The 56,311-nt window shown below is 67.3% G+C and carries 50 protein-coding genes (1 of these 50 cut by a window edge); 25 read left to right on the top strand and 25 right to left on the bottom strand.

Annotated elements, in window-relative coordinates; translation table 11 throughout:
* The 4 genes in view from DKT77_RS07255 to glpD are tightly spaced (at most 30 nt apart) and all read right to left on the bottom strand, a layout consistent with a single transcriptional unit that may run on beyond the window.
* Nucleotides 1-823: the 5' portion of a carbohydrate ABC transporter permease gene (locus tag DKT77_RS07255; RefSeq protein WP_109811047.1), read on the bottom strand. 50 nt of this gene lie to the left of the window's left edge; only the first 823 of its 873 coding nucleotides appear in the window; its start codon is at nt 821-823; its stop codon lies off the left edge, out of view.
* Between the two features lies 1 nt (nt 824).
* On the bottom strand, nt 825-1,928 hold the full coding sequence (locus DKT77_RS07250) for an ABC transporter ATP-binding protein (protein WP_109811046.1): 1,104 nt from the start codon (nt 1,926-1,928) through the stop codon (nt 825-827).
* Nucleotides 1,929-1,942: 14 nt separating this feature from the next.
* Complete coding sequence (locus tag DKT77_RS07245; protein ID WP_109811045.1) at nt 1,943-3,031, bottom strand: ABC transporter ATP-binding protein; 1,089 nt, start codon at nt 3,029-3,031, stop codon at nt 1,943-1,945.
* A 30-nt stretch (nt 3,032-3,061) separates the two neighbouring features.
* Entirely contained in the window at nt 3,062-4,663 is a 1,602-nt protein-coding gene (gene glpD, locus DKT77_RS07240) for a glycerol-3-phosphate dehydrogenase (RefSeq protein WP_109811129.1), read from the bottom strand.
* 240 nt (nt 4,664-4,903) lie between these two features.
* On the opposite strand from glpD, the gene DKT77_RS07235 reads away from it, so the two are divergent.
* Nucleotides 4,904-5,665: a DeoR/GlpR family DNA-binding transcription regulator gene (locus DKT77_RS07235; RefSeq protein ID WP_109811044.1), complete on the top strand. Its 762-nt coding sequence runs from the start codon at nt 4,904-4,906 to the stop codon at nt 5,663-5,665.
* Between the two features lie 38 nt (nt 5,666-5,703).
* Here the strand turns inward: DKT77_RS07235 and aroA are convergent, their stop codons facing one another.
* From aroA to irrA, 8 genes are all read right to left on the bottom strand, one after another.
* The gene (gene aroA / locus DKT77_RS07230) at nt 5,704-7,050 is read right to left on the bottom strand and encodes a 3-phosphoshikimate 1-carboxyvinyltransferase (protein ID WP_109811043.1); all 1,347 of its coding nucleotides are present in this window, start codon (nt 7,048-7,050) and stop codon (nt 5,704-5,706) included.
* A gap of 10 nt (nt 7,051-7,060) precedes the next feature.
* Nucleotides 7,061-7,795, bottom strand: coding sequence for a tRNA (guanine(46)-N(7))-methyltransferase TrmB (trmB, locus tag DKT77_RS07225; RefSeq protein WP_109811128.1), 735 nt, complete (start codon nt 7,793-7,795; stop codon nt 7,061-7,063).
* A gap of 32 nt (nt 7,796-7,827) precedes the next feature.
* A complete protein-coding gene (lnt, locus tag DKT77_RS07220) occupies nt 7,828-9,420 on the bottom strand; it encodes an apolipoprotein N-acyltransferase (protein ID WP_238547736.1) in 1,593 nt (530 codons plus the stop codon).
* Between the two features lie 75 nt (nt 9,421-9,495).
* Entirely contained in the window at nt 9,496-10,407 is a 912-nt protein-coding gene (locus DKT77_RS07215) for a hemolysin family protein (protein ID WP_109811041.1), read from the bottom strand.
* 13 nt (nt 10,408-10,420) lie between these two features.
* Nucleotides 10,421-10,951: an rRNA maturation RNase YbeY gene (gene ybeY / locus DKT77_RS07210; protein ID WP_109811127.1), complete on the bottom strand. Its 531-nt coding sequence runs from the start codon at nt 10,949-10,951 to the stop codon at nt 10,421-10,423.
* Nucleotides 10,935-11,948, bottom strand: coding sequence for a PhoH family protein (locus DKT77_RS07205; RefSeq protein WP_109811040.1), 1,014 nt, complete (start codon nt 11,946-11,948; stop codon nt 10,935-10,937). Before DKT77_RS07205 ends, ybeY begins: the two co-directional genes overlap by 17 nt.
* 75 nt (nt 11,949-12,023) lie before the next feature.
* A complete protein-coding gene (miaB, locus tag DKT77_RS07200; RefSeq protein ID WP_109811039.1) occupies nt 12,024-13,385 on the bottom strand; it encodes a tRNA (N6-isopentenyl adenosine(37)-C2)-methylthiotransferase MiaB in 1,362 nt (453 codons plus the stop codon).
* 103 nt (nt 13,386-13,488) lie between these two features.
* On the bottom strand, nt 13,489-13,923 hold the full coding sequence (gene irrA, locus DKT77_RS07195) for an iron response transcriptional regulator IrrA (protein ID WP_109811038.1): 435 nt from the start codon (nt 13,921-13,923) through the stop codon (nt 13,489-13,491).
* Between the two features lie 226 nt (nt 13,924-14,149).
* Here irrA and fabA point away from each other — a divergent pair, with 226 nt between their 5' ends.
* From fabA to DKT77_RS21430, 8 genes are all read left to right on the top strand, one after another.
* Nucleotides 14,150-14,662, top strand: a complete 513-nt coding sequence (gene fabA, locus DKT77_RS07190; protein WP_109811037.1) for a bifunctional 3-hydroxydecanoyl-ACP dehydratase/trans-2-decenoyl-ACP isomerase — start codon at nt 14,150-14,152, stop codon at nt 14,660-14,662.
* Nucleotides 14,663-14,698: 36 nt separating this feature from the next.
* Nucleotides 14,699-15,925, top strand: coding sequence for a beta-ketoacyl-ACP synthase I (gene fabB / locus DKT77_RS07185; protein ID WP_109811036.1), 1,227 nt, complete (start codon nt 14,699-14,701; stop codon nt 15,923-15,925).
* A 6-nt stretch (nt 15,926-15,931) separates the two neighbouring features.
* Nucleotides 15,932-16,720: an enoyl-ACP reductase FabI gene (locus tag DKT77_RS07180; RefSeq protein WP_109811035.1), complete on the top strand. Its 789-nt coding sequence runs from the start codon at nt 15,932-15,934 to the stop codon at nt 16,718-16,720.
* Nucleotides 16,721-16,861: 141 nt separating this feature from the next.
* Nucleotides 16,862-20,215 carry a transglutaminase family protein gene (locus DKT77_RS07175; protein WP_109811034.1) on the top strand — a complete coding sequence of 1,118 codons (3,354 nt, stop codon included), beginning with the start codon at nt 16,862-16,864 and terminating at the stop codon, nt 20,213-20,215.
* A gap of 4 nt (nt 20,216-20,219) precedes the next feature.
* On the top strand, nt 20,220-22,637 hold the full coding sequence (locus DKT77_RS07170) for a circularly permuted type 2 ATP-grasp protein (RefSeq protein ID WP_238547735.1): 2,418 nt from the start codon (nt 20,220-20,222) through the stop codon (nt 22,635-22,637).
* A gap of 7 nt (nt 22,638-22,644) precedes the next feature.
* A complete protein-coding gene (locus DKT77_RS07165) occupies nt 22,645-23,538 on the top strand; it encodes a transglutaminase family protein (protein ID WP_109811033.1) in 894 nt (297 codons plus the stop codon).
* Nucleotides 23,539-23,841: 303 nt separating this feature from the next.
* Entirely contained in the window at nt 23,842-24,831 is a 990-nt protein-coding gene (locus tag DKT77_RS07160) for an isopenicillin N synthase family dioxygenase (protein ID WP_238547734.1), read from the top strand.
* A 310-nt stretch (nt 24,832-25,141) separates the two neighbouring features.
* Nucleotides 25,142-25,570 (top strand): TfoX/Sxy family DNA transformation protein, encoded by a 429-nt coding sequence (locus DKT77_RS21430; RefSeq protein WP_109811032.1) that lies wholly within the window; start codon nt 25,142-25,144, stop codon nt 25,568-25,570.
* On the opposite strand, the gene ndk is transcribed toward DKT77_RS21430, so the two are convergent.
* Complete coding sequence (ndk, locus tag DKT77_RS07150; RefSeq protein ID WP_109811031.1) at nt 25,537-25,959, bottom strand: nucleoside-diphosphate kinase; 423 nt, start codon at nt 25,957-25,959, stop codon at nt 25,537-25,539. The two genes, DKT77_RS21430 and ndk, sit on opposite strands and share 34 nt — an antisense overlap.
* 129 nt (nt 25,960-26,088) lie before the next feature.
* On the opposite strand from ndk, the gene DKT77_RS07145 reads away from it, so the two are divergent.
* The 3 genes from DKT77_RS07145 to DKT77_RS07135 all read left to right on the top strand — a co-directional run bounded on the left by DKT77_RS07145 (nt 26,089) and on the right by DKT77_RS07135 (nt 29,230).
* Entirely contained in the window at nt 26,089-27,945 is a 1,857-nt protein-coding gene (locus DKT77_RS07145) for an ABC-F family ATP-binding cassette domain-containing protein (protein WP_109811030.1), read from the top strand.
* Between the two features lie 4 nt (nt 27,946-27,949).
* On the top strand, nt 27,950-28,573 hold the full coding sequence (locus DKT77_RS07140) for a MarC family protein (RefSeq protein WP_109811029.1): 624 nt from the start codon (nt 27,950-27,952) through the stop codon (nt 28,571-28,573).
* Between the two features lie 75 nt (nt 28,574-28,648).
* Nucleotides 28,649-29,230, top strand: a complete 582-nt coding sequence (locus DKT77_RS07135) for a retropepsin-like aspartic protease family protein (protein ID WP_109811028.1) — start codon at nt 28,649-28,651, stop codon at nt 29,228-29,230.
* A gap of 288 nt (nt 29,231-29,518) precedes the next feature.
* Here DKT77_RS07135 and DKT77_RS07130 read toward each other — a convergent pair whose 3' ends face one another.
* Both DKT77_RS07130 and DKT77_RS07125 read right to left on the bottom strand, forming a co-directional pair.
* Nucleotides 29,519-29,989 (bottom strand): DNA polymerase III subunit chi, encoded by a 471-nt coding sequence (locus tag DKT77_RS07130; RefSeq protein ID WP_109811027.1) that lies wholly within the window; start codon nt 29,987-29,989, stop codon nt 29,519-29,521.
* A gap of 7 nt (nt 29,990-29,996) precedes the next feature.
* On the bottom strand, nt 29,997-31,478 hold the full coding sequence (locus tag DKT77_RS07125; RefSeq protein ID WP_109811026.1) for a leucyl aminopeptidase: 1,482 nt from the start codon (nt 31,476-31,478) through the stop codon (nt 29,997-29,999).
* A 130-nt stretch (nt 31,479-31,608) separates the two neighbouring features.
* Between DKT77_RS07125 and lptF the strand changes: the two genes are divergently transcribed.
* The 6 genes from lptF to rsmA all read left to right on the top strand — a co-directional run bounded on the left by lptF (nt 31,609) and on the right by rsmA (nt 39,136).
* Entirely contained in the window at nt 31,609-32,733 is a 1,125-nt protein-coding gene (lptF, locus tag DKT77_RS07120) for an LPS export ABC transporter permease LptF (protein ID WP_238547733.1), read from the top strand.
* Nucleotides 32,730-33,824: an LPS export ABC transporter permease LptG gene (lptG, locus tag DKT77_RS07115; protein WP_109811024.1), complete on the top strand. Its 1,095-nt coding sequence runs from the start codon at nt 32,730-32,732 to the stop codon at nt 33,822-33,824. The genes lptF and lptG overlap by 4 nt, the downstream gene beginning before the upstream one ends.
* Before the next feature lie 68 nt (nt 33,825-33,892).
* A complete protein-coding gene (locus DKT77_RS07110; RefSeq protein ID WP_238547732.1) occupies nt 33,893-36,028 on the top strand; it encodes an LPS-assembly protein LptD in 2,136 nt (711 codons plus the stop codon).
* 6 nt (nt 36,029-36,034) lie between these two features.
* The gene (locus tag DKT77_RS07105) at nt 36,035-37,267 is read left to right on the top strand and encodes a peptidylprolyl isomerase (RefSeq protein ID WP_109811022.1); all 1,233 of its coding nucleotides are present in this window, start codon (nt 36,035-36,037) and stop codon (nt 37,265-37,267) included.
* Nucleotides 37,264-38,253 (top strand): 4-hydroxythreonine-4-phosphate dehydrogenase PdxA, encoded by a 990-nt coding sequence (pdxA, locus tag DKT77_RS07100; RefSeq protein WP_109811021.1) that lies wholly within the window; start codon nt 37,264-37,266, stop codon nt 38,251-38,253. Before DKT77_RS07105 ends, pdxA begins: the two co-directional genes overlap by 4 nt.
* Nucleotides 38,254-38,293: 40 nt before the next feature.
* Nucleotides 38,294-39,136 (top strand): 16S rRNA (adenine(1518)-N(6)/adenine(1519)-N(6))-dimethyltransferase RsmA, encoded by an 843-nt coding sequence (rsmA, locus tag DKT77_RS07095; RefSeq protein ID WP_109811020.1) that lies wholly within the window; start codon nt 38,294-38,296, stop codon nt 39,134-39,136.
* A 144-nt stretch (nt 39,137-39,280) separates the two neighbouring features.
* Here rsmA and DKT77_RS07090 read toward each other — a convergent pair whose 3' ends face one another.
* From DKT77_RS07090 to DKT77_RS07075, 4 genes are all read right to left on the bottom strand, one after another.
* Entirely contained in the window at nt 39,281-40,195 is a 915-nt protein-coding gene (locus tag DKT77_RS07090; RefSeq protein ID WP_109811019.1) for a DUF4167 domain-containing protein, read from the bottom strand.
* 198 nt (nt 40,196-40,393) lie between these two features.
* Entirely contained in the window at nt 40,394-41,287 is an 894-nt protein-coding gene (gene prmC, locus DKT77_RS07085) for a peptide chain release factor N(5)-glutamine methyltransferase (RefSeq protein ID WP_109811018.1), read from the bottom strand.
* Entirely contained in the window at nt 41,284-42,339 is a 1,056-nt protein-coding gene (gene prfA / locus DKT77_RS07080; protein ID WP_109811017.1) for a peptide chain release factor 1, read from the bottom strand. The genes prmC and prfA overlap by 4 nt, the downstream gene beginning before the upstream one ends.
* 33 nt (nt 42,340-42,372) lie before the next feature.
* The gene (locus tag DKT77_RS07075) at nt 42,373-42,855 is read right to left on the bottom strand and encodes a DUF1499 domain-containing protein (protein ID WP_109811016.1); all 483 of its coding nucleotides are present in this window, start codon (nt 42,853-42,855) and stop codon (nt 42,373-42,375) included.
* A 126-nt stretch (nt 42,856-42,981) separates the two neighbouring features.
* On the opposite strand from DKT77_RS07075, the gene mazG reads away from it, so the two are divergent.
* The 3 genes from mazG to DKT77_RS07060 all read left to right on the top strand — a co-directional run bounded on the left by mazG (nt 42,982) and on the right by DKT77_RS07060 (nt 45,661).
* Entirely contained in the window at nt 42,982-43,839 is an 858-nt protein-coding gene (mazG, locus tag DKT77_RS07070; RefSeq protein WP_109811015.1) for a nucleoside triphosphate pyrophosphohydrolase, read from the top strand.
* Nucleotides 43,840-43,955: 116 nt separating this feature from the next.
* Nucleotides 43,956-44,972 (top strand): extracellular solute-binding protein, encoded by a 1,017-nt coding sequence (locus DKT77_RS07065; RefSeq protein ID WP_109811014.1) that lies wholly within the window; start codon nt 43,956-43,958, stop codon nt 44,970-44,972.
* Between the two features lie 161 nt (nt 44,973-45,133).
* A complete protein-coding gene (locus DKT77_RS07060; protein WP_238547731.1) occupies nt 45,134-45,661 on the top strand; it encodes a LysE family translocator in 528 nt (175 codons plus the stop codon).
* 217 nt (nt 45,662-45,878) lie between these two features.
* On the opposite strand, the gene DKT77_RS07055 is transcribed toward DKT77_RS07060, so the two are convergent.
* On the bottom strand, nt 45,879-47,555 hold the full coding sequence (locus DKT77_RS07055; protein ID WP_109811013.1) for an ABC transporter permease: 1,677 nt from the start codon (nt 47,553-47,555) through the stop codon (nt 45,879-45,881).
* A gap of 150 nt (nt 47,556-47,705) precedes the next feature.
* Between DKT77_RS07055 and DKT77_RS07050 the strand changes: the two genes are divergently transcribed.
* Nucleotides 47,706-48,653: a nucleoside hydrolase gene (locus DKT77_RS07050; protein ID WP_109811012.1), complete on the top strand. Its 948-nt coding sequence runs from the start codon at nt 47,706-47,708 to the stop codon at nt 48,651-48,653.
* On the opposite strand, the gene DKT77_RS07045 is transcribed toward DKT77_RS07050, so the two are convergent.
* Together DKT77_RS07045 and DKT77_RS07040 are read right to left on the bottom strand one after the other, a co-directional pair.
* The gene (locus tag DKT77_RS07045) at nt 48,650-49,498 is read right to left on the bottom strand and encodes a VPLPA-CTERM sorting domain-containing protein (RefSeq protein WP_109811011.1); all 849 of its coding nucleotides are present in this window, start codon (nt 49,496-49,498) and stop codon (nt 48,650-48,652) included. The genes DKT77_RS07050 and DKT77_RS07045 overlap by 4 nt on opposite strands.
* A gap of 103 nt (nt 49,499-49,601) precedes the next feature.
* Nucleotides 49,602-50,138 (bottom strand): CBS domain-containing protein, encoded by a 537-nt coding sequence (locus DKT77_RS07040; RefSeq protein ID WP_109811010.1) that lies wholly within the window; start codon nt 50,136-50,138, stop codon nt 49,602-49,604.
* Nucleotides 50,139-50,257: 119 nt separating this feature from the next.
* On the opposite strand from DKT77_RS07040, the gene DKT77_RS07035 reads away from it, so the two are divergent.
* Both DKT77_RS07035 and DKT77_RS07030 read left to right on the top strand, forming a co-directional pair.
* On the top strand, nt 50,258-51,691 hold the full coding sequence (locus tag DKT77_RS07035) for a protein adenylyltransferase SelO (RefSeq protein ID WP_109811009.1): 1,434 nt from the start codon (nt 50,258-50,260) through the stop codon (nt 51,689-51,691).
* A 69-nt stretch (nt 51,692-51,760) separates the two neighbouring features.
* The gene (locus DKT77_RS07030; RefSeq protein ID WP_109811008.1) at nt 51,761-52,171 is read left to right on the top strand and encodes a Fur family transcriptional regulator; all 411 of its coding nucleotides are present in this window, start codon (nt 51,761-51,763) and stop codon (nt 52,169-52,171) included.
* 4 nt (nt 52,172-52,175) lie between these two features.
* Here the strand turns inward: DKT77_RS07030 and DKT77_RS07025 are convergent, their stop codons facing one another.
* Both DKT77_RS07025 and DKT77_RS07020 read right to left on the bottom strand, forming a co-directional pair.
* Nucleotides 52,176-53,354, bottom strand: coding sequence for an alginate lyase family protein (locus DKT77_RS07025; RefSeq protein ID WP_109811007.1), 1,179 nt, complete (start codon nt 53,352-53,354; stop codon nt 52,176-52,178).
* A gap of 91 nt (nt 53,355-53,445) precedes the next feature.
* Nucleotides 53,446-53,703, bottom strand: coding sequence for a YjhX family toxin (locus DKT77_RS07020; RefSeq protein WP_109811006.1), 258 nt, complete (start codon nt 53,701-53,703; stop codon nt 53,446-53,448).
* 325 nt (nt 53,704-54,028) lie between these two features.
* Between DKT77_RS07020 and DKT77_RS07015 the strand changes: the two genes are divergently transcribed.
* Entirely contained in the window at nt 54,029-54,913 is an 885-nt protein-coding gene (locus DKT77_RS07015; RefSeq protein ID WP_109811005.1) for a DMT family transporter, read from the top strand.
* A gap of 218 nt (nt 54,914-55,131) precedes the next feature.
* Here the strand turns inward: DKT77_RS07015 and DKT77_RS07010 are convergent.
* Nucleotides 55,132-56,234, bottom strand: a protein-coding gene (locus tag DKT77_RS07010; protein ID WP_109810157.1) for an IS3 family transposase whose coding sequence is annotated in 2 segments (ribosomal slippage) — nt 55,132-55,973 and nt 55,973-56,234 — 1,104 coding nt in all. Because the reading frame shifts where the segments join, the coding sequence is not laid out codon by codon here.
* Between the last annotated feature and the right edge of the window lie 77 nt (nt 56,235-56,311).

The raw sequence follows: 56,311 nt of genomic DNA, 5'->3' as shown, positions 1-56,311 counted from the left end.
AGGAAATTGCCAGGATCACGAGGAAATACATGATCGAGAAGGCGGCGGCGTTGCCGAGATCGAACTGCCCCAGCGCCATCTTCACGAGGTCGATGGACAGCAGCGTCGTGGCGTTGCCGGGTCCGCCGCCGGTCACGACGAACGGTTCGGTGTAGATCATGAAGCTGTCCATGAAGCGCAGCAGGATCGCGATCATCAGCACGCCCAGCATCTTGGGAAACTCGATGTAGCGGAACACGGCCCAGCGGCTGGCCTGGTCGATCTTGGCGGCCTGGTAGTAGGCGTTGGGGATCGATTGCAGCCCGGCATAGGCCAGCAGTGCCACGAGCGAAGTCCAGTGCCACACGTCCATCACGATGATCGTGGCCCAGGCGGCGAAAAAGTCCTGGGTGTAGTTGTAGTCCACCCCGATCTTGTCCAGCGTGTAGCCCAGAAGCCCGATATCGACCCGCGCGAAGACCTGCCAGATCGTGCCCACCACGTTCCACGGGATCAGCAGCGGCAGCGACATCAGCACAAGGCACACCGAAGCCCAGAACCCCTTCTTCGGCATGTTCAGCGCCACGAAGATGCCCAGCGGCACCTCGATTGCGAGGATGATCGCGGAAAACGCAAGCTGGCGGCCCAGCGCGTCCCACATCCGTTCGGAGTTCAGCAGTTCCTCGAACCAGATCAGACCGGCCCAGAAGAAGTTGTTCTGCCCGAAGCTGTCCTGCACGGAGTAGTTGACCACGGTCATCAGCGGGATCACCGCCGAGAACGCGACCAGCACGAGCACCGGCAGCACGAGGAACCAGGCTTTCTGGTTTACTGTCTTTTCCATGTCAGGCGGCCTCCCCGACCTTGCTGGGCTGGGTCGATCCGGGCGCGACGCGCCAGTCATCGACATAGACGTTCACGCCGGCCGGATCGAAGGTCACGCGGGTCATGTCCGGCCCGATGCTGTCGCTTTCGGCGGCGATGATGTTGAGGTCGCGTTCGCCGAGGGTGGCGCGCACGATCTTGTGCCGGCCCACGTCCTCGACCCGGCGGATGGTGACGGGCAGCCCTTCGCCCGAGGTCAGGCGCGCGTATTCCGGGCGCACCCCGATCTCGACCTTGCCCGAAAGCGGCGCGAAGCCACCGGGCAGTGCGACGCTGCCACCTTCCACATGGGCGCGGTCGCCTTCGATGCGCGCGGGGATCACGTTCATGCCGGGCGAACCGATGAAATAGCCCACGAAGGTATGCGCCGGGCGCTCGAACAGCTCTTCCGGGGTGCCGATCTGGACCACGCGGCCATCGTACATCACCACGACCTTGTCGGCGAAGGTCAGCGCCTCGGTCTGGTCGTGGGTGACGTAGATCATCGTGTGGCCGAAATCGTGATGCAGGCGCTTGAGCTGGGTGCGCAGCTCCCACTTCATGTGGGGGTCGATCACCGTCAGCGGTTCGTCGAACAGCAGCGCGTTCACGTCCTCGCGGACCATGCCGCGGCCAAGGCTGATCTTCTGCTTGGCATCGGCCGTCAGCCCGCGCGCCTTGCGGTTCAGCGTGTCCTCCATCCCGATCATCGCCGCGATGGACTGCACGCGCTGTGCGATATAGGCCGGGTCCGCGCCGCGGTTGCGCAGCGGGAAGGCAAGGTTGTCGCGCACCGTCATCGTGTCGTAGACGACCGGGAACTGGAACACCTGCGCGATGTTGCGTTCCGCCGTGGGCGCGCCGGTCACGTCCTTGCCATCGAACAGGATGCGGCCCTGGCTGGGATGCAGCAGGCCCGAGATGATGTTCAGAAGCGTGGACTTGCCGCAGCCGGACGAGCCGAGCAGCGCGTAGGCCTCGCCGTCAGCCCAGTCGTGATTCAATTCCTTCAAGGCGAAATCGTCTTCGCTTGCCGGGTTGGGCATGTAGGAATGCGCGAGATTGTCGAGCGTGATCTTTGCCATGTGCGGTTCCCCCTTCAGGCGGCCAGCGCGTAGGACGCGGGCGCGAACAGGCGGCCATCCTCGCCGAAGATATAGACGTGGCTGGGATCAAGATGCACCTCGATCGGGCGGCCGAGATCCAGCGCGTGCACTCCGTGGATCAGCCCGACCCAGCGTTCGCCGTGGTGGTCGAGATGCACGAACGTTTCGGACCCGGTGATCTCGGTCACGCTGAGCGTGGCGGTGAAGGTCATCGCGTCGTCGCTGTGACGGGCGATTTCCAGGTGATTGGGCCGGAAACCGGCGGTGAAGCGCCCGTCGGGCAGGTCGGCCAGCCGCCCGGCCGCCGCCACCGACTGCCCGTCCCCGAAATTGAGCCGCCCGTCGGACTTGGTGATCGGCAGGAAGTTCATCGGCGGGTCCGAGAACACCCGCGCCGTGGTGGCATCGACCGGCTGGCGGTAGACCTCGGGTGTCGGGCCGAACTGGGTGATCCGCCCTTCCCACAGCGTGGCGACCTTGCCGCCCAGCAGAAGCGCCTCTTCGGGTTCGGTAGTGGCGTAGACGAAGATCGAACCGGCTTCCTCGAAGATCTTGGGGATCTCGATGCGCAGTTCCTCGCGCAGCTTGTAGTCGAGATTGGCGAGCGGTTCGTCCAGCAGCACCAGCCCCGCGTCCTTCACGAGCGCGCGGGCCAGTGCGCAGCGCTGTTGCTGCCCGCCGGACAGTTCCAGCGGCTTGCGGTCCAGCATCGCGCCAAGCTGCATCAGGTCGGCAGCCTTGCGCACCGCCGCATCGATTTCCGGCCCGGTCTTGCCCAGCAGGCGCATCGGGCTTGCGATGTTCTCGTAGACGGTCATCGACGGGTAGTTGATGAACTGCTGGTAGACCATCGCGACCCCCCGGTCCTGCACGCGCATCCCGGTCACGTCCTCGCCGTTCCACCAGATCTTTCCGGTGGCGGGCACGTCCAGCCCCGCCATCAGCCGCATGAGCGAGGTCTTGCCCGACAGCGTCGGCCCGAGAAGCACGTTCATCGTGCCCGGTTCGAGCGTGAGATCGGTCGGATGGATGTGCGTCTGCCCGCCCACGACTTTTGAAACGCCTTCAAGTCTCAGCGTCATTCGGTTCCTCCCTCTGGCCTGACCGGCCGTTTATTCGGCGGCGTCGCGGCGGGCTCGCCTGACCTGTGCCATCCAGTCGTCCAGTGTTTCGATCTGCTCCGCGCTCAGCCGCAGGCCAAGCTTGGAGCGGCGCCAGACCACATCTTCGGCGGTTCGGGCGTATTCCTTGTCCATCAGCCATTCGATCTCGCGGGCGGTCAGCGTCGCGCCGAAGCCCTGCCCGAGGTCCTTCTCGGCCTGCGCATCGCCCAACATCGTGGCCGCCTCGGTGCCGTAGGCGCGCACCAGACGCCGCGCCCAGAAATCCGTCAGGAACGGGTAGGCCGACTTCAGATCGCCGATCAGCCGGTCCACATCCGACACCGGGAAGTCCCCACCGGGCAGCGGCACGCCGGCTGTCCACGGACCCTTCAGGCCCGGAAAGAAGGTGCCGATCTTTTCCATCGCGGATTCGGCGAGACGGCGATAGGTGGTGATCTTGCCGCCGAACACGTTGAGCAGCGGCGCGCCCCCGGCCGTGTCCACCGACAGCACGTAGTCGCGCGTTGCCGCGGTGGCCGACTTGGCGCCGTCATCATAGAGCGGGCGCACGCCGGAATAGGTCCAGACGACATCGTCCTTGCCCAGCGGCGTCTTGAAGTAGTTCGAGGCGAAGTTCAGCAGGTAGTCGCGTTCGCCCTCGGTGATCTCGGGCTTGGTCGAGACGTCGGTATGTTCCTGGTCTGTGGTGCCGATCAGCGTGAAATCTGTCTCGTAGGGAATGGCGAAGATGATCCGGCCATCCTCACCCTGGAAGAAATAGCACTTGCCGTGGTCGAACAGCTTGCGCGTGACGATGTGGCTGCCACGCACCAGCCGGACGCCTTCGCTGGAATTGATCCGCACGGTGTTCTGGATCACGTCGCGCACCCATGGGCCGCCCGCGTTGACCAGCATCTTCGCCTGCACCGTGTGTTCGGCGCCGGTTTCGGTGTCCCGCAGGGCGACCCGCCACAGATCGTCCTCGCGGGTGGCCGACACGACGCGGGTGCGGGTCATCACCTCTGCCCCGCGCGCTTCGGCGTCGCGGGCATTCAGAACGACGAGGCGGCTGTCCTCGATCCAGCAGTCGGAATACTCGTAGGCGCGCTTGAACTTTTCCTTCAGCGGCGCACCCGCCGGGTCCTTGGACAGATCGACCGTTGTCGTGCCAGGCAGGATCTTCCGCCCACCCAGATTGTCGTAGAGAAACAGGCCCAGCCGGATCAGCCAGGCCGGACGTCGGCCCTTCATCCACGGCATCACCGTGTTCAGCAGTTTCGAAGTCGGCGTCGCGTTCTCGAACCGCATGTCCTTGTGATACGGCAGCACGAAGCGCATGGGCCAACTGATATGGGGCATCGCCCGCAGAAGGGTTTCGCGTTCGATAAGCGACTCGCGCACGAGCCGGAATTCGAAATACTCGAGATACCGAAGGCCGCCATGGAACAGCTTGGTCGAGGCGGACGAGGTCGCGGAGGCAAGGTCGTTCATCTCGGCCAGGCCGACCGTAAGCCCCCGACCGACCGCATCGCGCGCTATTCCGCACCCGTTGATCCCGCCGCCGATGACAAAGAGATCAACGACCCGGTGTGATTCCGGTGATGTCTGCAAGATGCCCTCCCCGGCATGTCTGCTTGGCAATACCACACCACAGCAGGCCGCGATATGTCAACGTCATTTTTCGTTTTTGTTCGCTTTGTGCATTTCGCACCCGTCGATAGGCCGCAAAATGCTGCATGTGCAAAGGAAAAGCGCCTCAACAACCCGCGTAACAGTTCGCTCCAAGAGCGAGAATGTCTTGCTCGCCCGCCCTCAAACGAACATATTCGAGCGAAGGGGAGGACAAATCGCATGGCGCACAGCTTTCGTCAGACCGATATCCTGGAAATCGCTCTGAGCGAGGGCAAGGTGACGGTCGAGGACCTGGCCGAACGCTTCGGCGTGACCGTCCAGACCATCCGGCGCGACCTTTGCGAACTGGCCGATACCGGCAAGCTGGAACGCGTTCATGGCGGTGCAGTGCTGCCGTCGGGCGTGTCGAACATCGGCTACGAGCATCGGCGCGACCTGCACCACGCCGAGAAGGCCGCGATCGCAAAGCGCTGTGCGACCGAGATCCCGGACAGCTGTTCGGTGTTTCTGAACATCGGCACCAGCACCGAACAGGTGGCGCGAGAGTTGCTGAACCGCACAGACCTGATGGTCGTGACCAACAACATCAACGTCGCCAACATTCTTGTCGCCAACGACAATTGCGACATCGTGGTGGCCGGCGGCCTGCTGCGCCGCGCCGATGGCGGGCTGGTGGGCGATCTGACCAGCCAGGTGATCGCGCAGTTCAAGTTCGATTATGCGGTGATCGGCTGTTCCGCGCTGGACGAAGACGGCGACCTGCTGGACTTCGATGTGCAGGAGGTCAGCGTGTCGAAAAGCATCATCCGGCAGGCGCGGCGCACCTTCCTTGTCGCCGACAATTCCAAGTTCTTCCGGTCCGCGCCGGCGCGCATCGCTTCGCTTCGGGACATCGACATGTTCTTCACCGACAGGCCGCCCCCGGCGCAGGTGCAGGCGCGATGCCGCGAATGGGACACCCAGATCGTCGTCGCGCCGTGACGGGCGCGCCCGGGGGCACTGCTTTTCTCGGGCCGCGATCAACCTTCGGCGAAGCGCGCGCCCAGTCCGCACATCAGCGTCTCGAAGATCGGGAAAGACGTGGCGATCGGGCCCGCATCATCCACCGTGACCGGCTTGCGCGTGGCCATCCCGAGACACAGGAACGACATGGCAATGCGGTGATCGAGCCGCGCCGCGCAGGTCGCGCCGCCCGGCACCTGTCCCGCGCCCAGCCCGTGAACGGTCATCGTGTCCTCGGTTTCCTCGACCCGGACGCCGCACGCTTCCAGACCACGCGCCATCGCGTCGATCCGGTCGCTTTCCTTCACGCGGAGTTCCTTCACGCCCAACATGCGGGTCGCGCCCGACGCGTTGGCGGCGACCACCGACAGGATCGGATATTCGTCGATCATCGACGGCGCGCGGTCCGGCGGGACCTCCACTCCGGCCATGTCGGGCGAAAAGCGCGCGCGCAGATCGGCCACCGGTTCGCCGCCCTCAAGCCGTTCGTTTTCATAGGTCAGGTCCGCGCCCATCTCGCGCAGCGTTTCGAACAGGCCCGCGCGGGTCGGGTTCAGGCCGATATTGGGCACCAGCACGTCCGAGCCGGGCACAATCAGCGCGGCGCAGACAGGGAACGCGGCAGAACTGGGATCGCGCGGCACGGCGATTGTCTGCGGGCGCAGCTCCGGCCGGCCGGTCAGCGTGATGACGCGGCCCTCGGTCGTGGTTTCGGTCACGATCTCGGCGCCGAACCCCGCCAGCATCCGTTCGGAATGATCGCGCGTCGCCTCGGCCTCGATCACGGTGGTCTGGCCCGGCGCGTTCAGCCCGGCCAGCAGCACGGCGGACTTGACCTGCGCCGACGGCATCGGAGTGACATAGCGCACAGGCACCGGCTGCGCCGCGCCCACGATGGTCATGGGCAGCCGCCCGCCCTTGCGCCCGTGGGCCGCAGCGCCGAACTGCGCGATCGGGTCGGTGATCCGGCCCATCGGCCGCCCGCGCAGGCTGGCATCGCCGGTGAAGGTCGCGGTGATCGGCGTCGTCGCCATCGCGCCCATCACCAGCCGCACGCCGGTGCCGGAATTGCCACAGTCGATCACCTGATCGGGTTCCGCGAAGCCACCGACGCCGACGCCGTGCACCGACCATGCGCCGGGACCATGGCGCGTGACTTCGGCCCCGAAGGCCCGCATCGCCGCGGCGGTATCGAGCACGTCCTGCCCTTCCAGCAGCCCTGTGACCCGTGTCTCGCCCACGGCGAGCGCGCCCAGGATCAGCGACCGGTGCGAGATCGACTTGTCGCCGGGCACATCCGCCTGCCCGGTCAGCGGACCGGCGGCATGGGCGGAAAGCGGGCGGGCGGGGCCGTGTGCAGACATGGGCGGTTCCTTATTGCGGCGCGGGCGCGTCGGTGCGCCGGAAGGTCAGGTAATGCGGGGTGCGGCCCTCGCGCAGGGCCTTTTGTTCATAGCGGGTGGACAGCCAGTCGTCCCAGGGCGCGCGCCAGTCGGCTGGCCCGGTTGCCAGCCAGTCGAAATCGGCGCGCGGCAGCATCTGTTCCAGCGTCTGGCGAACGTAGTCGGGTATGTCCGTCGCCACGCGGAAGATCGCGCCGGGGGCCAACACCCGCGACAGCGGATCGAGGTGTTCGGGCGTGACGAAGCGGCGGCGGTGGTGGCGCTTTTTCGGCCAGGGATCGGGGTAGAGCAGGAACGCCCGGTCGATGCTGGCGGGCGGCAGAACGTCGAACATGTCCCGCACATCGCCGGGATGGATGCGCAGGTTCTCCACCCCCGCCTTGCGGATCTTGCCCAGCAGCATTGCGACGCCGTTGATGTAGGGCTCGCAGCCGATGATGCCGACCTGCGGGTTGGCGGCGGCCTGATGGACCATGTGCTCGCCTCCGCCGAAGCCGATCTCCAGCCAGACGGGCCGCCCGTCGAACAGCGTGGTCAGGTCCAGCGGCGTGCGGTCGGGATTGGCCGTCCAGTCCACCGCGCCGGGCGACAGCGCGTCCAGATCGCTTTCAAGATAGTCGATCTGGCTATCGCGCAGGTGCTTGCCCTTGCGGCGGCCATAGAAATTGCGCCACGGCGCTTCGGGGGGCTTCGTCGGTCGGCTCATGGGCGGTGGGATGCGCAGCCCAAGCGGAAAGGTCAAGAGCCAAGCGCGCGGCGACGGGCCCGCAGCAGCCCGGCAAGGACCAGCGCCGCAGCGGCGAGAAGCGGCACGTTGCCAACCAGGGCGAACGGCGTCGGCGGCAGCGGCGCGGGCAGCGCACGATCCAGCGCGCCCGCCGTGCCCAGTGCCAGCGCGCCTGTCACCCGCCCCACCGGGTCGATCATCGCCGAGATGCCGGTATTGGCGGCGCGCACCAACGGCAGGCCCTGTTCGGTTGCGCGCATCCGGGCCTGCGCGAGGTGCTGCTGCGGGCCGGCGAAGCGGCCGAACCATGCGTCGTTGGTGATCTGCAAGATCCAGTCGGGGCGCGGTCCGCCGGGGGGCGCCGCGGCATGGCGCGGGAAGATCACTTCATAGCAGATCAGCGGCAGCGCGCGGCCCAGCCCTGCGGCCGTAAGGTCGATCAGCGTGGGACCGGGACCGGGCGTGAAGCCGCCAAGGTAATCGGTGGCCAGGCCTTCCAGCCCAAGCCACGCGGCCAGCGCCCCGCCGGGGAAGTACTCGCCGAACGGGACGAGGTGGAACTTGTCGTAGACTTGGCCGATCCGCCCGCCGGGGCCGATCACCGCCAGTGCGTTGCGCAGGTCCGGGCCATCGAAGCGCTGCGCCCCCACGATCACCGGCACCCCGCCCGCCGCTGCCGCGATCGCGGCGTCCTGCTCGGGCGCTGTGCCGAGAAGATAGTAAAGGCTCACCTCGGGCCAGACCACCAGCGCGGGCGTCTGAGCGCCCGGCGCGGCGGGGGCGCGGGTCAGATCCAGGGCGCGGTTCCAGAACACCGGGATCATGTCGCGCCGCCATTTCAGGTGCTGCGCAGCGTTGGGCTGCACCAGCCGGATCACCGGTCGCGCGGCGTCTTGCACGGTCGGCGCCGCGCGCTGCGCCACCGTTCCCGCCAGAAGCGCGGCAGCGAACGCAGCGCCGGTGCCCGCCGCCCAAACCCCGCGCCGGGGCGCGCCGGGGCGCAGGGCGGCGCCAAGCGAGGCCGCCAGCAGCACGGTCAGCGCACCAAGGCCGTGCGGGCCGATCCATGCCGTCCAGAGCCGCAACGGCGTGTCCACCCACACAGACCCGATCAGGCCCCACGGAAAGCCGGTGAAGAGAACCGCGCGCAGCATCTCGGCCAGCGTCAGCGTCACCGCCAGCGCGGCCCCGCGCCGCCAGCCACTGGCTGGCACCAGCCAGACCGCAGCCGCGAAGCCGGCCGCCCAGAACAGCGCCAACCCGCCCGCCATCAGCACCAGTGCGAAGGGCGCCATCCAGCCGTGGCGCGCGATATCCACCAGAAAAGGTTCCACAATCCAGTGCAGCGTGACCGCGAAATATCCCAACCCGCAGGCCCAGCCGGTGAAGGCCGCGCGGCGCAGCCCCGGGCAGGTTGTGTCGGCTCCTGCCCCCTCCGCCCCCGGAACGGCACGGTCAAGCAGCAGCAAAGCGGCGGCAAGCGCGGCAAGCGTCGCGGCCGGCAGGCCGAACGGGGCATGGCCAAGCGCCATAGCAGCCCCGGCCGCGACCGCCAAAAGACGCGGCGCAACGCGCATTCGGGCCGGGATCAAGCCGTCAGGCATCGCGAGGCGGGCGTGGCAGGACACATGCACACAGGCGGGCTTGTCGAACCGAGCATAGCGGGACCGGCACGCCGGTCAGTCGTCCGCATCACCGGCGCCCGGCGCGGCCGTCACAGTGGGCTTGGGAACCTGGATGCGCAGCCGCTTGATCCGGCGCGGGTCGGCATCCACGACCTCGATCTCGACCCCGGCGGGGTGCTTTACGATCTCGCCCCGCGCGGGCACGCGCCCGGTCAGCAGGAACACCACGCCGCCCAGCGTGTCGGCCAGGTCGTCGCTGTCCGGGATCGACAGGTCGATGCCGACCTCGTCCTCGAACTCATCGAGAGGCGCGCGCGCCAGCGCCACGTAGACGCCGGGGCTTTCCTCGGTCCAGGGCTGGTCCTCGTCGACGTCGTGTTCGTCCTCGATCTCGCCGATGACCTGTTCGATCAGATCCTCGATCGTCACGAGCCCGTCGGTGCCGCCATATTCGTCGATCACCAGCGCCATGTGGATCCGCTCGCTCTGCATCTTCTGAAGCAGGATGCCGATCGGCATGGAAGGCGGCGCGTAGATCAGCGGTCGGACGAGTTTGCGCAGGTCGAATGCCGTAGCCTCGCCGTCGAAGCCGTATTGCAACGCCACGTCCTTCAGATGGACCATTCCAAGAGGCATGTCGAGCGTGCCCTCGAACACCGGCAACCGCGTGAAGCCGCTTTCGCGGAACATGTCGACCAGATCGGCGAGGTCGGTATCGGCGGCCACGGCCTCGATCTCGCCCTTGGGAATGGCCACGTCGGCGATCTGCATGCGTCGGAGGTTGGACAGGCCGGGACGTGCCCCGCCATTGCCCGATCGTGCCACGGGCGCAGCCGTACCGTTCACCCGGTCCCCGCGTGGTTTCACTTTGCGGCCCGTCAGAAGGCCCCAGAACCCACCGGAGCCAGTCTCCGTCTCTTCCTGCGCGCTTGGCGCTGCGCTAGACGACCCGTCGGCGTCCGTCATCATCCTGTCCCAGTCAAACCAGGGTGTCCGCACCCGCCCCGGAATAGGGGTCGGGCAGGCCCATGCCCTTCAATATAGCGACCTCGGCCGCTTCCATAAGTTCCGCGTCCGCGTCGTCGATGTGGTCAAAGCCCAAAAGATGCAAGACGCCATGCACCATGAGGTGCGAAACATGCGCCGACAATGGCACGCCAGCCACATCCGCCTCGGCCCGGCAGGTGCCGATCGCGATGGCGATGTCGCCCAGTTCCAGCGGTGGGCCGGATGCGGCGACGCGCGGCAGAACCGGCTTCAGGCCGGGACTTTGCGGCGCGCGATCCTCGGACGGCCAGGACAGCACGTTGGTCGGTGCTGGCTTGCCGCGGAAATCCGCGTTCAGCGCGGCAATGCGCGCGTCGCTGCAGCCCAGCAGCGCGATCTCGAACCTGGTGGGGTCCAGCCCCAGATAGCTAAGGGCAGCCTGGGCAGCAGCCTCGGCCAAGGACTCCAGCCCGACCTCGGACCAGCCGGGATCCTCGATGAGCGTGTCAACCAGTGGCGGCATCGGCGGCGTCATAGGCTTCGATGATGCGCGCCACGAGCGGATGTCGCACAACGTCCTTGGCGGTGAAGTAGCTGAACGAGATACCCTTGACCCCGGCCAGCAGCGTTTCGGCCTCGCGCAGGCCCGACTGCACCCCGCGCGGCAAGTCCACCTGGCTGCGGTCGCCCGTGATGACCATGCGCGAGCCTTCGCCAAGACGGGTGAGGAACATCTTCATCTGCATCGTGGTGGCGTTCTGTGCCTCGTCCAGCACCACGAAGGCGTTGGACAGCGTCCGCCCGCGCATGAAGGCGAGCGGCGCGATCTCGATCTTCTTCTCCTCGATCAGCTTGGCGGTCTGCTTGCCGGGCAGAAAATCGTTCAGCGCATCATAAAGCGGCTGCATGTAGGGATCGACCTTGTCCTTCATGTCGCCCGGCAGGTAGCCGAGCTTCTCGCCAGCCTCCACGGCGGGACGGGACAGGATGATCCGGTCCACTTGCCCGTCTATGAACATCGACACCCCGACCGCGACGGCAAGATAGGTCTTGCCGGTCCCCGCAGGGCCGATGCCGAAGGCCAGTTCGTGATCGAACAGCGCCCGAACATAGGCCTTCTGCGCGTCGGTGCGCGGCTCCACCGTCTTGCGGCGGGTGCGGATTTCCACCTGCTCTCGCTTGAACATCTCCAGCTGGTCGCCTTCGACATCAAGCTCGCGCGCGCGGGACATCCGCAATTCGCCGTCGATATCGCCCGGCTCCACCGTCTTGCCGACCTCGAGACGGGCATAAAGCGCACTCAGCGCGTCGGCCGCCAGAGCCTGCGCCTCGGGATCGCCGAACAGCGCAAGCTGGTTCCCGCGCCGAAGGATCTGCACGCCGAGCGTGGATTCGATCTGGGCGAGGTTGCGGTCGAACTGGCCGCAGAGGTCGATCAGCAGACGATTGTCAGGGAATTCAAGCTTGACCTCGGGGGCCGCCGCGCCTGGCTGGGGCGGGATCAACGCGCTGGTGTGCAAACAGGTCTCCTGGGTGAGGGTGCACTCACAGCCTGCCAAGTCGGAACCCGCATGGCAAGCCGGGTCTGCGAAATGTCACGCAGGCGAAACAATCGGACGGGCGCCTGCCTCGTCGGGCAGCACCTGTCCGCGCAGCGAATTGGGCGCGCTTTCGACGATCCGCACCGGCACGACCTGCCCTATCAGCGACCCCGGAGCATCGGCATGGACCGCATGCAGATGCTCGGACTTGCCGACCAACTGGCCCGGCAACCGCCCCGCCTTTTCGAAAAGAACGGTCGTCTCGCGCCCGACCATCGCGTCCTGTGCGGCGCGCTGTTGTTCGGTCAGCAGCGCCTGCAGGCGCGCAAGCCGCTCGCTGGCGAGGTCGGGGTCGATCTGCGGCCGGTCGGCGGCCGGCGTTCCGGGCCGGGTGGAATACTTGAACGAATAGGCCTGCCCGTATCCGACCCGCCGCACCAGCGCCAGCGTGTCCGCGAAATCCGCCTCTGTCTCACCGGGAAAGCCCACGATGAAATCGCCCGACAGCAGCAGGTCGGGCCGCGCCGCGCGCAGCCGGTCCACCAGCGCGACATAGCTGTCGGCGGTGTGCCTGCGGTTCATCGCCTTCAGGATGCGATCCGAACCGGATTGGACCGGCAGGTGCAGGTAGGGCATCAGCTTGGGGCAATCGCCATGCGCGGCGATCAGGTCGTCATCCATGTCGTTCGGGTGCGAGGTGGTGAAGCGCAGGCGCGCCAGCCCGTCGATCCCGGCCAGTTCGCGGATCAACCGGGCGAGACCCCATTCGCGCCCGTCCGGGCCGACCCCGTGATAGGCGTTCACGTTCTGGCCAAGCAGCGTGATCTCGCGCACCCCGCGGTCCACAAGCTCGCGCGCCTCGTCCAGCACACGGTCGGCCGGGCGGCTGACCTCGGCCCCGCGTGTATAGGGCACGACACAAAAGGCGCAGAACTTGTCGCAACCCTCCTGCACGGTCAGGAAGGCGCTCGGCGCACGCCGCGCCTTGGGCCGGGCCGCGAGGTGCTCGAACTTGTCCTCTTCGGGAAACTCGGTGTCCAGCGCCTTGGCCCCTCCGCGCGCCCGTGCCTCGAGTTCGGGCAGACGGTGGTAGCTTTGCGGACCGACGACAAGATCCACCAGCGGCTGGCGGCGCATGATCTCGGCCCCTTCGGCCTGGGCGACACAGCCGGTCACGCCGATCTTCAGATCCGGGCGGGTCGCCTTCAGCCCCTTCATCCGGCCCAGTTCGGAATAGACCTTCTCTGCCGCCTTCTCGCGGATATGGCAGGTGTTGAGCAGGATCATGTCGGCATCGTCAGGCGTGTCGGTGGCGACATAGCCCGACGCGCCCAGCACCTCGGTCATCCGTTCGCTGTCATAGACGTTCATCTGACAGCCGTAGGTCTTGATGAAGAGCTTCTTCGTCTCCGGCATCGGGCGCACTTTCACGAAAACGCGGTTTGGGGCGCTTTACACAAAGCACCCGCGCGCTGCAATCACCCTGCCCGCACCTCCGGCGCAGGCGCCCGGAAACGGATCAGACGCGGCGCAGGCGGATGACGACGTCGACCTTTGCGATCTCTGCGCCCTCGGGCGGGGTCGGCAGGCTGTGGATCTCAAGTTCGCTCGCCGGAGCGTCGGTCAGTTCGGACGTGTCTTCCCAGTAGAAATGCGGATGATCGTCCGTGCGAGTATCGAAATAAGACTTCGTGCCGTCCACCGTCACTTCCTGCATCAGCCCCGCATCGCAGAAAGCGCGAAGCGTGTTGTAGACCGTGGCCAGTGCGACCTTCTCGCCGCTCTGGACGACTTCGGCGAACAGGCTTTCAGCGGTGACGTGACGGTTCTGCCCGTCTCCTACCAGAAGCTGCGCCAGCATCACGCGCTGCCGTGTCGGGCGCAGCCCGGCCCGGCCGAGCCAGTGGGCGGCATTGTCCGTTGCGATATCGGAAGGATGGGAATGAACTGCCATGGGGAGTATATAAGGTGCGCACACCCTCTTTTTCAAATGAAATCCGGTCACAGGGTAACCACGACCCGGCGCCGCGCCGGGTGATGGCACCGCAGCGCGGCACCCAAGACACCGGACCAGAGCGCGCCCGGGTGCGCCGGTGCGCCGTCCGGGTGCCCTTGCCAGTGGTCCGACGCCGGTGCTATTGGACACGCCAAACATGCAAGATCCGGGGGGACAACACCGTATGGGTGACTATCCGACGCATTTCGACAAGGACGGGCTGCTGGCCTGCGCACGCGGCGAGTTGTTCGGTCCGGGCAATGCGCAGCTTCCCGAACCGCCGATGCTGATGATGGACCGGATCACCGACGTGTCAGCCGACAGCGGCGCGCACGGCAAGGGGCATGTGCGGGCCGAACTCGATATCGTACCGGACCTGTGGTTCTTTCCCTGCCACTTCCCCGGCAATCCGGTCATGCCGGGCTGCCTGATGCTGGACGGCCTGTGGCAGTTGACCGGTTTCAACCTGGGCTGGCGCGGATGGCAGGGCCAGGGGTTCGCGCTTGGCGCGGGCGAGGTGAAGCTGTCCGGCATGATCCGCCCCGACCGCAAGCTTGTCAGCTACGAGGTGGATTTCACCCGCGTGATCGACCGCCGCCTCAAGATGGGCGTGGCCGATGGCCGAGTGCTTGCCGATGGCGAGGTCGTCTGCGTCGTTTCCAACATGAAAGTCGGTCTGGCCGCTGCCGAAGGCTGACCGCCCCGCCGCTCCAGCAATAGTGAGGAGAGCAGTATGCGCCGCGTCGTCATCACCGGACTCGGGATCGTTTCCCCCATCGGCAACACCGCCGCTGAGGTGCGCGACAGCCTGTATCACGGCCGCTCGGGGATCCGCCCCGAACCGGTCTATGCCGAAAACGGCTTTCGCAGCCAGATCGCCGGTATCCCGCAGATCGACCTTACCGAAGCGGTCGACAAGCGCCAGTTACGCTTCATGGGGCCGACGGCCGCCTATGCCTATCTTGCAATGCAGCAGGCGATCGAGGACAGCGGCCTGACCGAGGCCGAGGTCAGCAACGACCGCGCGGGTCTGGTTGCGGGCTCTGGCGGGCCGAGCACGTCGAACTTCTTTACCGCGCACAACATCGTCAAGGACAAGGGCGCGCCGAAGCGGATGGGCCCGTTCATGGTCACGCGCTGCATGTCGTCCACCGTGTCGGCCTGCCTCGCGACGCCGTTCAAGATCAAGGGCGTGAACTATTCCATCACCTCGGCCTGTTCGACCAGCGCGCATTGCATCGGCAACGGCGCGGAACTGATCCAGATGGGCAAGCAGGACGTTATCTTCGCCGGCGGCGGAGAAGAGGTCGACTGGACGCTGTCGTGCCTCTTTGACGCCATGGGCGCAATGAGCAGCAAGTACAACGACACGCCCGAAACCGCCTCCCGGCCTTTCGACGCGACGCGCGACGGGTTCGTGATCGGCGGCGGCGGCGGCATGGTCGTGCTGGAGGAACTTGAGCACGCGAAGGCGCGCGGCGCCAAGATCTATGCCGAAGTGACCGGCTACGGCGCGACTTCAGACGGGTACGACATGGTCGCTCCTTCCGGCGAAGGCGGCGAGCGGTCCATGCGTCAGGCGCTGGCCACCATCGGCGACCGCAAGGTGGACTACATCAACGCGCACGGCACCTCCACGCCGGCGGGCGACGTGACCGAAGTGGAGGCCGTGCGCCGGGTCTTCGGGCGTGGAAGCACACCCCCGATGTCGTCCACCAAGTCGCTGACAGGTCACAGCCTCGGCGCGACCGGCGTGCACGAGGCGATCTACAGCCTTCTCATGATGCAGGACGATTTCATCGCGGCCTCGGCCAATGTCACCGAACTCGATCCGGCGCTCGATCCGGCCGAGATCGTGACCGAACGGCGCGACGGCGTCAGCCTCGACACGGTTCTGTCCAACAGCTTCGGTTTCGGCGGCACCAACGCCACGCTCATTCTCAGCAAATATCACGGATAGAATTGAATGCCTGACCTGATGAAAGGCAAGCGCGGGCTTGTCATGGGTGTCGCCAACGAGCGGTCCATCGCCTGGGGCATCGCCCGCGCCATGGCCGACGAGGGGGCGGAGCTTGCCTTCTCGTACCAGGGCGAAGCGTTCGGCAAGCGGGTCGAACCGCTTGCCGCCAGCGTGGGGTCGGACATCCTTGTCGATGTGGACGTGACCGACGATGCGTCGCTGGACGCTGCCTTCACTGCGCTGGCCGACAGGTGGGACCGGCTGGATTTCCTCGTCCATGCGATCGCGTTCTCGGACAAGTCTGAACTGACCGGGCGCTTCATCAACACCAGCCGCGCCAATTTCCTGAACTCCATGAACATCTCGTGCTATTCGCTGATCGAGGTGGCGCGCCGCGCCCATCCGATGATGACCGCGGGCGGCACGATCCTGACCCTCACCTACCAGGGGTCCAACAAGGTCACGCCGTTTTACAACGTGATGGGTGTTGCCAAGGCGGGGCTGGAAAGCGCCGTGCGCTATCTTGCCAATGACCTTGGCCCCGAAGGCATCCGCGTGAACGCGATCTCGCCCGGTCCGATGAAGACGCTGGCGGGGGCCGCGATCGGCGGCGCGCGAAAGACCTACAAGACCACAGAGGCGAACGCGCCGCTGCGCGCCAATGCCACGCTGGAAGCGGTGGGCGGTACGGCGGTGTACCTTGCGTCCGACTACGGCGCCTGCACCACGGGCGAAATCGTCCATGTGGACGGCGGCTACCATGTGCTCGGAATGGCGCAGTCCCAGAACCTCTGACGGGGTCCGCCCGGACCCTGCTTGAAACATGGGCAGAAACGCGCAACCCCGCGATTAACCTTGCGGGGCGGCGCATATGGTGCGTTGCGTTTGACCCGCGACCGTCGCAGGCTGCCCCCGACGCAGCCAGAAAGAGGCCCCATGTCAATCACGGCGAGTATCTACCACCTAACCCATTACAAGTACGACCGACCCGTCACGCTCGGGCCGCAAGTCATCCGGCTTCGCCCGGCGGCGCATTCGCGCACGCGGGTCATCTCGCATTCGCTGAAGGTCTCGCCCGGCCCCTATTTCGAGAACCACCAGCAGGACCCATACGGCAACTGGCTGGCGCGCTACGTGTTTCCCGAACCCGTGCGCGAGTTCAAGATCGAGGTGGACCTCGTCGCCGACATGTCGGTCTACAACCCGTTCGACTTTTTCGTGGAGGAAGTGGCCGAGGAGTTTCCCTTCGAATACCCGCAGGACATCGACATCGACCTGTCGATCTACCGCCAGCCAGACCCGGCCGGGCCGCACCTGCGCAAGTTCCTTGCATCAATCCCGCGCGGAAAGCAGCGCACCATCGACTTCCTCGTGGGGATCAACAGCCGCCTCGCCAACGAGATCGGCTATGTCATCCGGCTTGAGCCCGGCGTGCAGACACCCGAAGAGACGTTCGAGACCGGCAAGGGTTCGTGCCGCGACACAAGCTGGCTTCTGGTTCAGGCACTGCGGCATCTCGGGCTCGCGGCGCGGTTCGTGTCGGGCTACCTGATCCAGTTGAAGCCCGACCTAAAGGCTCTGGACGGTCCGTCCGGCACAGAGGTCGACTTCACCGACCTGCACGCCTGGTGCGAAGTCTACCTGCCCGGCGCGGGCTGGATCGGGCTGGATCCGACCAGCGGCCTGCTGACGGGTGAAAGCCACATCCCGCTGGCCGCCACGCCGCATTACCGCAACGCCGCGCCGATCTCGGGCGGGTTCACCGCCGACGGTGCGCCCGAAGTCGATTTCGACTTCGACATGCAGGTGCGGCGCACGGCGGAGCATCCGCGCATCACCAAACCGTTCTCGGACGACGCCTGGACGGCGCTGAACCGACTGGGCCACGAGGTCGACGCGAGGCTTGCCAAGGGAGACGTTCGCCTGACCATGGGCGGCGAGCCGACCTTCGTGTCGATCGACGACTTCGAAAGCGCCGAATGGAACAGCGACGCCGTCGGGCCGACCAAGCGGGTGCTGGCCGACAAGATGATCCGCCGCCTGCGCGACCGTTTCGCGCCGGGCGGGTTCCTGCATTACGGTCAGGGCAAATGGTATCCGGGCGAGACGCTGCCGCGCTGGACCTTCTCGCTCTATTGGCGGGGGGACGGCAAGCCGATCTGGACCGATCCCGACCTCGTGGCCGAGGAAGGCAGAAAACGCGACGTGGGTCCGGCCGAGGCCGAGGCGATCCTTGCCAGCATGGCGGACGAGTTGGGCGTACCCCGCGACAACATCCTCGCCGCCTACGAGGATCCGGCCGAATGGATGCTGCGCGAGGCGAACCTGCCCGAAAATGTCACGCCGGAAAACTCCAAGCTGAAGGACGCCGAGGAACGCGCCCGCATCGCGCGGGTCTTCGAACGCGGGCTGACGCAGCCCGCTGGCTTCGCGCTGCCGGTGCAGAAATGGCAGGCCCGGTCCACCAGCGGCTGGCGGTCGGAACGCTGGAAGCTGCGGCGCAAGTACCTGTTCCTGGTGCCCGGGGACAGCCCGGTGGGCTACCGTCTGCCGCTCAATAGCCTGCCCTATATCGCGCCGGTGGCCTTTCCCTATACCTATCCCGCCGACCCGAACGAGGATCGCGGCCCCCTCCCCGACCCGGTGCGCACCCCCGCACCCGGCGAAGGGCCGGACGGGCATGGCCAGCCGCGCGCCAGCTTCACGCCCGACACCCCGCACGCGGCCCAGCGCGAACAGCGCCCCGGCGCGCTGAGCGAACTGGACGGCCCGGTGCGCACCGCCCTGTCGGTGGAACCGCGCGACGGGCGGCTGTGCGTGTTCATGCCGCCGGTCGAACGGATCGAGGATTACCTGGAACTGGTTGAAGCCGCCGAAACCGCCGCGCGCACCCACAAATTGCCGCTGCACATCGAAGGCTATGCGCCGCCGCATGACCCGCGCATGAACGTGATCCGCGTCGCGCCCGACCCCGGCGTGCTGGAGATCAACATCCACCCCGCCGCAAGCTGGGACGAATGCGTCGCCACCACCGAAGCGGTCTATGAAGAGGCGCGCCAGTGCCGCCTTGGCGCGGACAAGTTCATGATCGACGGGCGCCACACCGGCACGGGCGGGGGCAACCATGTCGTCGTCGGCGGCTCCACCCCGATGGACAGCCCGTTCCTGCGCCGCCCCGACCTTCTGAAAAGCCTGATCCTCTACTGGCAGCGGCACCCGTCGCTCAGCTATCTCTTCTCGGGGATCTTCGTTGGCCCGACGAGCCAGGCCCCGCGCATCGACGAGGCGCGGCACGACACGCTGTACGAGCTGGAAATGGCGCTCGACCAGATCATGCCGCCCGACCAGGGGATGCCGCCGCTGCCCTGGCTGGTGGACCGGCTGCTGCGCAACAGCCTGATCGACGTGACCGGCAACACCCATCGGTCCGAGATCTGTATCGACAAGCTCTATTCCCCCGACGGGCCGACCGGGCGGCTCGGCCTCGTGGAATTCCGCGGCTTCGAGATGCCCCCCGATCCGCGCATGAGCCTTGCCCAGCAGGTGTTGATCCGCGCCATCATCGCGCGGCTGTGGGAGGCGCCGCTGTCGGGCCCGCTGACGCGCTGGGGCACGGCGCTGCACGACCGGTTCATGCTGCCGCACTATGTCTGGGCGGATTTCGAAGACGTGATCCGCGATTTGCGCCAGCATGGCTTCAACGTTGAACCTGACTGGTTCAAGGCCCAGGCCGAGTTCCGATTCCCCTTCTGCGGCGAAATCGACGCCGAGGGTGTGAACCTCGAGATCCGGCAGGCGATGGAACCCTGGCACGTGCTGGGCGAAACCGGCGCGATTGGCGGTACCGTGCGCTACACCGACAGTTCGGTCGAGCGTATCCAGGCCCGGCTGACCGCCGCGGACCCGGCGCGCTATGTCGTCACCTGCAACAAAAGGCAACTGCCGATGAAACCCACCGGCGCGAACGGCGTATCGGTCGGTGCGGTGCGCTACAAGGCCTGGCAGCCGCCGCTGGCGCTGCACCCGGTGCTGCCGGTCGATGCGCCGCTGGTGTTCGACATTTTCGATACCTGGACGGGCAAGGCGATGGCGGGCTGCACCTATCACGTGGCGCATCCCGGCGGGCGGTCCTACGACACGTTCCCGGTCAACGGCAACGAGGCCGAGGCGCGCCGCCTTGCGCGGTTCCAACCACACGGGCACACGCCAGGCGCCTATGCGCCACCCGCCGAGACGCCGCATCCGGAGTTTCCGATGACGCTCGATCTGCGGCGGCGCCCGGGATTGTGAACCGGTGACCGGGCGGGGGGAACAGATCCGCGACGACGACCTGGCGCGCCTGCTGCAGGCGTATCGCCGCACGGCGGGTCAGGCGGACGAGCTGGTCCTTCCCGACGGCAGCCTGCGCCCGGTCTGGCGGGACATGGCGGCGCATCTCGCGCGGCTCAGCCCGTCCGAGATCGCCCTGCGCTTCGCGCGTGGCGACCGCTACCTGCGCGACGCGGGGGTGTTCTACCGCAAGTACGACACCAGCGGCCCGGCGGAACGCGACTGGCCGCTCAGCCATGTGCCGGTACTGATCGCCGATGCCGAATGGCAGCAGATCACCGACGGGCTGAAGCAGCGCGCCGACCTTCTGGAACGGGTCGTCGCCGACATCTACGGCGAGAACCGGCTGGTCGCGGACGGCTTCCTGCCCGCGTCGCTGATAGCGCAGAACCCCGGCTGGCTGCGCCCGCTGGTCGGTGTGGAACCACCCGGCGGGCATTTCCTGAACTTCGTCGCGTTCGAGATCGGCCGCGGGCCCGACGGCAAGTGGTGGGTGCTGGGCGACCGGACCGAAGCCCCGTCCGGATCCGGCTTCGCGCTGGAAAACCGGACCGCGACCTCGCGCATCTTTCCGAATTTCTTCGCACGTAGCGACGTGCGGCGGCTGGCCGGTTTCTTCCGCGCTTTCCAGCAGGCGATGGAGCCGCAGCGGGGCGAGGACGGGCAGAAGGGCCGCATCGCGATCCTGACGCCAGGCCCGATGAACGACGCCTATTTCGAGCACACATTCATCGCGCGTCATCTTGGCCTGCTGCTGACCGAGGGCGAGGATCTGACCGTGCGCAAGGGCCGGGTGCTGGTTCGCACGGTGGACGGGCTGCACCCGGTATCGGTGCTGTGGCGGCGGCTCGATGCCGTGACCTGCGATCCGATCGAACTGGCCTCGGCCAGCCAGATCGGCACGCCCGGGCTGGTGGACGCGGTACGCCAGGGCGGTGTGCGGATGGTCAATGCGCTTGGCACCGGGATCCTCGAAACCCGCGCGCTGCTGTCCTTCCTGCCAAAGATCAGCCGGGCCTGGACCGGCGGCCCGCTGGCGCTGCCGAACATCGCAACATGGTGGTGCGGCCAGCCGAGGGAACGCGACCACGTCCTCGCCAACCGCGAACGGATGATGATCGGGTCGGCCTATGCCACGCGGCTGCCGTTCGATGCGGGCGACGGCACGTCGATCGGCGGCGGAATGGACACCGGCGCGCTGGCGCGGCGCTTCGCCAGCGAGGGGCGCGACCTTGTCGGCCAGGAGGCGGTGACGCTGTCCACGACGCCGGTCTGGTCCGATGGCGGGCTGGTCGCGCGCCCGATGGTGCTGCGCGTTTTTCTGGCGCGCACCCGTGACGGTTGGCAGGCCATGCCCGGCGGCTACGCGCGGATCGGCAGCGGCGCCGACACCGCCGCCATCGCGATGCAGCAGGGCGGCATGGTCGCAGATGTCTGGGTCATGGGCGCGGCCGGACGCGCGGGCGGACAGATCACCGCTGCCCCGTCCCTGTTGACCGAAGCGCACCCGCAGGAAGCCGAAGCCCTGCCCAGCCGGTCGGCCGACAACCTGTTCTGGCTGGGCCGCTATCTTGAACGGGCCGAGGGCAACATGCGCCTGTTCCGGGCGTATCACGACCGGCGCGGCGGCGGGCTGTCCTCGGACCAGCCGCTGATGCGCGCTGTGCAAGGACTGATCGCCCCCGGCAGCGGCGAGGCAACGGTCATGCCGCGCCAGTTGGCTCGGAGTTTCGACGATCCGCTGGAGGCCGCGCTGACCTGCGGCAGCCGGGTGCGCGACCGCTTCTCGGTCGATGGCATGATGGCGCTGCAGGATCTCGTCGCAGCCGCGCGCAAGATGTCGGCAACGCCGATCCCTCCCGACGACATCCCGCGCAAGGTGTCCGTGCTGCTACGCAAGATCACGGGCTTTTCCGGCCTCGTGCACGAGAACATGTACCGGTCCACCGGCTGGCGTTTTCTCAGCCTCGGGCTGTCGCTGGAACGTGCGGCCAACATGTGCACGCTGCTGGCCGAACTGGCGCGCGACGATGCACCGGACGGCGCGCTCGACCTGCTGCTGGAACTGGGCGACAGCGCGATGGCGCACCGCACGCGCTATGCCGGTGCGGCCACCCCGACCAGCGTGTCGGACCTGATGGCGTTGGACGATTCCAACCCGCGCGCCGTGCTCTACCACCTGTCGCGTGCCAAGGCGCATATCGATCACCTGCCGGGATCTTCGGAACATGGGCGGCTGGCACCGATGGCGCGGCTGGGCCTGCAGATCCACACTCGGCTGGCTGTGGAGACGCCGGACACACTGACACCCGCGAAGCTGACCGGTCTGCGGCTGGGCCTGTGGCGGCTGTCAGACCTGATTTCAACAACCTACCTGCACTGAGCGCGCCATGCGGTATGACATACGCCTGCGGATCACCCATGATTACCCCGGCGCCGCGGGCACCGGGCGGCACCAGATCCGCGTGGTGCCCGCCGACATCGCCGGGCGCCAACGGCTGACGGTTCAGCAGCTAGTGGTGACGCCCGCGGCGGCCGAATACGCCACGCGGCGGGACTTCTTCGGCAACACGGCGACCACGGTCATGCACGACACCCCCCATGCCCGCATGAGCATCGCCATGCGCGCTCAGGTCGAGATTCTGCCCCGCAGCGGTGATCTGGATGTGTCTGCGGCCCTGACGGACCTGCCGGGCGACATCGCTTCCGTCACCTCGCTTTCGGCGGAGGCACCGCATCACTTCCTCGGCCCGTCGCCGCGCATTCCGGCCGATGACGGGATGGCCGCCTATGCCCGTGCCTGCCTGTCGCCGGGCATGACCGCGCGCGGCACGGTGCAGGCGATCGGCGCACGGCTGAACGCCGACATGGCCTTCGATGCGCAAGCAACCAACGTGGACACCCCCGCCAGCGAGGCGTTCGCAGCGCGGCGCGGCGTGTGCCAGGACTTCACCCATATCATGATCACATGCCTGCGCAGCCTTGGGGTGCCTGCGGGCTATGTCAGCGGCTACCTGCGCACCGAACCGCCCCCCGGACAGCCGCGACTGGACGGCGCAGATGCGATGCACGCCTGGGTGCGCGCGTGGTGCGGGACGGATGCGGGCTGGGTGGAATACGATCCCACCAACGCGATCACGCCCGCCGCCGATCACATCGTGGTCGCGGTGGGGCGCGACTATGACGACATCGCGCCGGTGCAGGGCATACTGCGCACGGCGGGCCCGAATGTCAGCACGCAGGCGGTGGATGTGATTCCCGTCAGCGACAACGTCCTGCGCTGACCGTCGGCGCCGAAAGACACATCGCCGATTTCACAATTGCCGCCCTCTTGAACGGGCGGGGCGGTTCTGCACAAAAACCGTTCAACCACCCACGGTGGCGGCAGAAGCGCAGCCTGACCCGCGAGGCCCGGCTATGCGGAGGCGGCGCCACTTGGCAAGGTGACATTGCCGGATGGTTCGCGGTGTCCTCCTTGCTCCTCCCTTGTGTGGATGCCGCGAACTTCCGGCGCGACCGGAGTAGAAGCAGTCAGGCGCAGCGCGCCAGGTCATTGCTCCAGCCCCTTATGCTGGATGGAGACTGCCATGACTTCCCGACTTGACGAACTGGACCGCGAGACGCGGATCGGCGGCATGGGCCGCGAGCGCGACCGCGAGGTCGCGCTGATCGACCTGACCGATTTCGACACCCGCAAGGCCGAGATCGCCGACGAACTGTGGCAGGCGGCGACCGGGCTGGGACTGTTTCAGCTGACAGGTCACGGCATCCCGATGGCCCGAATCGAAGAAGCCTTCGCGCTGTCCGAAGCCTTCTTCGCGCTTCCCGAAGCGGAAAAGGCGCGCATGCCACTGAAGCCAGGCACCAACGCAGGCTGGGAATTCAAGAGCCAGGTGCGCCCCTCCACCGGCACGCCGGACCAGAAGGAAAGCTACCAGATCACCCGCCCGCGCATGGACGGGCTCTGGCCGGACGAAGCCGCGATACCGGGGTTCCGCAACACGATGCTCGCCTTCGAGCGCGCGAACTGGGACGTGGCGATGAAGGTGCTGTCGTGCTTCGCGCTGAAGATGGGACTGGACGAGCCGTTCTTCACCGGGCACCACGATCCGGCAAGCCCGGAATACCAGTCCACGCTGCGGTTGATCCACTACCTGCCGATGACCGATGCCAAGCCCGGCGATTTCGAAGGCTGGCGCGCGGGGGCGCATACCGATTTCGACTGCCTGACCCTTCTGCACCAGAAAACCGGACAGGGCGGCCTGCAGGTCTGCCCCGGTGCCGAGGCCGAGGGCGGAGACTGGACAAACGTTGCGCCGGTCACAGGCATCATCACCTGCAATATCGGCGACATGCTGATGCGCTGGTCCGACGATCGGCTGCTTTCAAACCCGCATCGTGTGCGGATGCCCCGCCCCGACGAATATCTCGGCCCGCGCTATTCGATCCCGTTCTTCGCGCAGGCCAACCGGGATGCGATTCTTCAGGGGCCGCTGGGCAAGTACCCGCCGATCACCGCCGCCGACTACATCCAAAACCGCCTTGCCGCCAATTTCGAGGCGCTGAAATCGCGTTAGACGTGCAGGGACTGCGACCTTGGTTGTGGTTTTCAGACGACAGGATGGCGGAGAACCATACTTTGGTAACCATTGTTCGTCAAAAGTCTGGATTTTGTAATTTTATTAGTCTGTCATGGGGGTGTTAAGAAGGAGTGTCCCCCATGTCCCAATCCAGCGACCAAACCCCGCCACGCCAGACCGTTCCGCCGATGGCGCGCCGCCCGCGCCCGGACCCGGTGAAACCCTACCAGTTCAAGGACTGGGCGATGATCTGATCGCGGCGCCATGACCGCTTGCGGACCGGCCTCCGGCGCGGTCTCATGCAGCCATGACGACCCCGATCACGACCATTCGCAATCTGGGGGCGGCGATGCAGTCCGCCTTCGCCGCGGCCGGTGTGCCCGATGCGGAAACCCTGCGCGATCTTGGCCCCGATGCTGCCTATGGCAGGCTTCTGGACCGCGGCAGTCGTCCGCATTTCATCGCATATCTTGCCGTTGCGATGGGGCTGCAGGGCCGCCACTGGAACGACGCGCGCGGCGACGAGAAGTCAGCCCTGCGCCGCCGCTTTGACGCCCTCAAGACCGGCGCGCGTCCGGAGGGCATCGGCCGGAACGTGGATGGCCCGGGCACCGACCGGCAGTACACCGAAGGCCCCAACGCGAAGGGCCGCACCCATCTGGATGCGGCCCTTGCGGAAATCGGGGTGATCGAAAGATCCGGTCAGCCGACCAATTCGAGACCCGAGAAGAAATAGGCGATCTCGACCGCGGCGGTTTCCGGTGCATCGGACCCATGGACCGAATTCTCGCCGACGCTTTCGGCGAACTCGGCGCGGATCGTGCCCTGTGCCGCGTCGGCCGGGTTGGTCGCGCCCATCACTTCGCGGTTCTTGGCGATTGCGCTTTCGCCTTCCAGTACCTGAACGACCACCGGACCGGAGGCCATGAATTCGCACAGTTCATCATAGAACGGACGTTCGGCATGCACGGCGTAGAAGGTTCCGGCCTGCGCCTTGGTCAAATGAATCCGCTTCTGCGCGATGATGCGCAGCCCCGCTTCTTCGAACTTCGCGTTGATCTTGCCCGTCAGGTTGCGCTTGGTGGCATCGGGTTTGATGATCGACAATGTGCGTTCGGTGGCCATACTGATACTCTTTCCGCTTGCGTCGCGCGGGCCCCTTGCCCACGGTTCGGTCGCTGGCCTGCTATCACGCGCGCGCAGCGTTGAAAAGCCGCGATTGACGGCCAGCCCCGCCTGCGGCACAGGGGGCGCATGCTCAGGATAAGTGACATTTCGTATTCCGTCGAAGGCCGCCCTCTTCTGGAAGGGGCCAGCGCGGACATCCCCACCGGCCACAAGGTCGGTCTGATCGGCCGTAACGGAACCGGCAAGACGACCCTGTTCCGGCTGATCCGGGGCGAGTTGACGCTGGAAGGCGGCACGATCAGCCTTCCCTCGCGAGCCCGGATCGGGGGCGTGGCGCAGGAAGTGCCCGCTTCGGCCACATCGCTGATCGACACGGTGCTGGCCGCCGACACCGAACGCGCGGCGCTGCTGGCCGAAGCGGAGGCCGCAACCGATGCCACGCGCATCGCCGAAGTGCAGACGCGGCTGGCCGATATCGACGCGTGGTCGGCGGAAGGACGCGCCAGCGCGATCCTGAAGGGGCTGGGGTTCGACGATCGCGAACAACGGATGCCCTGTTCGGATTTCTCGGGCGGCTGGCGGATGCGGGTGGCGCTGGCGGCGGTGTTGTTCGCGCAGCCCGACCTTCTGCTGCTGGACGAACCGACCAACTACCTCGATCTCGAAGGCGCGGTGTGGCTGGAAAGCTATCTGGCGAAATACCCGCACACGGTGCTGATCATCAGCCATGACCGGGGGCTCCTGAACCGCGCCGTGAACGGCATCCTGCACCTCGAGAACCGCAAGCTGACCTTCTACCAGGGTCCTTACGATCAGTTCGCCCGACAGCGCGCGGAACAGCGCGCGGTGCAAGCCGCGCAGGCCAAGAAGCAGGAACTTCAGCGCGCGCATCTGCAAAGCTTCGTGGACCGTTTCAAGGCCAAGGCCAGCAAAGCCAAGCAGGCGCAGTCCCGCGTCAAGATGCTGGAGAAGATGACGCCGATCACCGCGCCCGAAGACGCGGCGACCCAGGTCTTCACCTTTCCCCAGCCCGAGGAACTGTCGCCGCCGATCATCAACCTCGAAGGCGCGCAGGTCGGCTATGGCGGGCCGCCCGTGCTGTCGCAGCTGTCGCTTCGGATCGACCAGGACGACCGGATCGCGCTGCTTGGCAAGAACGGACAGGGCAAGTCCACGCTGTCCAAGCTTCTTTCCGGACGGCTGTCGGCGCAGTCGGGCCGGATGATCACCTCCACCAAGCTGCGTATCGGCTATTTCGCGCAGCACCAGGTGGACGAATTGCACGTCGACGAAACGCCGCTGCAGCACCTTCAGCGCGAACGGCCCGAGATGCCACAGGCCAAGCTGCGCGCCAAGCTGGCGGGATTCGGGCTGGGCGCTGACCAGGCCGGCACGGAAGTGCGCCGCCTGTCGGGCGGGCAGAAGGCGCGCCTGTCGCTGCTGCTTGCCACGCTCGATGCCCCGCATCTGCTGATCCTCGACGAGCCGACCAACCACCTCGACATGGAAAGCCGCGAGGCGCTGGTATCGGCGCTGTCGGACTATACCGGCGCGGTGATCCTCGTGAGCCACGACATGCACCTGCTTTCGCTGGTGGCCGACCGGCTGTGGCTGGTCAGCGACGGGCGCGTGACCCCCTACGAGGACGATCTCGACGCCTATCGCCGCATGCTGCTGGCGGGCGATCCGAAGCCCGATGCCGACAAGACCGCCAAGGGCAAGCCGGAGGTCAAGCGCCTGTCACGCGACGCGGTGCTCGCACTGCGCGGCGAGGTCCGCAAGAGCGAGGAGCGCGTGAACAAGCTGAACGACATGCGCGACAAGCTGGCGAAGAAACTGGCCGATCCAACGCTCTATGGGCCCGAAAAGATCGGCGAGGCCGAGGTCTGGCAGCGCAAGTATGCCGAAGTGATGACCGCGCTGGACCGAGCCGAGGATCTTTGGCTGAGCGCGCAGGAAAAGCTGGACCGGGCGGAGGGCTGAGCGAATGGACATGGCATCGGCACTGACCAGCTTCGTCACCCTGCTGGTCGTGATCGACCCGATCGGCACCGCGCCGATGTTCGTGGCACTGACCGCGGGCATGGCACCGGCCCGGCGCCGGATCGTCGCCCTGCGCGCTTGCCTGATCGCGGTTTTCATTCTTACCGTGTTCGGCCTTGCCGGCAACACGGTGCTGGAATCGCTCGGCATATCGCTGCCGGCCTTCCGCATCGCGGGCGGTCTGCTGCTGTTCCTGATCGCGGTGGACATGCTGTTCGAAAAGCGCACGAAGCGAAGGGAAGACCGCGCGCAGGAAGACGATGAACACGACCCATCGGTGTTTCCGCTGGCGACGCCGCTGATCGCGGGGCCCGGCGCGATGGCTGCGATGATCCTGCTGAACACCGGGACCGATGTCGGCTGGCTCGACAAGCTGGAGGTTCATCTTGTGATGCTGGGCGTTATCGCTTTGGTGCTGGCGATGTTCATGATCGGCGGGCTGATCGAGAAGGCGCTGGGACGCACCGGCATCCTCGTGGTCACGCGGCTGCTTGGCATGTTGCTGGCCGCGCTGTCGGTACAGTTCGTGCTGGACGGACTGGACGCGCTCGGCGTGATGCCGGGCTGACCGGGCCGCCCCTGCAAATCGGTGTGCGAACGCCTATGTGGTGAGAAAGCGCCGCATAACCGCCGAGAGTCCGCCATGACCGCCGACAGCATCGCATCGCTGATCTACCTGAGCCTTCTGGGCACGGTGATCGCGGGTTACTTTCTGCTCGCCAACCGGCACCGCATGGGCAAGATCGCCCAGCAGGGCGCGATCTGGGCGCTGATCTTCATCGGCGTCGCCGCGGGCGCGGCCTTGTGGGACGACATCCGCAGCACCTCGGCCAGTCTCCAGTCCGTGTACCAGCAGGGCGACCGGATCGAGGTGACGCGCAGCCCGGACGGCCACTACCATCTGACGCTCGGCGTGAATGGCACGCCGGTCGAGTTTCTCGTCGATACAGGCGCGAGCGAAATGGTCCTCAGCGTGCAGGACGCCGAGCGCGTCGGCATCGCCCATGCCGACCTGCGCTTCACAGGCCGTGCGGCGACGGCAAACGGCACGGTGCAGACCGCGCGGATAACGCTGGACCGGGTGGAACTGGGCGGGCAGGTGGACCGAAACGTGCCCGCGCAAGTCAGCGGCGGGGCGATGCCCGCTTCGCTTCTCGGCATGACATACCTGTCGCGCTTCGCGTCGTTGTCGATCACCGGCGATACGCTGACGCTGATCCGCTGAGGCGGCAGTCGGCCCGACGGGACGTGCACGTTCCAAAACGCGCGGAGGGTGCACGTACCGCTGTGGCACATGCACCCCCACCCGGTCCGCAAGGCGGGGAATGACCTTGGTCCCGGCACACGATGATCAGACCGCGGCGCGCCACGCAGGACGCATCGTCGCTTCGGTTCGGGCCTGCCACCCAAGCGCCGCCCGCGAACTGATGAAATGGTTCTAGCCCGCCTGCACCACGCCTTATGTGCGCGAAGGCACACTAAACGCTAAAAGGGTAAAAACTGTTCCGGGCGGCTAGCCTGCAGCGTCGACCGACCGTTCCATCGCCCAGCGGCCCGACGCTTCGGACCAGTATTCCGCGCCAAGCCCGGCCCCGGTCAACGCCTTCCACTGGCCCCGCGCATGGTCCAGCGCAGCGGTGTCATGACCGTCGAACAGGATGAAGGCGCGATCGACCTGCGCGGCCTCCTCGGGCTGGACAGGCGCGCCTTCGACGCTCATCAGGCAACTTATCCCGTCATGCAGCGCATCGCCGTCACACAGCAACACGGGTTGCAGCGCATCATGCGGTCCGCCCGCCAGCCCGTGTGGCAGGAACGGATCCTCGCCCGACAGCCACAACTTTTGGTCGAACCAGTCGGCCCGCGCCGCATCGGGGCAGCGCAGCTGTACCCGCATTCCGGCATCGACGGCGCGGCGCAGCAGGCGGGCCAGCGTCTGTTCCACCGGCGCGCGGGTCAGGTGGTAGAAGCGCAGCACGCCCATGCCTTGCTCAGCCCTCGTAGCGGTCCGCCACCAGCCGGTCCAGCGCCAGCACGCCCCAGCCGGTCGCGCCCTTCGGGGCGAACCGCCCCGGTTCAGGCGGCAGCGCCACGCCCGCGATATCGAGATGCATCCAAGGCACCGTGTCACGCACGAAGCGTTTCAGGAAATGTGCCGCGGTGATCGCACCGGCCGCGCGTCCGGCGGAGTTGCGCATGTCCGCAACGCGGCTCTTGAGCGCCTTTTCGTAAGCGCTGTCCAGCGGCAGGCGCCAGGCGCCTTCGCACTCCGTCGCGGCGGCCTTCAGGAACGCGTCAGCAAGCCCGTCATCGGTTGAGAAAACCGCCGCCTTTTCGTGGCCAAGACCGACGATCACGGCGCCGGTGAGCGTCGCCAGATCGACCATCGCGGCGGGTGCGAACCGTTCCTGCGCATACCACAGCACGTCAGCCAGAACGAGCCGCCCTTCCGCATCGGTGTTGATCACCTCGATCGTGTCGCCCTTCATGGATCGGATCACGTCGCCGGGGCGCATCGCGGCCGCGTCCGGCATGTTCTCGACCAGCCCCACAAGCCCGACGACATTCGCCTTCGCCTTGCGCAGCGCCAGCGTGCGCATCACGCCCGACACAACGCCCGCGCCGCCCATGTCGGCGGTCATCTCTTCCATGCCCATGGCGGGTTTGATGCTGATGCCTCCGGTATCGAAGATCACCCCCTTGCCGACCAACGCCAGCGGCGCCGCGTCGCCCCCGCCGTTCCAGCGCATGACGACGACCTTGGACGGGTTTGCGCTGCCCTGCCCCACCGCCAGCAGCGTACGCATCCCCAGCTTTTCCAGTTCAGGCTCGTCCAGGACCTCGACCTCAAGGCCGATTTCCCGCATCTCGGCCAGGCGGTCGGCGAAGGCGGTCGTGGTCAGCACGTTTGCGGGCGCGTTCACCAGATCGCGGGTTAAGAACACGCCCTCGGCCCGCGCCGCATTGCCCGACGCGGCCAGCGCCATGTCGTCAGGCCGGTTCGCCATGATCCGCACCGGGCCGGGCGCGCCCCGTTCCTCGTCGCTGTCGGAGGGGGACTTGTGGTCGGTGAAGGCATAGTCGCGCAGCGCAAGCCCCAGCGCGATCTGCGGCGCCTGCGGCAGCGCACCGGCCAGCACCAGCAGGGGCCGCGTGCCGCGCGGCGCCGCAATGGCCGCCCCGGCCCGGCGCGCGGCGTCGTCCGAGGCGCGGCGGTCCAGCTTGACGACCTGCACCGCATCGGCCTGCATCCCTGTCGGGAAGGCCAGATCGAACCCCGCGCCGACCGGCAGATCGGCAAAGCGGGCGCTGTCCACCGCCCGTTCCAGCGCCCCACGCGTCAGCCGGTTCACCCGCCGCGCGGGCTGGCCCAGCGTTCCGTCAGGCGCGACGAAAACGGCGACGCGCCCCTCGGCCCCAGCGATGTCGTCCAGCGAGAGGGGCTCGAAACGGATGTCGGGGGGCGTGGTCATGGCGGGCCTTTCGCAAATTATGAACGCTTTCTACCTAGTGGCCCTTCGGCAGGTTGACCAGAACCCGTTTTCCATCGGCGCAGGATCGGCTAAGACCGTAAGAAAAGGCAGTGGCAGACAGGAGCAGGGCTTGGGGCGGTTTGACAGATATATCCTGTCGCACCTGATACGCGTTTTCGGCTTCTTCGCGCTGGTGCTGGTCGGGATCTACTGGGTCAACCGCGCGGTGATCCTATTGGACCGCTACTTGTCCGAAGGACAATCCGGCGGCATGGTGCTGGAACTGACCGTACTCAGCATCCCGGCGATCATGACGATCGTGCTGCCCGTCGCGGGCTTCGTCGCCGCCGCCTACACCACGAACCGGCTGCATGCCGACAGCGAACTGGTCGTGGTGCAGGCCACCGGCTACAGCGCCTTCCGGCTTGCACGGCCATTCGCCGTCTTCGGAATGCTGCTGGCCGGGCTGATGCTGGCACTGGGGCATCTTGTGGTGCCGCTCAGCTTCCAGCAGATGAGCCGGATCGAGGCCGAACTGGCCGAGGCGATCTCGGCCCGGCTGCTGGTCCCCGGCACCTTCCAAAGCCCGACGGACGGCGTGACGGTCTACGTTCGCGACATCGCCTCCGATGGCACGCTGGAAGGGCTGCTGGTGACCGACCGCCGCGAGGGCATCCGCGAGACGACCTATTCCGCCCACCGCGCGCTTCTGGTGCGCCATGACGAAGGCCCGCGGCTGGTGATGTTCGACGGCATGGCGCAGACCATCGACACGCGGACCGGGCGGCTGGCCACCACCGTCTACGACAGTTTCACGGTGTCGATCGGCACGCTGGTCAGCGCGCCCGCCCAGCGGCGGCTGGACTACCGCGCGCTGCCGACCCTTTCGCTGCTCAGCCCGACGCCCGAGATCGTGGAACGCAGCGGGCGCAGCGAGGACTACCTGTTCCGCGAGGCGCATCTGCGCGTGACCGAGGCGCTGCTGTCGGTCGGCGCGGTGCTGGTCGGCTTCTCGGCATTGATGCTGGGCGGGTTCAGCCGGTTCGGGCTGTGGCGGCAGATCCTTCTGGCGGTGCTGCTGGTGGTGGTTGTCAAGCTGACCGACAACGCCGCCATTGACGTGGCGCGCGAAGACCCGGCGAACTGGCCGGCGGTCTACCTGTCCAGTGCCTTCGCGCTTCTGCTGAACCTGCTGCTGCTGTGGCTGGGCAATGGCAGCTTCGGCGCTTGGATCCATCGAAGGCAGGCCGCATGACCCTGCACCTTTACTTCGCGCGCAAATTCCTGACGACGTTTCTGGCGCTGATCGGCGGCTTCACCGTGTTCATGTGGCTGGTGGAGCTTCTCGAACACATCCGGCGTTTTGACAGCGGCAGCGTGGGCTTCGGATACCTCGCCTACATGGCGTTGTTGCACCTGCCGGAAGTGCTGTACCAGATCCTCGCACTGGTGGTGCTGCTGGCCGCCATCGCCATGTTCATCGGCCTTGCCCGCACAAGCGAGCTTGTCGTGACACGCGCCACCGGGCGCTCAGCGCTGCGCAGCCTCGCCGCGCCGGTGCTGGCCGCATTGCTGCTCGGCACCGGCTTCGTGGCGATCGGCAACCCGCTGGTCGCGGCCCTGTCCAAGGAATACCGCGCCGAAGAGAATCGCTTGCGCGGATCTGAACGCATCGTGTCGGTGAGCCGCGAAGGACTCTGGCTGCGGCAAGGCAGCGCCGAACGGCAGACCGCGATCCACGCCGAAAGCGCCAATCTAGACGGCACGCAACTGTTCGGCGTCACCTTCTTCGGCTTCGACCGCAGCGATGTGCCGCTCTACCGGCTCGATGCGGACGAAGCGGTTCTGTCGGACGGCGCGTGGATCGTACGCAACGCCAAGCGCTGGGATTTCACCACGGGCCTGAACCCGGAGGCCACCGCGACCGCCGAAGCCACAAGCTTCGTCGCAACCGACCTGACCCGCGACCAGATTCGCGACAGTTTCGGCACGCCTTCCGCGATCCCGATCTGGGATCTGCCGGACTTCATCGCCAAGCTGGAGAACGCAGGTTTTTCGGCCCGCAGCCACCGGGTGTGGTTTCAGGCCGAATTGGCCAAGCCGCTGACCTTCGTCGCGATGGTGTTGATGGGCGCGGTGTTCACGCTGCGGCATACCCGGCTTGGGCGCACCGGGCTGATGGTGCTGTTCGCCGTGCTGTCTGGGTTCGGGGTCTATTTCACCGCCAATCTCGCCCAGGTGATGGGCGACAGCGGCCAGATCCCTGTCGGGCTGGCGATCTGGGCCCCACCATCGGCCGCGATCCTGATCGCGCTCGGCCTGCTGCTGCATTTCGAGGACGGATGACGCACCGCGCGCCTCTGTCCACCTCCCGCACGCGGGCGGGCCATCGCGGCGGCGCTGCTGCGGCCGCTATGCTACTCTTGGTGCTGGCGCTGGCCGCGCTCGCCGTTATGCCTGCCCGTGCGCAAGACACAGCCGCCACCGCCGGACCGCAGGAGGTCACCGCCATCGTCGCCGACGTGGTCCGCATCGACGGCAACGAACGGCTGGTCGCGACCGGCAACGTGGAGGTGTTCTCCCGCGGGACCCGTCTGAGGGCGCAGTCGGTGACCTATGACCGCGCCGCGGACCGCGTCCAGATCGGCGGCCCGATCGAATTGCGCGATGCCGACGGCACGATCGTGCTTGCCGACCAAGCCGAACTGGACAGTGAGTTGACCGAAGGCATTCTGCGCGGCGCGCGGCTGGTTCTGGATGGGCGCCTGCAGGTCGCGGGGGCCGAAATGGCGCGGCGGCAGGACCGGTTCAACGACCTGCGGCAGGTTGCGGCCTCCAGCTGCAAGGTCTGCGAGACCGGCGAAACCCCGCTTTGGGAAATCCGGGCCAGCCGGGTGATCCACGACCAGGACGCGGGGCAAGTCTATTTCTACAACGCGCGGTTCCGCATCGCGGGTGTTCCAGTGTTCTACCTGCCTGCCCTGCGCGTGCCCGACGGCACCGATCCGCGGGTGCGCGGCTTCCTAGCGCCCAGCGTGCGCAACACAACCGAACTTGGGACCGGGGTGAAACTGCCCTACTTCATCCCGCTGGGCGATCATGCCGACGTGACGCTTACGCCCTACATCACCGAGAACCAGAGTCGCACACTGGAAGGCCGGTTCCGCCGCGCCTTCGTCAATGGCGACATCCTCGCCGAAGGGGCGGTGTCGCGCGACACGCTTGAGCCGGGCAGCAACCGGGGCTATCTTTTCGTAAACGGAAGCTTCGCCATTCCGCGCGACTTCACATTCACCTTCAATCTTGAGACGACGTCGGACAAGCCCTACCTGCGCGACTACGACTATTCTGACAAGGACAGGCTGGACAGCAGTGTTGCGCTCAGCCGGGTGCGGAGCGGCGAAAGGATCGAAGGGGCGCTGACCTTCTACAATTCGCTGCGCGCGGACCGGGACGACGATGATGAACCGACGCTTGTCGGCGACGCGCGCTGGAACCGGCGGGTGCAGGCGCCGGGGCCGGGTGGCTGGGTCGATCTGGACCTGATCGGCCATTTCCACCAGCGCGAGTCGACCGAGGACATCGTCGGGCGCGACATGGCCCAGATCCGAGGGCGCGCAGGGTGGCGGCAGCGCTGGACCGGGCCGGGCGGCTTGCGGTTCAGCGCACGGGCGGAACTGACCGCCGATCTGAAGCAGATCACCGATGACAGCCGCTTCGAAAGCACGCAGGCCGGGCTTTGGCCGCAGGGCGCGGTAACGCTGTCCTGGCCGCTGATCCGGCCCTCGGCGGATGGCGGGCACCAGTTGCTGGAACCCGTGCTGCAAGTGGCCCACAGCGCCGACACCGGGATCGACACCGCCAATGACGACAGCACGCAGGTCGCGCTGGACACCGGCAACCTGTTCGCCTTCAACCGTTTCCCAGGCCTCGACCGTACCGAAACCGGCACCCGCGCCAATGTCGCCCTGCGTTGGAGCATCGTGGATCCAAAGGGCGTGGCGATACGGCTGACCGGCGGGCGCGTCTACCGGCAATCCGGTCGCGGCCAGTTCTCGCAGGAGTCCGGCCTGTCGGGGGCCGAGTCGGATTGGCTCGCGCAGATCGACCTCGACATCACCGACACCCTCAATTTCCGGACACTGGCCCTTCTGGACGACGATCTCGATCTGTCGCTCTACGAGGCGCGGCTCTTCCTGCGCGGCCCATTCGGGTCGCTGCTGACCTCGAACTACATCTGGCAGGCCGCCGATACCGCCGCCGAACTGAACGACGACGTGTCCGAACTCGCGGCGTCCGCCAGCGTGCCCGTCACCCGGTCATGGTCCGCCCGCGGCGAGTTGCGGCGCGACTTCACCGTCGGGCGGACGAACTATTCCGGACTTGGCGTCGCGTACCAGAATGAATGCATCAGGGTTGATCTTTCCGTGGCGCGGCGGTTTAGAGCGACAAGTGACGTGGACGCAACCACGACCTACGGCCTGTCCGTCGAACTGGCAGGCTTCGGAACACAGGGCCGGGCCGCGACCCCGGGCCGCTGCAAGAACTGAGGACGCATGAGCCCCTTAATCCGCCTCTCCGCCCTGATCGTGCCGGTCCTTGCACTGATGCTGGCGCTGTGGCCGGCGGCGCAGCCCGCGATGGCGCAGAACCTGTTTGCCACCGTGGCGCAGGTCAACGACAGCGTCGTGACCCGGTTCGAGGTGATCCAGCGCGCACGGCTGTTCCAGGTCATGCGCCGTCCCAACGTGACCGAGGAAAGCGCGCTGCAATCGCTGATCGACGACCGGCTCAAGCAGGAAGCGGCGCGCAATGCCGGGATCGTACCCACTGAAGAGGACATCTCCTTCGGGCTGGAGGATTTCGCCTCGCGCGCAAACCTCACCGGAGAGGAATTCCTGATTGCCGTCAGCGAAGTCGGGATCGAACCCGAAACCGTGCGCGACTATGTGCGCACGCTGCTGCTGTGGGGCGACGTGGTGCGCGAACGCTTCACCGCGCGCGCCCGTCCGTCGGATGCTGAGCTTGACCGCGCCATGGCGCTTGGCACCGAGGGCGGCAGCACCCGCGTGCTGCTGTCGGAAATCATCCTGCCGATCAGTGCCGAGGTGGCGGCCGCGACCCGCGAACGCGCCGCTGCGCTTACCGAGATCCGCGGCTTCGACGCCTTTTCCGCTGCCGCACGGCGCTTTTCGGTCGCGCCATCGCGCACCGATGGCGGGCGACTCGACTGGCTGCCGCTCTCAGACCTTCCGCCGCAGATCGCGCCGATCCTGCTGACGCTGCAACCGGGCGACGTGACCCAGCCGATCCCTGTGCAGGGCGGGCTGGCGCTGTTCCAACTGCGCGCGCTTGAAGACCGGCGCCCGCCGCTTGCCGGGCAGGTGACGCTCGACTACGCGATGCTGCGCTTTCCCGCGGGCACCGACCTAGGCGCCGAGGCCACGCGCCTGCGGGCCGAAACGGACCGCTGTGACGACCTGTTCGGCGTGTTCAAGGGCGCGGGCGAGGACCGGTTGCAACGCCTGTCCGAAGCGCGCAGCGCCCTGCCCGGCGGACTTGCCCCGGTGCTCGACCGGCTCGATCCGGGCGAGTTGGCGGTGCTTCCGCCGCGCGTCGCAGGGGCTGGCGGCGGCATCGTGATGCTATGCGAGCGGGCCGAGATCCGCGAAGAGGACCTTAGCCGCGAAGAGGTTCGCCAGCAGCTATTCATCCGCCGTCTCGAAGCCTTCGGCGAGGCGTATTTGGCCGAACTGCGCGCCGCCGCCTTCATCGAGACGCGCCAGTGACCGCGCCGATCGTCCTGACCTGTGGGGAGCCCGCGGGCGTCGGGCCCGAACTTGCCGCCAAGGCCTGGGAGGCACGTGGCTCGGCCCTGCCCTTCGCGTGGATCGGTGATCCGTCGCACCTGCCGCAGGGCACCCCTGTGGCCGAGATCTCCGCGCCGCACGAGGCGCTTTCGGTCGCGGGCCGGGCGCTCCCGGTGCTCGTGCATGATTTCGGCGGCCCCGCCGCGCCGGGCACGCCCGACCCGGCCCATGCCGCGCACGTCATCTCGGCGATCGCGCGGGCGGTGGACCTTGCGCAATCCGGCGCCGCGGGCGCGGTGTGCACCGGACCGATTCACAAGAAAGCGCTGAAGGACGGGGCCGGTTTCGTCCATCCCGGCCATACCGAATACCTCGCCGCGCTGGCGGGCGTCGACCGCGTGGTCATGATGCTGGCCTGCCCCGAGCTTCGGGTGGTACCGGCCACGATCCACATCGCGTTGTCGCAGGTGCCGCAGGCGCTGACGGCTGACGGTCTGACAGCCACGCTGCGGATCACCCATGCCGGGCTGCGGCGCGATTTCGGCTTGCAAAATCCGCGACTTGCGGTGGCGGGGCTGAACCCCCACGCGGGAGAGGGCGGTGCCATGGGCCGCGAGGAAATCACGCTGATCCGCCCGGTGATAGAGGCCCTGCGCGCCGAGGGCATGGCGATCAGCGGGCCGCATTCGGCGGACACGCTGTTCCATGACGCGGCGCGCGCACGCTATGATGCGGCCATCTGCATGTACCATGACCAGGCGCTTATCCCGATCAAGACACTGGACTTTTCCGGCGGCGTGAACGTCACGCTGGGCCTGCCTTTCGTACGCACATCACCTGATCACGGCACCGCCTTCGACATCGCGGGCACGGGCCGGGCAGACCCGGCCAGCCTGATCGCAGCGCTGGACCTTGCGCAGCAGATGGCCGCGGCGCGTGCCGCCACGGCCCGCGCCGCGCTTTAGGATATCGTGTAGGAGACTTGTAGGAGTCCCGTAGGAGCCCATGGCCGCCATCGACGCTCTTCCCCCGCTGCGCGCGGTCATCGCCGAACACGGGCTGAGCGCGCGCAAGGCGCTTGGCCAGAATTTCCTGCTGGACCTTAACCTGACCGCGCGGATCGCGCGTGCGGCAGGCGACCTTGCGGCCTGCGACGTGCTGGAGATAGGCCCCGGCCCCGGCGGGCTGACCCGCGGCCTGCTGGCCGAAGGCGCGCGCCGCGTGCTGGCGGTGGAGAAGGACGCGCGCTGCATTCCGGCACTGGCCCAGATCGCGGAAGCCTATCCCGGGCGGCTGGAGATCGTGGAAGGCGACGCGCTGGCCATAGACCCGCTGGACCGGCTGACCCCGCCAATCCGCGTCGCCGCGAACCTGCCCTACAACATCGGCACCGAGCTTCTGGTGCGCTGGCTGACGCCGCGAGACTGGCCGCCGTTCTGGGAAAGCCTGACACTGATGTTCCAGCGCGAGGTCGCGCAGCGAATCGTCGCGCAGCCGGGCAGCAAGGCCTACGGGCGTCTTGCGATCCTCGCGCAGTGGCGCAGCGACGCGCGCATCGTGCTGGATCTGCCGCCGCAAGCCTTCACGCCGCCGCCGAAGGTCAGCAGCGCCGTGGTGCACCTCACCGCCTTGCCCAGCCCCCGTTTTCCAGCCGATCCCGCCGTGCTGTCGCGACTGGTGGCGGCCGGATTCAACCAGCGCCGCAAGATGCTGCGCGCCTCGCTGCGCGGTCTGGCTGGCGATATGGAGGACCTGCTGACCGCAGTCGGCATCCCGCCCACCGCACGGGCGGAAGAAATCGAATTGGAACGCTGGTGCGCGCTGGCGCGGGCCTGTGCCAATAGCTGAGGGCGCCGCGCCCGAAGACGGCCATGCGCGCCGATTGCACTAAACCACACAAGGAGAGGCGAACAGCGTGCCGCGCCGTCAGCGCAGCAGCGTGCCCGCCAAAACGTTTGACGGGCCATGGCGGAAAGGAAAGAGAGCGGCGGGTTACTCCGCCGCCTGCGAGGGGGTGTTGTCGCTGCCGGAGCCGCCCGTGTCCGAGCTGCCGTTGCCGCCGTCGGTGCCCCCATCGATTCCGTCCGCCGCGGTCGGGGTCGCGGCCTTGGGTGCACGCGGTTTGCGCGGTGCGCGCGGCTTGCGCTTGGGCTTTTCAGCGGTGTCGCCTGCCTTGTCCTCGGGCGTGTCCACGAGACCTGTATCGCCAGCATCCGCGTTGTCCGCACCGGACAGATCGAGCACATCCTGAGTGGCGGCACGCGCGCGCGAGGCCCGACGCCGGGGCGCGGCGGGCGCGTCGCCCTGCGCTTCGGCGGTGGGCTGGCCCGCCTGCTGCTGCGGGACGTCCTGTGCGGCGGCATCGGTGGCGTGCTGCGGCTGCGATTCGCCCTGCTGTTCCTGCTGCGGCGCGCGGTCGCGCGGGTCGCCACGGCTGTCGCGCGGATCCCGCCCGTCGTCGCGGCCCCTGTCGCCACGGTCATTGCGATCGCTGCGGTCATTCTGACCGCCGTTGCGATCATTCCGGTCGCTTCGGTCGCCGCCCTGCCCACCGTTGTTCCGGTCGCCGTTCTGGTTGCCACCGCTCTGGGTGTTCTGGTTGTTCTGGTTGTTCTGACCGCCGCCCTGCTGGGCTTCCTGCTGCTCCCGGCGGGCGTCAGCTTCGCGCTGCGCCTCGCTCAGCATCCGGGTATAGTGTTCGGCGTGCTGCTGAAAATTCTCAGTGGCGACGCGGTCATTGCCAAGCTGCGCATCACGGGCAAGCTGGTTGTACTTGTCGATGATCTGTTGCGGCGTGCCGCGTACCTTGCCCTCGGGCCCGGAACTGTCGAAGACGCGGTTGACGATATTGCCGACCGACCGGTTGCGGTTCGTCTTGGACCGCGAACGTTGCTTGGATGATCTCATGAGAAGGTGGTCTCGACCTTGTTACTGCCTGCAGCGCGCGGGGGCCGGTGATCTGGCCCGATTCTCGCGAACGGCTGTCTTACTGGGCTTGGCGTCAGGGGGCACCCTTTTGGTGCGCCACTCGTCTGACGGGGATCTGTAAATCACGCGACCGATGGGCTGACAAGCGCAAACTTGCAACAAACGGCTGTATCGGCGCTATTTCTGCCCGTTTTCATGCGCGCAGACAACCCTGTCGCGACCGTCGAGATCGGGCAGCACCCGCACGCCCGCCAGCCCGGCGGCCCGCGCCAGCGCGCTGACGGGCGCGCCTTGGGCCGGTCCGGTTTCGAGAAGGACGCGCCCGCCGGGGGCCAGAAGGTCCGGCAGCGCGGGCAGGATCGCGCGGTAGGCCCCGAGCCCGTCGCCACCCGGGCAGAGCGCACCGTGCGGTTCCCAGTCGCGCACCTCGGGCGAAAGCGCGGCCATTTCGGCTTCGGAGATATAGGGCGGGTTGGACAAGATCAGGTCGAACGGGCCGTCCAGCGCATCTGCCCAGCCCATCACTGTCCAGTCGCCCGGCACGAGGTCGGCCCGTTCGGCCACCCCAAGCGCGGCAGCGTTGGCGCGCGCGACCGTCAGCGCGGCGGCAGAAGCATCGATCCCGGTGCCAACCGCGCCAGGCCATTCGGCAAGCAGCGTCAGCAGGATGCAGCCCGTCCCGGTGCCGAGGTCGAGCACGCGCGCCGCAGGACGGGCCAACGCCTCGGCGATCAGCGTTTCCGTTTCGGGGCGCGGGTCGAGCACATCGCCGCTGACGGCGAACCGGCGGCCCCAGAACAGCCGCCCGCCGACGATCTGCGCGACCGGTTGGCGGCGCAGCCGGGCCGCGAGCGCGGCGTCCAGCCGGGCGGCGGCAGCGGGGGCCATCGGGTCCGGCAGGTGCAGCGTCAGCCGGTCCGCGGGCAGATCCAGCGCGTGGGCCAAAAGCCGCCGCGCATCGGCGGCAGGGTCGGGCAGGCCCGCGTCCCGCAGCCGGGCCCGCGCTGCCGCCAGCGCCTGCGCGGCGGTGGCGGGTGCGGCAGGCGGTTCGGCGGGCCCCGTGCGGGTCATGGCGACAGTTCGGCCAGGCGGGCGGCTTCGTCATCGGCGATCAGGGCATCGATGAACTCGTCCAGCGCGCCCTGCATCACCGCATCGAGCTTGTAGAGTGTCAGGTTGATGCGGTGGTCACTGACCCGGCCCTGCGGAAAGTTGTAGGTGCGGATGCGTTCGGAGCGGTCGCCGGAGCCGACCTGCCCCTTGCGGGTGGCGGCGCGTTCCGCATCGGCGCGGGTGCGTTCGATGTCATAGAGCCGGGTCTTGAGCACCTGCAGCGCGATCGCCCGATTCTGGTGCTGCGATTTCTCGGACGAGGTTACGACGATGCCGGTGGGCAGGTGGGTGATCCGCACCGCACTGTCGGTGGTGTTGACGTGCTGCCCGCCCGCGCCAGACGCGCGCATCGTATCGATGCGCAGGTCCGCCGGGTCGATCTGCACGTCCACGTCCTGCGCTTCGGGCAGCACCGCCACCGTCGCCGCCGAGGTGTGGATGCGCCCGCCACTTTCGGTTTCGGGCACGCGCTGCACCCGGTGAACGCCGGATTCGAACTTCAGCCGCGCGAACACGCCCGCCCCGCCGATCCGCACGACCGCCTCGCGGATTCCGCCAAGGTCGCTTTCGCTGTGCTCCAGCATCTCGAAACGCCAGCCGCGCAGGTCGGCGTAGCGCTGGTACATGCGCAGAAGGTCGGCGGCAAACAGTGCGGCCTCTTCGCCGCCAGTGCCGGGCCGGATCTCGATCATCGCATTGCGGTCGTCCGCGGCATCCTTTGGCAGCAGCGCGATGCCGAGCGCGCGTTCCAGCTCCGGCAGCCGTTCGGTCAGCACCGGCAACTCATCCTCGGCCAGCGCGCGCATTTCGGGATCGTCCAGCATCGCCGTCGCCTCGGCGATGTCGGCGCGAAGCTGGCGGTACCGGCGGATCTCTTCCACGACTGGGCGCAGATCGGCGTATTCGCGGCCCAGCGCGGCCATGTCGGCCCCGGCCACGCCGCCCGCCATCCGCGCTTCGAGATACTCGAACCGCGCGAGGATCTGTTCCAGTCTGTCGTCAGGTATCATGGAAAGGGCATGTGCCGGGCCGGTGGCGCGCGGTCAAGCCCCGCCCGCGCGCAGCCGCCCGATCCAGTCCTCGATCCGGGCGCGGTTCACGCCCAAGTCGGACTGCCCGAAACGCAGCCGCGAGAACACAGCGAGCCGCGCACCACCCTCGTCGGCGGGAACCGCCCGCACCGAGATGTAGTCGGGAAAGCCCCAGAGCGCGGAGCGCGCGACATAGGTCACCTGCCCCTCGTCAACCGACCCGGCCAGAACGCTTACGCGCGGTTCGGACCGCGCGACCCGGTCGAAAGCCGCCAGAAGGTCGGCCGGAGCCATGTCGAACACCGGCCCTGTGGAACTGCCGCCCGACGGCCGCATCAGGTAGTAACCGGGATAGCCGGGCTGTGCGACCTCCAGCGGATCGACATGCCAGCGTGCCGGATCGCTGGGCGCAAGCCGCACATAAGCGCCGAAGACGAGCGCGGCCAAGATCAGCACGCCCAGCACGATTTCAAGACCAAGCAACACCCTGCGCATCCCCGAACTCCGTTTCCCTGCGCGACGATGCGCCTGTCGCGCGGGGAATTGCAACCGCCTGCGGGCTGGACAGGCCCCGCTGTTGCAGGCCATCACCGGAACGACCCGACGCTGACGGAGCCCCCGATGACCGACCCGATCCACGACCCTGATGGCGGCATGCCGCGTCTGCTGGAAATCATGCGCCGCCTGCGCGACCCTGACACCGGATGCCCCTGGGACATCGAGCAGGATTTCGCCACAATCGCCCCCTATACGATCGAGGAAGCCTACGAGGTGGCCGACGCCATCGCGCGGCGCGACTGGAACGATCTGCGAGGCGAATTGGGCGACCTGCTGCTTCAGGCGGTCTATCACGCGCAAATGGCGCAGGAGGCCGGGCATTTCAGCTTCGACGACGTGGTGCGTACCGTGGCCGACAAGATGGTGGCGCGGCATCCGCATGTCTTCGGCGAAGACAGCCGCGACAAGACCGCCGAACAACAGGTCGCCGACTGGGAGACGATAAAGGCCGCCGAGCGCGCGGCGCGGGCGCGGCAGGGCGTTCTGGCGGACGTCGCGCTGAACCTGCCCGCGCTGATGCGGGCCGAGAAGCTGCAGAAACGCGCCGCGCGGGTCGGTTTCGACTGGCCGGACGTATCTCATGTGCTGGACAAACTGGCCGAGGAAAGCGCCGAACTGGTCGAGGCGCGCGGCAGCGCTGATCCGGCCGCCATCGCGGACGAGTTCGGAGACCTGCTGTTCGTGGTGGTCAACCTCGGCCGACATCTCGGTGTCGACCCTGAGACCGCATTGCGCGGCACCAACGACAAGTTCGCCCGCCGCTTCGCTGCCATCGAGGCGCGGCTGGCGCAAGACGGGCGCAGCCCGCAGGACGCCACGCTTGACGAGATGGACGTGATCTGGACCGAGGTGAAGCGAGCCGAGAAGGCAGAAGCGGCGAGCGGATCGGGCGCGGTCGGCGGAGCGCGGCGAGATACCTGAATATTTTTGTCGGTCATCGCCGCATCCGCATTGACCCGAGTATTTTTGTCGTGTTTAAGCTTTCGCAGATACACGAGAAAAACAGTCGTGTACTCAGGATCAACAAGGACATCACGATGCTGCGACACCTTCACTATTCCCTCAGCGCCCTGCTGCTGCTGTCCGCCGCCGCTCCGGCCCTCGCCGATGTGAACATCTATTCGGCCCGCCACTACGACCGGGACGACGAACTTTACGCCGCCTTCACAGAAGCCACCGGGATCGAGGTCAACCGGATCGAGGGCGACAGCGACGAGTTGATCGCGCGGATGCAGGCCGAGGGCGCCAACAGCCCCGCCGACGTATTCCTGACCGTCGATGCAGGCCGGATCTGGCGCGCCGATGAAGCCGGCCTGCTGGCCGCCGTGGACAGCGACGTTCTGAACGCGCGCATCCCCGACTACCTGCGCCACCCGGACGGACACTGGTTCGCCGTGTCGCAGCGCGCGCGGGTTATCTTCTATGCCAAGGACCGCGTGGACACCCCGCCGCGCAGCTACGAAGAGTTGGCCGATCCCGCCTATGCAGGGCAGATCTGCATCCGGTCATCCTCCAACGTGTACAACCAGTCGCTGCTGGCCTCGATTATCGAGGCGGACGGGCCGGAAGCCGCGCAGGACTGGGCCGAGGGCGTCCGGGCCAACATGGCGCGCGAGCCGCAGGGCGGCGACACCGACCAGCTCCGCGGCATCGTATCGGGCGAGTGTGATATCGCGGTGGCCAACACCTACTACTTCGTGCGCGGCCTTGCCGAGGACGTGGACGGACTGTCCGGCGGGATCGACAATATCGGCTGGGTGTTCCCCAACCAGGGCGGGCGCGGCACGCACACCAACATCGCCGCCGCGGCAATCCTGAAGACCGCGCCGAACCCGGAGGACGCAGTGGCCTTCCTCGAATTCCTCACCACCGATTTCGCCCAGCAGCACTTTGCCAACCAGAACTACGAATACCCGGCCGTTCCGGGCGTGGCGCTGGGGCAGGACGTGGCGAAGCTGGGCCTGTTCGTGCCCGACACCGCGACCGGCGTTGCCGCCTATGGCGAGAACGCGGCGCAGGCGCAGCAGATCTTCAATACGGTCGGCTGGCCCTGAGATCCTGCCCTTCGGGGCAGACAGACAGGCTGAACGGCGCGGGCGGGTCCTTTCGGGGGCCCGCCCGTTTGTCTGCGCGCGGGGCAATGCGCAGGAACCGGGTCGCGCCGGAGCCACCGGGCTGCGACGGTCCGGGCACCGCTCACGCAAAGGCACCGTCCATGACCGACAGCACGCTTGCCCTTCTGGTCTTCCTGTTTCCGCTCGCCTTCAGCCCCGGACCCGGAAACCTGTTCTTCGCCGCGCTCGGCGCGCGCGGACCGCTGCGTGAAGCCGCCGCGCCGATGGCGGGCTACCACATGGCGACATGGGCGGTGACCGTGGCGATGGGGCTGGGGGCGTTCGGGATGGTGCAGGTGCTGCCCGGCCTGACCCGCTGGCTGGGCTACGCCGGGGCGGGCTACCTTCTGTTTCTGGCCGCCGGGCTGCTGCGGGCCGGGCCGGGCAGTGGGCTGAACAGCCCGGACCGCGCGGGGATCGGGACCGGCGCGGCGCTGCTGCTGCTCAACCCCAAGGCCTATGTCATCATCGCGCTGATGTTCGCGCAATTCGCCGAGGCTGCGGGCAGCCCCGGCGGCGTGGTCTGGATCGCCACGGTGTTCACGCTGAACAACCTGGCGGCCTTCGCGCTGTGGACGGTGCTGGGGGAACGGCTGGCCGCGATCTGCGGCGCGGGGCGGTGCGGCTGAACGCGGCGCTTGCGGCCTGCCTTGCGGGGGTCGCACTCTGGATGGTGGCGGGGTGAAGGACGGCGCGGCGGCGGATGTCCCCGGGACGGCCGCCCGCCACGCGCTCGCCCGCACCGAAGGTGCCGGGCCCAACGGGATGAGACATCGACAGATGTCGAAGACAGGCGGGAGCGCCACCCTTCTGCGCGGTGCCCCTGCACCGCGCGGGCCTGAACCGTCAGCCCGCCCTGAGCGCTGTGCCTTGCGCGGCAGCGGCGGCGCTGGCACCGCGGGTCTCGCGGTCCAGCGTGCGGCACAGCAGCATCACCGGAATCAGCCCCACCGCCACCAGCACCAGCGAGGGCACCGCCGCCTCGCGCAGCCGTTCGTCCGCCGCCAGCCGGTGCGCCTGCACCGCCAGCGTCTGGAAATTGAACGGATGCAGGATCAGCGTCGCCGGCAGCTCTTTCATCACGTCCACGAACACGATCAGCAGCGCGGTCAGCACGCTGGCGCGCGCGGCGGGCAGGTGCACCCGGCCCAGCAGCATCGGCCCCGACCGCCCGAGCGAGCGCGCCACCGCATCGTGGTGCAGCGGCACCGTGGCCATGCCGCTGTCATAGGCATTCAAAGCCGCAGCCATGAAGCGCGCCATGTAGGCGAAGACCATTAGCCAGATCGAGCCGGTGATCAGAAGCCCGGTGTCGATGCCGAAACGCGCTTCCATGAGAGCATCGAGCGCATTGTCGAACCGCGCGAAGGGCACCATCAGACCCACCGCGATCACCCCACCCGGCACGGCATAGCCCAGGCCCGCACCAATCACCAAACTGCGCGACAGCCGCCCCGGCCGCACCCGCGCGCGAAAGGCGATCATTACCGCGCCGATTACCGTCAGAACCGACGCGATGCCCGCCACGGTCAACGAATTGGCCAGCAGGTCGCGGTAGCGCGGGTGCAGCAGGCTCTGTCCGCTGTCCAGCGCCATGCTGCCCAGCATGAGCAGCGGTCCGAGAAACCCGATCAGCACCGGCAGCGCACAGAACGCCGCCGCCGCCCAGCCCGCCGCCCCGGTCAGCCGCGCCTTGCCCATCGCGTCGAAGCGTGGCCCCGACCCGGCGGTGCGTGCGCGGCCCCGGCTGGCGCGTTCCAGCCCCGCCACCAGCAGCGCGAACATCAGCAGGCACAGCGCCAGCTGCGCCGCCGCCCCACGATCGCCGACCGAGAACCACGCCTGGTAGATGCCCGTGGAAAAGGTCTGCACGTTGAAATGCGCGACCGTTCCGTAATCCGCGATCGTCTCCATCACCGCCAGTAGCGTACCGCCCGCGATCGCCGGGCGCGCCATCGGCAAAGCCACCCGGCGGAACGCGCCCATCGGTGACTGGCCCAGCGTGCGCGCCACCAGATACGCATTGGCGGATTGCTGACGGAACGACGCCCGCGCCAGAAGGTAGACGTAGGGATACAGGACCATCGTCAGCATCACCGCCGCCCCGCCCAGGCTGCGCACCTCGGGAAACCAGTAGTCGCGCGGCCCCCAGCCGGTCACCGCCCGCAGCGCGGTCTGCACCGGGCCGGGATGGTCCAGCATCGCGGTATAGGCATAGGCCAACACGTAAGCCGGGAACGCCAGCGGCAGCGCCAGCGCAATCTCCAGCCAGCGCGCGCCGGGAAAGCGGTAGACCGTCACCAGCCACGCCGCCCCGCTGCCGATCACCGCCGCGCCCACCGCGACCAGCACCACCAGCGCGGCCGTCGTGCGCACATAGCCCGGCAGCACCGTCGCCAGCACCGTGCGCCAAGTATCAAGGTCGCTGCCAAGGGCGGCTAGCGCGGCGGCGAAGATCGGCAGGGTGCAGATCGCCAGCACCGGCCAGGCCAGCCAAAGCAGCAGTCTTTCGGCACGGGACATGGGCGCGCTCCGGTCGGGATGGCAAACTTAGCGTTTCGGTCGGAAATAGGCCCCGCCCCGGCGGCCCGCAACCGCTTTCTGCGCGCGCCCCTTTCCAAGCCGACCGCGGCGTGCATAAGCTCGGGCCGCAACCAGACCTTGGGGACCGACATGACCACCGCGCCGCGCAAGATCATCATCGACACCGATCCCGGCCAGGACGACGCCGTCGCGATCCTGCTGGCGCTGGCCAGCCCGGAGGAGATCGAAGTGCTGGGCATCACCGCCGTGGCGGGCAACGTGCCGCTGGCGCTGACCGCGAAGAACGCGCGCATCGTGTGCGAACTGGCCGGGCGCCCGGACGTGCCGGTCTTCGCCGGGGCCGCGCAGCCACTGGTGCGCGCGCTGCGCACGGCCGAGCACGTGCACGGCGACAGCGGGCTGAACGGCCCAGCCCTGCCCGACCCGTCGATGCCGCTGCAGGACGCGGGGGCGGTGGATTTCATCGTCGATACGCTGCGCCGCGAGCCGCCGGGCACGGTCACGCTATGCCCGCTCGGTCCACTGACCAACATCGCGCTGGCGCTGGAACAGGCCCCCGACATCGCCGCGCGAATAGCGCATATCGTGCTGATGGGCGGTGCCTATTTCGAGGTCGGCAACATCACCCCCGCGGCCGAGTTCAATATCTACGTGGACCCCGAGGCGGCGCGCGCGGTCTTCGCCTGCGGCGCGCCGATCACCGTGATGCCTCTCGACGTGACGCACAAGGCGCTGACCACCGCCGAGCGGGTGCAGGCGTTTCGCGACATGGGCACACCGGTGGGCCGCGCCGTGGCCGAATGGACGGATTTCTTCGAACGGTTCGACAAGGAAAAATACGCCAGCCCCGGCGCGCCGCTGCACGACCCCTGCGTGATCGCCTGGCTGATCCGGCCGGAGCTGTTCACCGGCCGCCACATCAACGTGGAGATCGAGTGCATGTCGGACCTGACGCGTGGCATGACCGTGGCAGACTGGTGGGGCGTGACCGATCGTGCGCCCAACGCCACCTTTATCGGCGACGTGGACGCAGACGGGTTTTTTGCACTGCTGGCGGAGCGGATCGCGCGGCTTTAGCCGACCGCGCCCCTTCGGCGCAGCCGCAGCGCGCCCACCATGCTCAAGCCCGTCAGCAGCAGCCCGGCACCGGCTGGCAGTGGCACCGGCGCGACCAGACCGGACGTCAGTGCGAAAGCGCCGAACTCCATCGAGATGTCGTCGCCCGGCGCGATGGTGAAGGCGAAGCTCGCATTGGTCACCCCGGACGACTGGGACACCGATGTCGACCCGACCGGGCAGCTGAGCGGATCGGCAAGCTCAAGCGTGGCAACGCAAGCTTCGGCGTCGAAATAGGCGTCCAGCACAACGCCCGCAATCGCGCTTTCGGCGAAAACGTACGCCTCGGCGAAGCCTTCCGCGCCCGCAATTCCCGACCCCGCCGGGTTGAACGACACGGTGGCATTGGTCAGTATCGTGTAGGTCAGGCCTAGGAACAGGTTTCCCGATGTGCTGTTGAACAGATCCAGATACACGAAACTGTCCGAGGTGGAGTAAGCCGTGCCAAAGGGCAGCGCCCCGGAGACAGACGCTTTGGCGAAGCCTGACCCAGACAAGCTGGCTGGATTGATCGACACCTCCTGAGACCCGCCGAACGAGGCTCTGCCCTCGTCGTCCTCGTCCAAACCGAAGCTGAGATCGCCGAAATCGACATCCGATTGCGACAGCGAGGCGATGTCATCACCCGTGAGCGTCAGCATCGCCGACACCTCGCCTCGCGCGGTTGCCGAGAAGGAGCTGGCTGCCTCTGCTTCCTGCGCGGGCAGCAAGCTGGCCATAAACGCAAGCCCGACCAGCGGCGCGGCCCCCGCACGCACCGCCCGGACGGATCGCGGCGCGATGCTCGAAAGGGGTTCAAGGGACATGGCCGCACCTCCAATGGATCAGAACCGAAACACGTTAACCCAAACAGTTAACCACGCCTGCCAGAAGTTGGCAAACCCCAAGCACAGCCCTCAAGGCGTCAAGTCAAACGGTCTGAAGGACAATCACCATCAGTAGGGAATAAAGCGCGATCCCGCCGCCGATCAGCACCAGCGCCCAGTTGCGCCCGATGCTGGCGCGGGTCAACGTGCCGGCCTGCTGGATCAGGTCAGGCCAAGTGTAGCTGACGAAATCGCCCTGCGTGAACACTGCGGTCACCTTTCCGGCTTCGTTGACCACCGGCAGGCGGCGGAAGCGGTCGTTCGACATCATGCGCAGCCAGTCCAGCACGTCGTCGGTTTCGCGCGCGACCCGCACGTCGCGGGTCATCACCTCGGATAACGGCGTGTCGTCGGGCGCGCGCCCCTCGTTCACCACTTTGGTCATCACGTCGCGTTCTGTCACGATCCCGACAATGCCGCCATCGGCGTCGGTGACGACGACCGACCCGAAGCGCCGGGCGGTCATCGCCGACACCGCCTCGCGCACGCTGGCGGTTTCGGGGAAGGTGAGCGGGCGCGGCTTGCCGGCGTATTCGGGGCGGTCGCGCAGTTGCATCGTCACATGATCGGTTGCGGCCATGAGTCTCTCCTTTCGCTGTGAGCCCCTTTGACCCTAGACCGTTCGCACCGAAGGCAAGCCCCCGCACCCTTTCGCCGCGCCCGGCCACGCCCTATCTTGGGGACAAACGGAAGGCCGCCATGACCCTGCACATCCCCTTCGACAACAGCTATGCCCGCCTGCCCGCGCGGCTCTTTCACCGCCAGACCGCCGAGCCTGTCAGCGCACCCACACCCATCGTCGTGAACGGCGCGCTGGCGGCGGAACTGGGGCTGGACGCTGCGGCGCTGGCCGGGCCCGAGGGCACGGCGGTGCTGGCTGGCAATGCCGTGCCCGGCGGCGCCGATCCGCTGGCGCAGGTCTATGCGGGGCACCAGTTCGGCGGCTGGAACCCGCAACTTGGCGACGGGCGCGCGCTGCTGCTGGGCGAGGTGATCGACACCGCCGGGCGGCGGCGCGACCTGCAGCTGAAAGGGTCCGGCCGCACCCCGTTCTCGCGGATGGGCGACGGGCGTGCATGGCTCGGCCCGGTGCTGCGCGAGTACGTCGTGAGCGAGGCGATGCACGCGATGGGCATACCGACAACCCGCGCGCTGGCCGCCGTCGCCACGGGGGAGCCGGTGTTGCGCGAGACCGGCCCGATGCCCGGCGCTGTGCTTACCCGCGTCGCCGCCAGCCACATCCGCGTCGGAACGTTCCAGTTCTTCGCGGCCCGCGGCGATCTGGAGGCGGTCCGCGCGCTGACCGAGTACGCCATCGCGCGCCATTATCCGCAGGCAGAGGATGCCGCTGGCCTGCTGGAGGCGGTGATCGCCGCGCAGGCGGATCTGGTGGCGCGCTGGTTGGGGGTGGGCTTCATCCACGGGGTGATGAACACCGACAATTGCGCGATCTCGGGCGAGACAATCGATTATGGGCCCTGCGCCTTCATGGACCGCTACGAGGCGGGCAAGGTTTTCTCGTCCATCGACCGGTTCGGCCGCTATGCCTATGATCGCCAGCCCGACATCGCCGTTTGGAACCTTGCACAGTTCGCCACCTGCCTGCTGCCGTTGATTGATGCCGATCAGGACCGCGCGGTGGACCGGGCGACCGAAGCGGTTCACCGCTTCCCAGCGCTGTTCGCGGCGCGCCGCCTTGCGGTTTTCCGCGAGAAGCTGGGCCTGACGGACATTGGCACCCCGGACGAGGACGGCGCGCTGATCGACGATCTGCTGGAAGCGATGGAAGCGGGCGGCGCGGATTTCACCAACACCTTCGCCGGGCTGGCCGATGGCATCGCCCGCGCGGCCTTTGCGGACAGCGCGCCTTTCGAGGCGCTCGCGCCCCGGCTGGCGGCGCGCCACGCCGCGCAGGGCGGGCCGGACCGGGACGCGATGGCGCGCGCAAACCCGCGCCTCATACCGCGCAATCACCAGATCGAGGCAATGATCGCCGCCGCGGTGGCCGGGGATTTCGCGCCGTTCCGGCGGCTGAACGAGGCGCTGGCCAATCCGTTCGCGGCGACGCCCGCAGATCTTGCCGCGCCCCCCGCCCCCCACGAGGAGGTCGCGGCCACGTTCTGCGGCACCTGACACGGCGCTAGGGTCTGGTGCGCGGCCACCCTTTGGCCTAGAACGTTCCGGCAGCAGAGCGGAGCACCCATGCCCCGAACCATCACCGCCCGATGCGAGCAGAAGGGCCTGCGCATGACCGGCCAGCGGCGCACCATCGCACGCGTGCTGGATCAGGCACGCGACCATCCGCATGTAGAGGAACTGCATGCGCGGGCATCAGCGGCCGATCCGCGCATCTCGCTGGCCACGGTCTATCGCACCGTGAAGCTGTTCGAGGAATCCGGCATTCTCGAGAAGGTGGATTTCGGCGATGGGCGCGCACGCTACGAATCCGCCGAACGCGAACACCATGACCACCTGATCGACCTCGATACCGGTCAGGTGATCGAATTCGTCGATCCCGAGATCGAGGCGCTGCAGGAACGCATCGCGGCCCGGCTCGGTTACCGGCTGACCGGCCACCGGATGGAACTCTACGGCGTACCGTTGAAGAAGTGATGCCCTAGCGGCTGGAATAATAACAGCCCGCCGAGAACCCGGAGATCTGGGTGAAGCTCTCCAGCCTTGCAAGCCGATCATGCATCGGGCTGCGCGGCAGGACGATGCCAAATTCCCGGTCTGCGATCATGTAGAGATTGAGCGCGTACTGGTGCACGAAATCGCGCGTGTCTGCCGGGTTCGTGCTGTAGGCGTCACCCCGATTGCCCACCGCGCGAAACGCCGCATGGTCCCGAACGCCAAGGTCGGTCTTCGCAGCAGCCGCGCGCAGGCGCGGCCCGAGCGCGGGGTCGGCGAAAAAGTCGACCCCCCAGGCGCGGGCCAGAAGCGCATAGGACAGCGCCGGATCAAGGCCGTAGGTGTGATACCAGAAGCCCCGCACCCCGCGGAATGAATTCTGGTCGATATAGCCGGACGGTTCGATCCGTTTCAGGAAATCTCCGCGGCGGAACGACAACTCGTTGCGCGCAATTCCCATGTCCCCGGTGATCTGCGCATAGGCCAGACGGGCCATGCCCATGTTGCCGAAGTCATAGATCCCGTGCTGGTTGCCGGTCGCATCGACGCGCACGAACTTGCGATAGGCGGCGTCGAACCAGGGCCGCAGCGCCGCGCGGTCGGCATCGGTCAGGTATGGGTCCAGCACGGCGGCGGAAATCATCAGGTTGGCATACATCCGCGTCACGAAGCGCGGCGTGTGGGTCGGGCACGGCGCCGAGGGGCCGGCCTCGTAGCAGGCCGGAAGGCTGCGCGCCTGTTGCCAGGACAGCAGGTTCGGCTCGTCCAGGTACCGCCCGGATTGCGCCAGCCTGACCAGCCCGTCGATGATCGTGCGGGCCAGCGCGGGGTCCTGCGCCGCGGCGGCGGCGTAGCTGTTGAAAAGGACGGGCTTCCAGTTGGCGGCGAAGGCGTCCTTTTCGACGGTCAGCGAGGTCGAGCGTCGCAGATCCGCAATATACTGCATGTGGTTATCATGCAGCGCCGCCAGCGCCCGCCGCGCGGCGGCGGTGCTGCGTCCTGCGCCGCGCGCATCGGTAAGGCACGCGGGCCCGAGGCTGTCGGCGATGAAGTGGCGCGGCGGTGCCACGGCTTGCCCGACGCCCGGTCCCGCCGCCGTCATCTGGCACGCGGACAGGATGGCAAGCGCGCCCAGAAGACTCAGTCGGCCCAGCAGACGCGTCATGGCGATTCTCCCGTCTTCCGTTGGGTAAGGTTAGGGGCGGCTCGCGAAACCTGTCAACGTCCAGGGATCGCGGGCCGCCGCCCCTGCGTTTTCAGCGGTTGTCGAGTTGTGCCCGTACCGAGACGAGACCGGCCCTGGTGATCGCATAGGGCCGCCCACTGCGCGAGCGCACGAAGCGCCGTCGCCGCAACCGCTCGAACACGTCGAGTGTGCAATCGGCCAGCACATGGCCGTCGCGGGTGAAGCAGATGATATCGCGGATCTTGCCATTGGCCGCGCGCTCGAAATGAAGCGCACCGCCCTGTGCCAGCACGTGCAACACGCGCTGTTCGGCTTTCGAGATGTTCATGGAATCGTCGTCCGGAAAACTGGTCGCAATGACGGGCCGCCCGGCGTCACGCGCGGACGGTGTCAGGCTGGTGTTCCGGTGGTCCGGAACTAGCGGGTGACCGCAATCTCCGACATCAAGTCTCCATCGGCGGATACGCTCCGCCTCAGAGCGATATGCGCCCGGCCACGTCCCGATGCAACCACGACGCGGCCTGCCCACCCTGCCGCGACGGCACCGTCGCCTTGCCGCAACACGGCCGCCGCACCGCCGCCAGATCGCCCCCTCTGGCCCCCGCCCGCGATCCGCGCTAGGCGAAGACGGAACTCCGTACAGGGCGCCACATATGGACAACATCAAGGGCATCGCGCTGATGATCGCGGCGATGGGCGGCTTCGCGCTCGAGGACATGTTCGTCAAGGCCGTGTCGGCCAGCCTGCCCACAAGCCAGATCCTCATCCTGCTGGGCACGGGCGGCACGCTGATCTTCGCGGGCTGGGCACGGGCGCGCGGGGCGCACCTGTTCGCACCGGCGATGTTCACGCGCGCCATGTGGCTGCGCAATGCGGGCGAGGTCGCAGGCACGGTCTGTTTCGTGTCGGCGATCACGTTGGCGCCGCTGTCCACCGCGTCGGCCATCCTGCAGGCCACACCGCTTGCCGTGACGCTCGGCGCGGCGCTGTTTCTAGGTGCGCCCGTTGGTTGGCGACGCTGGACGGCGATCCTCGCGGGGTTCGCGGGCGTTCTGCTGGTGGTGCGTCCGGGGCTGGCCGGATCCGACCCCGCCGCCCTCTTGGCCGTTGCCGCCGTCTTCGGGCTGGCCGCGCGGGATCTGTGCACCCGCGTCGCACCGCCCGCGGTGTCCAGCCTGACGCTCTCGGCCTATGGCTTCGCCATGGCGACGTTGGCGGGCGTAGTGCTCCTGCCCTTTGGCGGCGGGCCGGTGATGCCCGACGGCGCGACGGCCCTCGCGCTTGTGGGAGCGCTGTGCTTCGGCGTCGCGGGCTATTACGCGATCACCGCCGCCATGCGCGTGGGCGAGGTCGCGGTCGTCACGCCCTTCCGCTTCTCCCGGCTGATCTTCGCCCTGATCCTCGGCATGGCCGTTTTCGGGGAACGCCCCGACGCGCCGACGCTGCTGGGCGCGGCCATCATCATCGCCTCGGGCCTTTACACGCTCCTGCGCGAACAGCGGCTCGCCTCCCGCCGCAAACAAGCCGTGTTGCCGTAGCTGCCAAGTGAATGTCTTGACCGGTGCGCTTTTGTGCAAGACCATTGATCTTGGGTTAACTTTTTAGGGTTGCGTGAAACGTAGCGAGCTTTTCGTTTGGCCGCTGCTGCGATATTCGCCGGGGCTTCCGCCTTCGCTGCTCCGGTCAGTGCCAGTTTCCTTGCGGATGCACTGCTCCCCGACCTTGGACCGCCGGAAGCTGGATTTTTCCGGCTGTCTCACGATGACGGGCTGGTGACGCCATCGGGATAATGCATGGCCATCGGGATGTTGTATCCGATCGCGCTGTGAGGTCGGTCTTCGTTGTAGTGTCTACGCCAATCTTCCAGCTTTTCGCGGGCGTCGGCAAGGCTCATGAACCAGTGCGCGTTCAGGCATTCCGCGCGGAGCTTCGAATTGAACGCCTCGATGAACCCGTTGTCGGTCGGTTTTCCCGGTCGCGAGAAGTCCAACGTGACGTCGTTGGCATAGGCCCAGAGGTCGAGGTCACGGGAGATGAACTCGCTGCCATTATCGACCCGAATGGTCTTCGGGTAGCCGATCTTGGCGCAGACCTTCTCCAGTGTTTGCACGACGTCTTCGCCGCGGTAGGCGAAGCGGGCATCAGCCGCTGGACAGAGCCGGGAATGGGTGTCCACCACGGTCAGGATGCGGAGCTTCTTGCCCATGGCGAGTTGGTCGTGAACGAAGTCCATCGCCCAGACATCGTTCGGGCCGACCGCTTCCTGGCGGTCCTCGCGCAGCTTCGCTTTCACCCGGCGTTTCGGGTGCTTGTTCCGCAGCTGAAGCCCCAATTCGTTGTAAATCCTGCGCGTCTTCTTCATGTTGATGATCCAACCTTCTCGCCGAAGCAAGACATGCACACGGCGATAGCCATACCGCACACGCGTCTCGCAGATCTCCCTGATCCGCCTTTCGACGGCAGCCTGATGCGTCCGCCGGGACTTGTAGTGGTAGCTGGACGTGTCAAGGCAGATGGCCCCACAGGCCTTCCGGATCGACACGCCCCAGTCGACGCACATCCCGGTCACGATCTCTCGCAGACGCCCAGGCTTCAGAGCTTTCGGCGGATCACGTCCTGCAACATCTCCCGATCGAGGGTCAGATCGGCGACGATCTTCTTCAGCCGTGTGTTCTCGTCCTCAAGCGCCTTCAGCCGGCGCATCTCGTCTGGCAGCAACCCGCCATATTTCTTCTTCCAATTGAAATAGGTCGCCTGGCTGATCCCCGCCTTGCGACAGATCTCCGCGACCGGCGTTCCCTGCTCCCCCTGCTTCAGGATGAACGCCTTCTGCGCCTCCGTGAACTTCGATGCCTTCATGCGTTTCCGCTCCTCTCCCAGCCAGGAAAGATTAGCCGAAAACTCCAGCTTCAAACGGTCCAGTTTTCAGGGGGCAG

Source organism: Meridianimarinicoccus roseus (assembly GCF_003172915.1).
GTDB classification, from domain to species: Bacteria; Pseudomonadota; Alphaproteobacteria; order Rhodobacterales; family Rhodobacteraceae; genus Meridianimarinicoccus; species Meridianimarinicoccus roseus.
This window is presented reverse-complemented; position numbering and strand designations above follow the sequence as displayed.

Bases quoted from the DNA above. Each gene is read 5' to 3' on its own strand.
- DKT77_RS07250 (WP_109811046.1), bottom strand. From the start codon at position 1,928: ATGGCAAAGATCACGCTCGACAATCTCGCGCATTCCTACATGCCCAAC.
- DKT77_RS07245 (WP_109811045.1), bottom strand. From the start codon at position 3,031: ATGACGCTGAGACTTGAAGGCGTTTCAAAAGTCGTGGGCGGGCAGACG.
- DKT77_RS07235 (WP_109811044.1), top strand. From the start codon at position 4,904: ATGGCGCACAGCTTTCGTCAGACCGATATCCTGGAAATCGCTCTGAGC.
- aroA (WP_109811043.1), bottom strand. From the start codon at position 7,050: ATGTCTGCACACGGCCCCGCCCGCCCGCTTTCCGCCCATGCCGCCGGT.
- trmB (WP_109811128.1), bottom strand. From the start codon at position 7,795: ATGAGCCGACCGACGAAGCCCCCCGAAGCGCCGTGGCGCAATTTCTAT.
- lnt (WP_238547736.1), bottom strand. From the start codon at position 9,420: ATGCCTGACGGCTTGATCCCGGCCCGAATGCGCGTTGCGCCGCGTCTT.
- DKT77_RS07215 (WP_109811041.1), bottom strand. From the start codon at position 10,407: ATGACGGACGCCGACGGGTCGTCTAGCGCAGCGCCAAGCGCGCAGGAA.
- ybeY (WP_109811127.1), bottom strand. From the start codon at position 10,951: ATGCCGCCACTGGTTGACACGCTCATCGAGGATCCCGGCTGGTCCGAG.
- miaB (WP_109811039.1), bottom strand. From the start codon at position 13,385: ATGCCGGAGACGAAGAAGCTCTTCATCAAGACCTACGGCTGTCAGATG.
- irrA (WP_109811038.1), bottom strand. From the start codon at position 13,923: ATGGCAGTTCATTCCCATCCTTCCGATATCGCAACGGACAATGCCGCC.
- fabA (WP_109811037.1), top strand. From the start codon at position 14,150: ATGGGTGACTATCCGACGCATTTCGACAAGGACGGGCTGCTGGCCTGC.
- fabB (WP_109811036.1), top strand. From the start codon at position 14,699: ATGCGCCGCGTCGTCATCACCGGACTCGGGATCGTTTCCCCCATCGGC.
- DKT77_RS07180 (WP_109811035.1), top strand. From the start codon at position 15,932: ATGCCTGACCTGATGAAAGGCAAGCGCGGGCTTGTCATGGGTGTCGCC.
- DKT77_RS07175 (WP_109811034.1), top strand. From the start codon at position 16,862: ATGTCAATCACGGCGAGTATCTACCACCTAACCCATTACAAGTACGAC.
- DKT77_RS07165 (WP_109811033.1), top strand. From the start codon at position 22,645: ATGCGGTATGACATACGCCTGCGGATCACCCATGATTACCCCGGCGCC.
- DKT77_RS07160 (WP_238547734.1), top strand. From the start codon at position 23,842: ATGACTTCCCGACTTGACGAACTGGACCGCGAGACGCGGATCGGCGGC.
- DKT77_RS21430 (WP_109811032.1), top strand. From the start codon at position 25,142: ATGACGACCCCGATCACGACCATTCGCAATCTGGGGGCGGCGATGCAG.
- ndk (WP_109811031.1), bottom strand. From the start codon at position 25,959: ATGGCCACCGAACGCACATTGTCGATCATCAAACCCGATGCCACCAAG.
- DKT77_RS07145 (WP_109811030.1), top strand. From the start codon at position 26,089: ATGCTCAGGATAAGTGACATTTCGTATTCCGTCGAAGGCCGCCCTCTT.
- DKT77_RS07140 (WP_109811029.1), top strand. From the start codon at position 27,950: ATGGACATGGCATCGGCACTGACCAGCTTCGTCACCCTGCTGGTCGTG.
- DKT77_RS07135 (WP_109811028.1), top strand. From the start codon at position 28,649: ATGACCGCCGACAGCATCGCATCGCTGATCTACCTGAGCCTTCTGGGC.
- DKT77_RS07130 (WP_109811027.1), bottom strand. From the start codon at position 29,989: ATGGGCGTGCTGCGCTTCTACCACCTGACCCGCGCGCCGGTGGAACAG.
- DKT77_RS07125 (WP_109811026.1), bottom strand. From the start codon at position 31,478: ATGACCACGCCCCCCGACATCCGTTTCGAGCCCCTCTCGCTGGACGAC.
- lptG (WP_109811024.1), top strand. From the start codon at position 32,730: ATGACCCTGCACCTTTACTTCGCGCGCAAATTCCTGACGACGTTTCTG.
- DKT77_RS07110 (WP_238547732.1), top strand. From the start codon at position 33,893: ATGCTACTCTTGGTGCTGGCGCTGGCCGCGCTCGCCGTTATGCCTGCC.
- DKT77_RS07105 (WP_109811022.1), top strand. From the start codon at position 36,035: ATGAGCCCCTTAATCCGCCTCTCCGCCCTGATCGTGCCGGTCCTTGCA.
- rsmA (WP_109811020.1), top strand. From the start codon at position 38,294: ATGGCCGCCATCGACGCTCTTCCCCCGCTGCGCGCGGTCATCGCCGAA.
- DKT77_RS07090 (WP_109811019.1), bottom strand. From the start codon at position 40,195: ATGAGATCATCCAAGCAACGTTCGCGGTCCAAGACGAACCGCAACCGG.
- prmC (WP_109811018.1), bottom strand. From the start codon at position 41,287: ATGACCCGCACGGGGCCCGCCGAACCGCCTGCCGCACCCGCCACCGCC.
- prfA (WP_109811017.1), bottom strand. From the start codon at position 42,339: ATGATACCTGACGACAGACTGGAACAGATCCTCGCGCGGTTCGAGTAT.
- DKT77_RS07075 (WP_109811016.1), bottom strand. From the start codon at position 42,855: ATGCGCAGGGTGTTGCTTGGTCTTGAAATCGTGCTGGGCGTGCTGATC.
- mazG (WP_109811015.1), top strand. From the start codon at position 42,982: ATGACCGACCCGATCCACGACCCTGATGGCGGCATGCCGCGTCTGCTG.
- DKT77_RS07065 (WP_109811014.1), top strand. From the start codon at position 43,956: ATGCTGCGACACCTTCACTATTCCCTCAGCGCCCTGCTGCTGCTGTCC.
- DKT77_RS07060 (WP_238547731.1), top strand. From the start codon at position 45,134: ATGACCGACAGCACGCTTGCCCTTCTGGTCTTCCTGTTTCCGCTCGCC.
- DKT77_RS07055 (WP_109811013.1), bottom strand. From the start codon at position 47,555: ATGTCCCGTGCCGAAAGACTGCTGCTTTGGCTGGCCTGGCCGGTGCTG.
- DKT77_RS07050 (WP_109811012.1), top strand. From the start codon at position 47,706: ATGACCACCGCGCCGCGCAAGATCATCATCGACACCGATCCCGGCCAG.
- DKT77_RS07045 (WP_109811011.1), bottom strand. From the start codon at position 49,498: ATGTCCCTTGAACCCCTTTCGAGCATCGCGCCGCGATCCGTCCGGGCG.
- DKT77_RS07040 (WP_109811010.1), bottom strand. From the start codon at position 50,138: ATGGCCGCAACCGATCATGTGACGATGCAACTGCGCGACCGCCCCGAA.
- DKT77_RS07035 (WP_109811009.1), top strand. From the start codon at position 50,258: ATGACCCTGCACATCCCCTTCGACAACAGCTATGCCCGCCTGCCCGCG.
- DKT77_RS07030 (WP_109811008.1), top strand. From the start codon at position 51,761: ATGCCCCGAACCATCACCGCCCGATGCGAGCAGAAGGGCCTGCGCATG.
- DKT77_RS07025 (WP_109811007.1), bottom strand. From the start codon at position 53,354: ATGACGCGTCTGCTGGGCCGACTGAGTCTTCTGGGCGCGCTTGCCATC.
- DKT77_RS07020 (WP_109811006.1), bottom strand. From the start codon at position 53,703: ATGAACATCTCGAAAGCCGAACAGCGCGTGTTGCACGTGCTGGCACAG.
- DKT77_RS07015 (WP_109811005.1), top strand. From the start codon at position 54,029: ATGGACAACATCAAGGGCATCGCGCTGATGATCGCGGCGATGGGCGGC.